Below are 57,671 nucleotides of genomic sequence, written 5' to 3' on the forward strand. Positions count from 1 at the left end.
TCTGGTTTTTGTGGTTGTGGTGTCGATTCCTTCTATTCCTTCACTGTATGCTTAATGAACTCAGAGGATATATTTTAAAAAATATTTATAAAATTGTACCTTTTATAGATTGTTCATTTACAATATAAATGTATAATTATTTTTCATGAAAATAATTCATTCCAACTTTGCTCGATAATATGTTGCAAAAAAAAGCTTTTCGACTGGTTCTCCCAAAAAATCCGATATACTTTTTGCCCGACTACAAATTAAACCCTTTCTACCCGACTCAACATCATACAATGTACTTACTGGAATTTTAGAACCTTTTGAAACCTCATTAATCGTATAACCTTTTGATTCACGAAATTCTCTTAAAACTGTCAAGTGTCTCACCCCCTATATACAGTTTATTAGTCTTTGAGCCTAAAGTCAACACCATAAGTTCTCGTTATTAACACTTTTAGTGTTGATAATTTACGTAAATCTTATGTTACTATGCAAAATTATAAAATTGGAGTGATAAATAAAATGACAATCGATAAAAATATTGTTGGGAAAAATATAAAAAAATTAAGGGCAATAAAAGGAGTAAGCCGAAAAGAAATGGCCGAAGATTTAAATACTACATATAGAACTGTATCTAGTTGGGAAACCGGAGAAAAAACCCCACGCTTAAATAAATTAGAGGAAATTGCTACTTATTTAAATGTCAGTGTCTCTTCTTTATTAAAAAAAGAAATTCCAGATGAAGATCTCTTAAAAAGTATTAAAGGTGAAGATCCAGTTGAGCGTTTAGCCAGATTACTCTATGAACGATACATGAGTGTACCAGATAAACATAAACCTCGTATTGAAGAAGAATTATTAAAATATGCTAGCCAATTAAAAGCACAAGTTGAACAAGAGGAATAGGGAATCTCCTATTCCTCTTGTTCATAGCTCGCACATAACTCCACAATTTCACTAAAAGTTTGTAAATCAATTGTTTTCACAATCTCCAATAATTCATTTACGCTTAATCCCATTTTCCCCATTGTTGCCCCTCCCATTTTTGCTTTTATATTGTGAAAAATAATACATAAATTTCATAATTCCCTGTCTAGGGATTTATAAAACAGTTTATAAAATCACAAAAGACACCGTTCAAAACGATGTCTTTTGTAAAAATATATATTTTAAATAAAATATGAAAAAATTATCCACCACCGCCGGGATCGACCATCATTCTATACACCATATACTGATTCCCAGAACTTTTAGCTTTTTGGGAGTACTGTTGTGTTTCCATTTTACCTAGTGAACTATTCACTAAGGTTAATAACAGTATAGCGGCTACTATTAATAAATATAACTTTTTCACCATTTTTCACCATCCCTTGACAACTAAATTATATTTTCTGTATATTCGTCATATATTACTTCAGCAAATTTTACATACAGAAAATCATTATTTACTTTAAACATATCTATAGACTGTTTAATTAAATGTATATCTTGTTTAGCCATTCCCAAGTAACACGTTTGAAGTGGTGTTAACATCTTTCTTTTTGATCTAATTTCTTCAAGTATATTTATTGCTTGTTGATATTTTCCCTTTTTAATTAAAAACAAAGCGTATTCAGCTGGGTGTAATCTATCGAAATCAATTTTATTTAGATCTTTCCACCAAAAGATTCTAATGAAGTTAATATCATTTAGAGCTATATTATATTTTAAACTACCTTTGGCGCCTTTCAATACATTTAACGCTTCTAAAAAGAATTTTAAAGATTTTTTATAATCAGAAAACATAAAGTTTTCTCCACTCCTAATGTTCAACAAAGCTTTCATAACAGGGAAGAAATCAATATCCTTATATGTTCTTAATTCACCATTTTCTATTACAAATTGTAGAGAGTTATTTTTTCTTAATATTGAATAACTCCAAAGTTCTTTTACCCAAAATCCGTATAAACTCTTTAAGAAAGTATTGGTTACTAATTTATCATCTCTAATATTCTTCTCGACTCTTTCCTTATACCCTTGCATTAGTCCAAAATCCCCTAAATCACAAAGAATTAACATACTGAGTATATCACAAAAGATTTCTACATCCGCATTAGAATTTCTAGCTTTTTGGATATTCAAGTACACTTCTCTGACATTTTTACCTTTCAAACGATCAATATATAAATTAAATATATCTGCAAATCGTCTCATTTCTAAATCCTTACTCTCTTTACATATTCCAGCGAGATATTCAATTAATAATACGTGATCGTTCAAATGAGCAAGGGCAAATGCAACTTTAACATTTATGTTTAATCTATCCTCTAAAGTACCTAAATAATCAATTATTTTTTGTTCTTGTTTATCTTTATCATTTGCAAAAACGACATAGGAAATTTTTGCAAATGTATATACAGATATTTCTTTATCCCTGTTAATCCAATTAGAAATAGTAGATTTAGCAACTCCAATTTCTTTTGCAAGATCAGTATATGTTTTGTTTTTAGAAGATAAATAATTATCGATTTCCCTAGATAACTTCTTCATGTATTTTCACCTCGTCTTTTTTCGCGAATATCCAGAAACGTACATATAAGTAAGAAAATTATACCACAGTACCTAGATACACTTTCTTGCTCAATTGTTAAGTGAATATTCTGATATTTAAGCGAAAAAAATATGACATATTTCTATATTTTGTACCTATTCTTCAAATATGAACTTAGAGTGTTGATATTATGTACATACAATTGTAAAATGAAAATAAATTACCTATGAACGAAAGGTTTTTAGAAAACAAAAAAATAAAACCCCACCGCCCAGTTTTTAATTGGCTTCTAGTTTGGCGACCGGAACCAATTAAAAACTTCTAAGATAGGGTTTTAATTCACACTATAAATATATGTGTTTTTCTTTAATATCATACTTGATATTAAAATTATATCATAATGCATATACAATGTGAATATAAAACCTCTGTTCTTCCTTTTTATTTACGGTGGAAAAAATAGGAGGGTTTTTCAGTGTTGTTGCGAAACTTTTTGCTTAGTCGAGCAAAAGCGGAACTAAGTCCCCACATCCATCACTTATCCAAAACTTCTGGAGCTATCAATCAAGCAATCAAGAAAATAACTTCTTATATTGATAGTGTTGTCCTAGAGTGTGAAGGTGCTACCACTAAAGATTATCTTACCAAGAGGAAATACGAAGCTTTAGAGACTGTTTTATCTTATTTAGTACAAGAAGGTTATAGTCAAGTTAGACAAGAACACATTAGTAAAAAATCTGGAATTTCAAAACCTATTATTAATTACATTTTTAATTGGCTGCAAGATTTAGGAGTATGTCAACAAATAAAGGTAAGACGGCACGGAAAGATTGCCCCCTCTGTTTACATCTTAACAATGCATAATAATTATTTAAAAATCGTTGAATATTTCAAGATAAAATGGGCTGTAGCAATTGATGTTTGTGCTACTTTTACTAGATTTTTAAAGAACAAAATTAGTAAAAACTCTGATGTAACAAATCTTGAATTTATGCAAAAAAACAATTTTAAACCTTCACCTTCCTTAGATTTTTTCAGCATTGAAGAGCAATCAAAACCTGCTGTCAATCATGAGAAACAAGGAAAAAATAATAGATTACAAGAATTAAATGATTATTTGAGTGAAGATCAGAAAAGAGCGTATTACTACATTTTGAGTCAAGAGCTAACATACCTATCTGAAAATGATGCGTATACAATTGCTTTAAGATTGCCACCGGATATTGATCGCTACACAAGATGGGATTTTGAAGAATGTGTGCAATGGTTCCAGTTTAATAAAGCTGAAAACAGTAATCCTGCACATTTCATAAAAATGTTTAATCAAAAATCTAAACAGAAGCAAGAACGTAGAAAACGTAATGCACAAAATACAAGCTCACTCTTAGATACAACTAATAGTCATACATTTGTTTTCTATAATTTTCTAGAAGAACACGATTAAAATCAAAAAAATCCAATTACAAATAGCCTTGCTGAAAAAAAAATATACAGCAAGGCTATTTGTAATGTCTTCCTATAGTTCTTTATAAACTTGTTGGTCTTCAATTAAACAACTCATAAATCATATATATTTTCTATGTACTATAGTTTTTTCTTTTTAATTCAACTATAAAATTTAAACCTTATGAATACAGTATATTCAATTATTATTTACTAAACTATTTACTTAGAAATTTACTAAGTAAAAATCTCCAATACCTTGATACAATAACCATTATGGCCCAAATATTAATTCTAATGTTTTTATTTATTTTAATTTCTAAAACAAGATTTATTAAATATAGTACTTTGCATCTATTTGCAACTTTTTAGGGAGGCTTAGCATATTTTCTAAAAGATTCCCTAACTTTTTATATAATCAATAGAATCATATTTTAAACAATCGATTAAAATATGATTCTATTGATTATATAACTACACTGGCTTTTGTTATTCATCAAAATTATTCAATAATATTGAATTAGCTTTTTCTAAATTACCTATGTTCTTTAAAATCTTCGTACTCATTGATTTCACTCTTTAAAAGGTATAATAACTTATTTCACGAATTGTCTTAACAACTGATTTCATTATACAAGTGTCTTCGTCCCCCTCTTCAACTATAGTACAATCTACATTTTGTTCTAGCATCTGTTCTATTACTTTTAACGACTCTTGAAATCCTTCACCCTAATTACTAGTAAAATTAATAAACGTCTAGATTTATTGCCCCCCTTTTCATCTTCCTATACACATCTACATTTCATATCAAATTTATAATGTATATTATTCAGAAATCTGGTCCATACTAATACAAATGAAACCTCAAATTAAGTTTTTTAGCTATGATTATTTAATATTTAATTAATATATTTCATCTCCCAATATCCTCATTACTTTTCACTTATAAAAATAACCCTGTTCGAGATTCAAAATCCAACAAATAATATCAGCATCTTTTAAAAATTCAAACAATATCTATACATGCTTTCATACAACAATAAAACGCTACTTTAACGCATAGCGTTCACATATAAATAAAGCTTTTTATTTGCTTTTTAGGCATATGTACTATAAAAACCTTACTTAATTGCTAATTCTATTAATGAAAGCTTTGATTCTATTGCAAATATCTAGTAAAATTCTTATATCAGCAACAAACTTCTAATATTAATAGTTAGTTTTAAAATAGTTTCCTATGTACATTAATGTTGTATAAATACTTGTTCACTTCCAACAATGAACGCTATTAGAACGAATAGCGTTCATTATTGAAAAAACATTAACGCTAGATGTATATACTGACTTAATATATAAGTATGTATACAAACAAACTGATATGAGTACAAATGATTAGATGGCTGCCTATAAAAATTTCTACTCTTAAAGGAAAGATCTTTTCAAGAACGAATCAATATCTAACATACAAATAATGGAGGTGTGAAGTTTGGAATATGGATATTTTGCACAAGAAGTAGCAAAACAACTAGATATAAACACCAATACACTTCGCAGATGGTCAATTGAACTAGAAAAAATGGAATATATATTTGAAAGAAATGAGCGTAATCAACGAATTTACTATGAGAATGATATAGATATCTTAAAGCAAATGAAAGAATACTTAAATCAAAACTGGAAACTAGAAGAAGCTGCAACAAGAAGTATGGAAAGCATGGAAAATACTGAAGAGAACGCTCAGAAAACGGATAGCGTTCATGAGGAAAATGAAGTTCAAGTAACGCTCAGAAAACGTTCAGAAACTGATATTTTGATGATTCAAGAAAAATTTTCTCACATGCTTGAGCAACAAGATAAAATTGTACAACAAAACCAAGATATCATTAAATTGTTATTACAGGAACGCTCAGAAAAAGAAGACAAAGATCTACAGATTCAGTTATTACAAGAAAAACTGGATAAAGCAATTGAACTATTAAATGAAGATCGCCAAGAACAGCAAGATAACACCAAAAAAACGTTCATTCAACGTTTATTTAATTTAAATTAAATCAGATATACGTTTTTTATCAAATATATCTAATTGAGCAAAAAAAAAAAGTGGTAGCTACCGCTTTTTTTTTTGCTCATCCTTACAACACGAATATGTAGTTTTGTAAAAAAAATTTCTATGATACGTTTTTTCTTGTTAAATTTCGAAGAGTGTAGTTTTTTACAACTTGTGTTACTAATCCTAACTAGAATAAATAGCCTGTGATACATGATGCTATTATAAGGGTTGATTAATTACATAAACTTTCTACTAAAATCATCAAAAAGCATCATGTCATTGGTAAAGAATACTTATAATTCAGTGGTATGCTCAAAAATAGAAAGCTTGTAAAAGCGATTAGTGACATGTCTTGGTCACAATTTCAAACAATGTTGAAATATAAAGTAAAGTGGTGTAGTGAACAATTAGTTGTGATATCTAAAACATTTGCTTCTAGTCAATTATGTTCCAATTGCAGCTATAAAAACATAGATGCTAAAAATTTAAACATTCGTGAGTAGGACTATCCTTATTGTGACACACGTCATGATAGAGATCGTAACACAGCGCTCAATCTTAGAAATGAAGCTAAACATAAGAACTATTGGGATAGCCTACTGAATTAGAAACCGTTTGGCTTCTGTACTTAGGTATCCATTACCTCAAGGATACTAGGTACTCAGTTGTCCAATATATTTTTCTTAACATATCTTATTGGACCTTTCTTATGGATTCAAAAAACTCTTTATATCGCTAATAAAAACATGTTAATCCTATTTCCTAAAATTAGTTAAGTGTTTACTTTGTCAATTTTTAGGTAAGATTGACAACTCCTCTAATTTCTTAACCACATAATAAACCTGTATAGGAAACTCCATGTTTTTTCTAGTCTTCTTTAATTCATTTTGCCAGACTAAATTTTTTCATATAAATGTCATCAATCACAGCATTCATTATTATTAAATCCTATGCGTTATAAACGCTATTATTAAAGGCCATATCTTTTACTTCTAAAGTTACATTATGTCGTCCTTAAAGGAAAACTACTATATTTATGCACTGAATCTCTAATGAACGCATAGCGTTCATTATTTACAAAACGTTAAATTAACGTTTTGTAAGCGCTCATAGCGTTTTTTTATTGTATTAAAATACTTGCCATCTAATATCCTTACAGATCGTTTCAAGTTCAAAACACTAAACAAAGAAAATTTTCCATTCTTTAATTTGTTAGGCCGCTATCACATAGCTCCTAGGCCTTTTAGACGATTCTTATCGCTCTTATAATTTAAAACTTTGCTAATAAGATATGTACCACAGGAAGAACACGCCAATTAATGTCTATATTTCCGTAATCATACTTCGAACATAGTCTACTAACATCAACTATTTTTAATTTAGCAACTACTTTATTTCATACCACTTGCTTAAAATACTTTATGACATATATAGCATAGTCAGGGTCGTTATTATAACGTTCATTAATTAGTACAACATAGAAACATCCAGCTTTATTATGGACTATTAATTGATACACCCTATCAGATTTTATATATTGCTTTAGCATATATTGTATCCTTTAAACAACTCAGGATATTGATATTAAAGAGATAAACGCAAAAAAAACGGGTAGTGTTCACATAAAAAACACTCAATAACACTTAAGTTAAAAAGATTTTAGCATAATCACAACTACTTATCCCTTTGTCCTGCCTTATGGATTCCAAAGATACTTCATATATCTCCAGCCTACTTTAATAAATTTATCAGATTGTATTTGTTATATTAAGCTTAACATTAACTTAGGATACATCTTAAGATTTGTAATGATAAAAAAGCACCATACCATCGCAGCGTTCATTATTACTAATTTATACGCGTTATCAACACTGTTAAATAAGACATATCTATCCTAAAGCCACATTATACGTTTAGATATAAATATATCTAAACGTATAATGTTAATGTGCCGAATTCCTCGTGAACGCTATGCGTTCACGTTTTACGAATCGTTAAATTAACGTTTCGTAAGCGTTCATTTTTTTATTCCTACAGTATTAAACATCTTGCGCCTCAAACAGCCTGTAAGGATGTTTGGAGATGCAAGATTATTAAATAAAAAGACACTCCATTTCTTATTTGTTAGGTGGCTATTCTCGTAATTCATATACTTTATAAATAAAATACTTCCTTCTCATGATTTAAACTTGTGTTAATACCTTTATCATAATGTGTGTTATAAGAATGAAACTCTCATGAACATCTATAACACAGCTAAAATTAGTGGATTTCTTGAAATAAGCCCTTGGAAGATTATGCTTTGCTTCTTGCAAGTTGATCCCTGTTTAAAGAATTTAATACGATATATTTTTACTTCATTTAGTTGAAATTGTTTTTATAACATTTAGTACTAGTTATAAAATATATTATATTATAAGAATTAAATAATATATAGAATACTAATTTATGTATAGATATATTTTATTTTTATCATTCAAATGGAACAAAACATCATATGAATCCTTATTTTATTTATTCATACATCTGTTAGGTGTAACACTCTTTAAATAACTCCTAACGTTGTAGTTAAGGGATTAGTCGGTAAAATAACGGATAGCGTTCACGTGAAAATAAACACTAAAATAACACTTTGATAACGTTTAGATTCTCCAAGAATCCCGATACCTTAAAATATTCACTTAACCTTTATAGATTATAGTTAGGATTAATAATTTAAATTTATAACATCTTCGATTTGGTAACATCATTTAAAAGCATAGTTGCTTAAAAGTAGCATTCTCAAAATTATTGCATAAATTTTATCAATCTCTGACAAAGAACTATTTCCTCAAAAATGTGAACGTGGTAGGTGTATGCCAATTGACGTAAGCCAAAATGCTTGGCTTGTTATCATATAATTGTAGATATTGCTTTTTATGAATTCTTAAGATAGGATGTTGGTTGCAGAAAACTCATTGCAATTGTAAACTATCGTCCCATACTTGACGAAATTATGAAAAACAGGATAAAACAGTAATCTCATATATTAAATAGATCGCAATATTGTTAAGAGGTCACAGTTTCACATAAATAGTATTCTCATATTAAATACATCCTATACAAAAAATTGTTAGTAGTGTTAAAAATATTTTCTGAGGGTTTCATGACCGTTTTTATAACGTTCATGAAACCCTCAATGTGTGATAGTAACTTTCGTTACACTCATAAATCCCATTATAAAATTTTTCTATTTCTTTATAATTATATTGTAAAGCTAGAAATGAATTGATTTATTTTTTTAGTTAATCCTTGATTAATATATCTATTATAGAATATGCCATAATAATGAAAAATTCATTCGTAAAACCTCTAAAATAAATGCCTAAAGTATGCGATTAGATATAACTATAACTTTCTCCTCATTACATTTTGCCTTCGACTCCAACGTTATTGAAATTACATCTAAGATACATCAAAAAATTATTGCCTTCTTTAGACTACATATGCCAGTTCAAAGTATCATTCGTTCTTCTGAAAAGAATACGTTTTGTTTTTATTAGCTAGTTTCTACTGTTGGAACAAATTTAGCTTTTTTATAAATAAAAAGACTTCTTTAATTCCTAATCCCACATCATTCTCAACAGAAGTACCAATTTTCATTAATTCTTTTATGTATCATCTAACAGTCGTACTAATTCATAGGCTTTACAAACAGCGTTCCACTATAGATTATAGATATTTTTGTTTGATCATCTATTATAACCATATTTCCGTTCGTTTGTTTCTTTTGTAGAATTTTATTTTGTTTGAACTAGAGTAATTCATTTCAAAAAACATATGCTTATATCCATCGTACTTCTCTCCGGACTAAGATTTCTATCTTGAATCTCCTTATATAAAAAAGAAGATTCTTTTAAATTACACTCATATTATCTCTTTACCGAAGCTTCTGCTCTATCCATCAAAAACATCGAATTAATTAATATGTAAATATGCAACTAAAAATTGATTCAAGTAGGCCCCATTACAAAATAACAACGCCTAAATAACACTTCTAAAACGTTCATATAATAAAACTATTGTATTTAATGTAACTTAAGAAACTTAAATATATAATTTTGGTTAAAAAATTTGATGTCTTACCACAAAAATTTAGAGTTAATTTCAAAAATAAAACAAGAGCACTGAAGGTTATTCATTATCTATTTAAATATCTTACTTTTAAACTTTAAGCCAGCATTCCTGTGATCCTCCGTGAACGCTATGCGTTCACGGAGGATCACTTACTACATTCCTACTATAAACAGTAAAAGTATGTAAACCGATTAACACCCTAGATATATATCCAATCCCAAATCATATTATATTAGTTGCTTCAGAAAGTAGTTTTATTTTTCAAAGTATGTTACCAATGAACCTCCTAAAAAACACCTTTTCAACATAGCTTTATATTGCCACTATGATTTAAGTATGTATGTAGAGACTACTTTGATATCTATGTGATTTTTTATATAGAAATACTTCAATTGAAATTCTTTACAGCCTATATAAACTACTTTTTTTATTATTGAGCTCGAAAAATAAATTTATAGGTTTTATCATTACGTAAACCATTTTCTCTTTAAAACCACCTTTAAATGTTGCTATTACAATGTTTAACGCTTTAAAAACGCCTAGTGTTCATCTGCTAAGTTCGCCAGATAAACACCATAATAACGTTTGTTTAGCAAATATATATGAATCTGTAATTAATCCTGTTCAATTTTATATTCAAATCAAATTTCATAGATTCTCTATTCTTTTAAAGGAGTGCTGCAGATACAAATAGAACATATACAACAAAATACATATTGTAACTTGATATGTATAGGGTTAATTTGCATACTACTTTTTTAGTCTTTTAGTTATAGTTATCATCAAAATAGCCAAAAACAAACTTATATAGTAAAGATCTCAGTTTAAAACCGTCTTTCAATGCGTTACTACACCAAAAAACATCTAATCTTCCAATCTCATTTCTTTTATCAGCTATTTGTTTATAAAAAACATTGAAATCTTTGATATAAAGGGGTTTAACGCATTAATAACGCCTAGCGTTCACATAATATCAAACACCGGAATAACACCTTTATAACGTTTATTCAGCTAATCATTTTAACTATTCAAGTATGTATAAGTCATATTTGTAATTAATCTTACTTGCTTTCTAATTTTCTTCCTCCTGATTAAAATGTATACCTCATTCCACTAGATATCCCTTGGGTTCCCAAAATATATCATCAATAGTCTATCCGTAAACCATAGAAGCAACATGATATTTTAAAAGGCATCTTCGACAAACGTATTCCTCCCACCAATAACGCCTTTTATATTTTATTGATATTTAAAAGATATCTAATATATATCTAAAAATACAAAGGATCAGAAATATCCCGAAATAACCCAATCCATCTCGATTTATTATCTAATTTATATTTATTTTATATCTATTTTATATTTAAATTATATTTTTTATTCATGAATTTTATAAAAACCTTGTTGTTAAAGGTTTTATAGGTTATAATATATTTATTAGATATAAATTAGAAATAAATTTCATAGAGGTGATGTATAATGGCAAGTTTAAAAGGCAAAACTCTTCATATAGACATAGAAGGTGATATTGGGAACGATTCATTTAAAGGTTACATCAATGGTGAATACATAAAAATGAAAAATGTATATCAAAGTGTTTACTCAATGCCTAATGTTACTGAGACAAACATCCAAAAAAACGTAGTTAATTTAGTAGATAATATGTTCGTAAATATTGCTAGTAAATCAATTCGAAGATCCGGAATGTATTTCATTGGTAATCGAGCGATGTTAACAGGGAAAAATCCTAAAAACATGAACATTAAAGTAGGTCAAAAATACAATGATGATTTACCTCTAATTAATATGCTAGGATTAATTGCAAACAAATCAGTTCAACTTGAATGGGAACGCACAGAAGAATTACCACAATCAATCAATGTGACTGTCGACCTTATTTCAGCTATCCCAGCAAGCCAATGGACACCCGTAAACGCTAAACATTTAGAACAGCGTTTTACTAATTCAAATCATGTTGTAGTGGTTTATGTAGGAGAAGAGCAGGTAACGGTTAGCTTAACATTTAATAGTGCAAACATTACACAAGAGGGTGTTCCTCCGTTATTTGCAATTCTTGAAGGGGAAGAGGAGATGTTTACTGATTTCACTAAACTATATGCAAAAAAACTTGAAATCAAAAAAATTGACGGCTCTTTCTTTAAAAACAAAAAGATTCTACATTCTGATATTGGGGATGGAACAACTGAGTATATCTATACAGTTGGCGTGAACCCAGTAATTGATGCTTGTAGCGGTGAAAGACGTGGTGTCGGTCATGCTACAGAAGAAGCTGTAAAATTATTAAATCAAGAACGTGGCACAAACATTAAACGCCAACAATTCTCTCAAATTCTTCAAGATATAGATCATAAATACCATGAAGAGGCAACAACCCACTTTAATATTACAAAAGTGGAACAAGCTGAACTAATCCTAGAAGATACAGATGAAAAATATGTAAACAATACAGCCAGTGAAGCTGAAGTTTTATGTGTGTATGGTGGGGGAAGTATTACTTTTAAAGATGAATTATATAATCAATTATTAGAGTATTGTGAGCGAGTTGGAATGTACTTATTGTGGATTCCAGAGAAATACGCTGTAGATATGAATGCTAAGGGGATGCAAATTATCAAGAAAATTCTTTCTCGAAAAAAGGTGAAATAGTATGTCCGACAAAAAAAGAGAATCCTTCTTCTGGAACCTCAAGAAGATTGAGAATGAAGAATTCTTTAAATGGTTCGAGTCACAAAGCAATATAGCCGATTCTTTGTATAAACTTGTTTGCTATTTTATTGATAAACACGGATTACAAGACGTGGCTGATTATAAGATACAACAACAAATGCAAAAAGAAATTTTACTTCAAGATAAAGACTTTTTAAATGATGTTAAGCGTATACTTTTAAATAATTCAAACCTTACTATTCAAAAAGAAAGCCAAGCAAATGAAGAAGAGATAGCCGATTCAAATAGAATAATCTCATCTACTGAAAAGAATTCTACTTCTAAAGATACACATATAGAAAATGAATCAACAACTGAAAAAGCAGTACTAAAAGATGAATATGAAGATCTGGATACGGCCAATTTATTTGGTAACTAGCGTTATAAATCCATGATAAAAAGAGTCCCTAAAATAGGGACTCTTTTTATCATAAATTTAAGCTTTTTCTACATCTTATCAATAATAATTTGTCTTTTGTACCACTGATTTAATTTATCTTTAGCCGTGCCTGAAAGGCGTTTTGTTTTCTTATTATAAAACCTAGAAAGGGTAGGTTGTGATATACCTATTTCTTTTGAAAGTTCTCGCATTGTAATATTTTTATTCATATGGAAGTATGATATTTTTTCTCTAATTGAATTTTCATACTCATCAACATCTAAAGTGTTATTTTCTATTTTCACAGGAGACTCTTCTTGTATGATCTCTACTGTTTTTTTCTTCACTATTTTTTCTATTGAATTCATTAATTCTTTCGGCGGTAAAATTATTATACCTAACTGAGCATAATAGTTCTTAAACCAATTCTTCTTTGTTAACATTTCCTCTTTTAAATCTTCACTGTACTCCCAATGTGATATTACCTTTTCCTTCTCTAAATCAATAAGAACATTTTCTAACTGTTCACGAATACGATTTGGCTTTTGATTTTGATTTATACCCATGACAGCCAGTAATCCCTTATCTCCTCCTATAGAGTAAGGCCTTTTTAAGCTAGAGAACATTTGACGAATTCTCCATTGCCAAGTTAAATAACGAATCAATCTCTTATGATATTTATGTCTATAACTATTATATTCTAACGCTTTTTTTGATAATAGTGCCGTTGTACTACTAGAACCATATAAATAACTTGATAAGAAGCTCCCTGGCTTAATCCTGCAAGATTCTATCCCCATATATTCGTTAGTGTTAGTATCTCTCCAGAGTACCACAGAATCTAATACAAAAAGCCTTTTAATAACTTCTCGCTTTACTTCATAATGTTTACCTGCTTCAGCTCGATCATTTAATACAACTACCTCATTATCATCATTTAAATAGATAAAAATACTTGCTAAGGCAGCAATTCGTTTGGCAACCTTTATTTTATCTTCTGCTCGATAATATTCTGTGTTATTAGCCTTTGCTTTAGGTATACTACACATTTCTAATACCTGATTATATGAAAAGTCTATGAATTCATCAGGGGACTTTGCCTCATTTAACCATTGGATAGTAATTGCATCTAAACAGTCAGCAGTTAAATCATCCATATTACTCATTACACCATCAACCAATGTATTCCAACGAGCAGCTTCTTCAATATTTATTAATCTTAAATCTTCATCTTTATGTGAAGAAAGTTGTGCAACTCCACTACTATCTTTCGTTTCAATTGGATAAGATTTCAACTTTGTATTTTCATCTTCTTCAAATTGATTCTTTGCTATACCATCTCTTAATTTATAATAAACCGCAGAATTATTCACTTCATAGTAATTCTCGTGCTCTAAACTTGTATTAGATTCCTTTGGTTCCTGCACGGTTTCATTGTTAGCTCTTGAAAACTCTTGCTCCACAAATAATCCTATCGCCACATCAATTTCAATTTGGTAAGCTTCTATGTTGGTGAATATTTCCAAAGAGGAGATTCCCTTTTTTTGTTGCTGTTCAAGCCACTGTACAAGCATTGAAAATGATGGGGAAAAATAGTCCGAAGTTACGATCCTACTAGTATCTTCTTTAACTTCTAAGTAATAAGCATTCCATTTATACCACAATTGTTCATTATGTTTATAGATAGGTGCTGATATTACTAATGCATCTTTAAACAATTGTAGAACATTATCCATATACATCCTTCTCCTTATTTAATTTACAATTGAGAATGATTTAAACTTAAATCTATATAGCCTTATGATGTTCCTATTCATGAAAATAAAAAAGAATACAGTAAGTTCTATCCAACCATCCTTTAGTGATAATCTAGCACGTATGCTTATAACCACCTCTTTTACTGATTATACAAGACTGTATCCATTTGGAAAAGGTAAGACGTTATATGAAAACCAATATTTTTCAAGGGATTAGCTGAAACATGAAATTCTTTTGCGATATCATGTCCCTTTTGAATAAACATGAAAAAGCTAGGTATTCATGTTTTAACAGTTTCGCTGTATATATGGTAAAACTCATTAAATTTTGCATACAAAGTGAAAATTTATAGCGGTATCATGTCCCTTTTGATTAAAACATGAAAAAAATCCAGCCTAAAATGTTTCATGAAATTAAACTATATATTTTTTCATAATCTTTTCTATCCTTGATACAAAAGGGTTTCTTCTATATTCAAGGTATGAAACAAGAAAATTTATAGCGGTATCATGTCCCTTTCGTGTTTCATAAATCCTCTTAAATCCCTTATATACCATACATTTATACCACATCTTCTCAGATTTCAGGGGATTATAAAACATGAAAATTTATAGCGGTATCATGTCCCTTTCTATCTGAAAAGATGAATCACTCCTAGCGGTATCATGTTCCTTTTATAAATGCCAAATTTCATATAAATCCCTTTAACATCAATGTTTATTAACGATTTTCATGTGAATTTTAATAAATAGAAATATGAAAATACACAGCCCTATCATGTCCCTTATATTTTTGTGAAAATAAGCTTCCAATCCTATTAGAACAACGTTTATTAGCAGTTTATAACTCATTTTCTTGTTTATTCGGAACATGAAAATCCATAGTGATATCATGTCCATAAAAAAAATAGAACAAAACCCGAAACCCCTTGATATGAAAGGGATTAACGTACATTTCATTTTTTCATGTTTGCTCTTAAAGGGGCCCATTTCATCGAATTTTGATTTGCTATAATTAAAATCGGTATATTTTATATTGTACGGATATGTATATTTTAATTTGTATAGGAGGTGAAAAAGATGAGCAAATCATTTGTTATTCGTAATCAACGTAGTCTAAATGGACAATCTACTAATGCGGTTATCGTTACATTAAAATCTTGGCAAGCACTTGTTGATGCATTGGAAGGAAAATACTATAGCTATAAAGATACATACCTTGAAGATATTATTAATCAAATGTCGTATGAAGAACGTATTGCGGATATCGATGGATTTGTTGCACAGGCAAAGCCATCTTTTTCACGTCATACTATTTCAAAGACAATGGGAAGAAAACATAGATTGTACGGTATTACAAATGCAGATCTTGAAGTATTCCTTTATCTACATAAAAAATGCTATACAAATGGTATTATTCCAAACGTAACAGTACATATGCTTTGGGAAGACTATAAGCAATACAAAGAAGAATTGGCATGTATACAGCATTCTCAATTCTATATTGCATTAAGAAAATTAAGCCTACATAACATTATTACGATTGAAAATGAATTAGATAGTCGATACACAATTAAAATAACTCATTTTATGAATGAAGAAACAGAAAAAGCAAATCCTTATGTTTACATTAGTCCTGTAGTCTTTACAAAGGCTTTCTTTGAACTTTCAATAGCATCTAAGAAGCTATTCTTAGATATTGCTATGCAACAGCATAGAGAAACTACATTAAAACGTTCTTTAGACAAACAGGATGAAAGAGGTAATAAGACTCACTTTGGTGGGATGTACCGCTTTCTACATAAGAAGTATCCACATCAAATTCGTGCAGTTATGAAAGAACTAACGACTGTATTGCCTTGTACAGGAACTCCACTATTCAAAATCTGTAAACTACAAAAAGGGGTTCAAAACAAGAAAAAATACACGACTTTATTTTTATCTATTCATTCAGACTTCTTATGTGGAAAAGAATCAGGCGAACTACAGTATCGTGATCCTTTTACTCCAAAGGTTACGTATGCCCGTAAAGCCCGATTTATTGAATCTACACTACAAGAAATGCATATTGGGGAATTTACACGAGACATGAATAAATTTATTCATGTACTTAAAAATACCTGTCATCGACAAATCCGTAGTGTAATACATAGTTTGCGTGACATGATTGATCGCACTGAAAAATATCCAAGTAAGTTAGTATATACACTGAAAAAATTATTGAATCAAACATCACAGTATCATATTCTTGATACCGCAGCTAAAGAAGGGGTTTATCCTCTTATTACACAGCACGTACCCGCAAAACAAAAAGAACAAGCTATATTTGATTTCGGATTGCATTTCTCTATGTACTCTCGCCGAAGCATCAAGAAACTGTTCCGTAAAACATTTGAGTTATTAAAGAACAAATTTGCCGTACCTGTTACAGAGGAATCTTACCATCGTAATTATCTAAGATATCAAGAAGAAACATTATTTAGAAAATACGCTTATGAACAAGGTGCAAATCTAAATGCTTATATGGCTTTAGAAATAGAAATGCGTGAACTTCTAAAAATAAAAGGACATAAGGAACGCTTTATTCCTAGCGATGTACGTGAATTGTTCATTGAAAAGATAGATAAATTACCAAAAGAAAAGCTAAGGGTAATTGAAGTACCTGATAGCATAAATTTAATTACCTTTATACGTGCCTTGGAAAAGCTGATACGTACTGGAATTCAAGTAACATCAACTGAACAGGTATTAAAAGTAATGGAAGAAATGTAATCATTTTCAGCTCTCTATATTTGAAAAAAAATCAAAGTAGAGGGCTATTCGTGTTGGCTCTATCATTCAAAATCTTTCTATTAGATACATTTATATACTTTTCTAAAAGATTCTATTGAAAATAGAGTCTTTTTTTATGCACTTCTATACAATAAAAGTTATTCATCCTTCTTAATTTCCACAATAGTAACTTGAATAGGTATCCAATACCTATATAAATAGAGATTTTACTCTACATAAAATCATAAGAAAAATTAAATTTTTAGTAGATATGTTTATAAAAAGTATCATTTGTGAATAAAAATATCATACTATTGTTGCTATATAAAGGTTCTATAAGTAAATCTACTAAAATTCATCAAGTTTTATGTGATTAAATATGAATAACTGAATTAAGTGGATTAAATTATGATCCTTGTGTATAGATTGTGTACAAATAACTACAAATTGGGGACAACTATCGAGAATATCTTCTTATTTACGGTTGAATAAATATACTTATCAATGAATTATTTTTCTTCATTTTTTATGTAGGAATAGTGATATTATTTTATGATTTTATGTAGAAAGGATGGTACAACAAAGTCTATTTTTACACTCCCATTACATACCATTTATGATTTTTTACAGTAGGGTATGTTAAAAACATTGTCATAGCAGGCTTTATTCTATATTTTATGAACCTATAAAAGTTTTATCTTTATATTTTTAATATATATAAGATATATATTTATATAAGATTTTAAGAAAAGGGGGAATATTTTAGAGAGGATGGGGACAAACAAAATATTTTTAAATAAAAAATAATTTATATTATATATACTAATGTTTTCAAAATTTATTAATAAAAATTTCTAACTACTATACACATAAAATACTACTAGATAAATTACATATAAGTGTTAAGTGTCTTCTTTAGTAGAGTTATCACAACAAAGAGATTTACATACTATAACAAATTAATAGTCCTTTACAAGAAGATGAATTACTATTGCTTTAGGAAATTAATAGTTATAAACTTATAGGCAAAGTCAAGATCCTAGCTATAAGTTTGTAAAAATAGAGTATAAATTTATTATACTTTATTAAATTTTTTATACATGAATAGGAGTGATATTTATGCAACTAAAAAATGTAACACCTATGGGATTAAATGATGATGTATTCAAAACAATTATTAATAAAACTGAAAATACATTCCCATCATTTTTTTTCATTAATCCGTCAGGTAATGTTGTCATACCAAAATATTTGAACAAGGATATATGTATCTATGCAGTTTTCGGTGAAACAATGGTTATAATTGATAATGAAATTGAGATATTAAGGCATCAACAAATATTGTATTTTAATGCTGAAGTGTACATTGAATTGAGAAATAATACAACTGAGAATGTAATTGTATATATTGATGGTGTAAATAAGTAATTATTGATTAGAATTATTATAAATATTTGTGAAATACTTCACAAAAAATACACAATAAAAAATAGTCATTTCATGTATAGTGGGAGTAGTTGAAAATTTCATATCATTACTTGTGAAATACTTCACATGTTTTAAGACTTTACTTAATAGGCAAGATGAAAACAATAAGTTCCAACATTTTAAATCTATTTTTATAGTGATCTGGAGGCTTTAATATGACAAAAAAGACAGATGAAAAAGAAGTACAAGCAATGGTCAACGTAGTAATTAAAGATGAAAATGATGTACAAGAAGTTGTTAATACTTTAGTTGAAAATGGAAAAGAAGCACTAAAAGCAATGGAATCTTATACGCAAGAGCAAGTAGATCATATTGTTCATGAAATGGCACTATCTGGATTAGATCAACATATGCCATTAGCAAAAATGGCGGTAGAGGAAACTGGTCGAGGTGTGTATGAGGATAAATGTACAAAAAATATATTTGCGACTGAATATATTTGGCATAGCATAAAAAAAGATAAGACTGTAGGAATTATTCATGAAGATCCACATGAAGAAGTCATTGAAATTGCCGAACCAGTAGGTGTAGTTGCTGGTGTGACACCAGTAACGAATCCTACTTCAACAACTATGTTTAAAGCAATTATTGCAATGAAAACAAGAAATCCAATTATTTTTGCTTTTCATCCATCTGCTCAGCGATGCTCTGTTGCAGCGGCTAAAATTTTAAGAGATGCTGCAATTAAGGCAGGGGCACCGAAAAATTGCATTCAATGGATTGAAAAACCTTCTGTTGAGGCAACAAAAAGATTAATGAACCATGAGCGGGTTGCACTTGTTCTTGCAACCGGAGGTGCTGGAATGGTGAAATCAGCATACTCTACAGGGAAACCGGCCTTAGGAGTAGGACCTGGGAATGTACCTTGTTATTTAGAGAAATCAGCACATGTAAAACGAGCTGTAAATGATTTAATTTTATCAAAAACATTTGATAATGGTATGATTTGTGCTTCTGAACAAGCAATCATTGTAGATAAGGAAATCTATAATAGTGTAAAAACAGAAATGCAAGACAACAATTGTTATTTTGTTACAGAAGAAGAGAGAATAAAATTAGAGAAGCTTGTTATTAATGAAAATACATGTGCAGTAAATAGTGATATTGTTGGGAAATCAGCACATTATATTGCTTCATTAGTAGGCATTAAGGTACCAGAAGATACAAAAATACTTGTAGCTGAAATTAAGGGAGTGGGTGCAGAATATCCACTATCACGTGAAAAATTGAGCCCAGTATTAGCTTGTATCAAAGCAAATTCACGAGAAGAAGGATTTAAATACTGTGAAGAAATGTTAAATTTGGGTGGCTTAGGGCATTCAGCAGTTATTCATTCTACAAATAAAGAAGTACAAAAACAATTTGGTTTAAGAATGAAAGCTTGTCGTCTTATTGTAAATTCACCGTCAGCACAAGGTGGGATTGGTGATATATATAACGCATTTATTCCATCTTTAACATTAGGTTGTGGATCATATGGTAAGAATTCTGTTTCCCAAAACGTAACAGCTACACATTTAATAAATGTAAAGCGTTTGGCGACTAGAAAAAATAATATGCAATGGTTCAAATTACCACCTAAGGTTTTTTTTGAAAAACATGCGACACAATATTTAGCTAAGATGCCAAACATTTCACGAGCATTCATTGTAACGGATCCAGGAATGGTAGACCTGGGATATGTGGACACAGTTACACATTACTTACAACAGCATTTAAATGATGTAAAAGTAGGTGTTTTCTCAGAGGTAGAACCAGATCCATCAGATGAAACAGTATTCAAGGGTGCTGAGATGATGAGAAGCTTCAAACCTGATGTAATTATTGCATTGGGCGGAGGTTCAGCAATGGATGCAGCAAAAGGAATGTGGCTATTTTATGAATATCCAGAAACAACATTCTTTGGAATCAAACAAAAGTTTTTAGATATTAGAAAACGTACATGTAAGTTTCCAACATTAGGGCAAAAAGCACAATTTGTTGCGATTCCAACAACATCAGGAACAGGGTCAGAAGTGACACCATTCGCGGTTATTACAGATAAAAAAAATAATATAAAATATCCACTTGCTGATTATGAATTAACACCAGATGTAGCGATTATTGATCCACAGTTTGTAATGACAGTGCCACCTCATGTAACAGCAGACACTGGAATGGATGTGTTAACACATGCAATTGAAGCATACGTGTCTATTATGGCAAATGACTATACAGATGGATTGGCCTTAAAAGCCATTGATCTAGTATTTAAATATTTACCGCGAGCATATAAAAACGGAAATGATGAAGAAGCACGTGAAAAAATGCATAATGCTTCTGCAATTGCAGGTATGGCTTTTGCAAATGCATTTCTTGGTATTAATCACAGTTTGGCGCATAAGCTTGGGCCAGAATTTCACATTCCACATGGACGCGCTAACGCAATCTTAATGCCACATGTAATTCGCTATAATGCCATTAAGCCGAGAAAACATGCATTGTTCCCAAAATATGAGCATTTTGTGGCAGATGAACGTTATGCATATATTGCAAGAACATTGGGGCTACCAGCAAGTACAGTAGAAGAAGGGGTAGAATCTCTTGTGCAAGCAATTATCAGCCTTGGAAAAGAATTAAATATTAATATGAGTATTGCAGGACAAGGAGTAAAACAAGAAGCATTTGACAATGTTGTGGATGTCTTATCGGAAAGAGCATTTGAAGATCAATGTACACCAGCAAATCCGAAACTTCCATTGATTTCAGAATTAAAAGAAGTATATAAACAAACATATAAAGGTGTGTAATAAGTTAAGTAGGTATAACTTTTTAAGTTCATAGATTTTGTATTTGATATTTGTAAATATATTGTATATGGGTGTTAAGGGGAAATATATATTATAAACAGCATTGTTTTAAATAGAACATCTAACAAAAATGCTGCCTAGATGACCTGTATGTAGGTAAGATGGGAGTGTACAAAAGCTATGTCTAATTATAAGAAGTTAAATCAAGTAATTGAAAAAAAAGAGGAATTAATATCGCTTGTTAAGCAGTATGGATTCACTCATGAAAAGGTAATTTGTTATAGTAGAGAATTAGATTTATTACTAGATGATTTGATGAAATCTAATAGAAATAATAAATAAATAAAATTTATATAAAAAAAATATAAAATATAAATTTTTAAGATATTTTTAAAATAAAAAGCGCTCTCCTACTTATAGGGGAGTGCTTTTTTATCTTAATTTGATCTATTTTGGTGAGGGATTTTTAATTGCTAAAAACTTATGCGTGATAAAACTCACAACATAAATGAACATATAATTTTACAATATAGTATGTAAGTTGATGGGAGGCTTTCTTTTTGACAAATCGTGATTATAATAAAAACCCATTTATTGTAATATGGGAGTTAACAAGAGCATGTAAATTAAAATGTCTACATTGTCGTGCTGAAGCACAGCATTATCGTGATCCTTTTGAGTTAACATTAGAAGAAGGAAAAAAACTAATTGATGATATTTATGAAATGGATAATCCGATGCTTGTTTTTACTGGTGGGGATCCATTAATGCGTTCGGATATATATGATATTGCGGAATACGCGGTGAAGAAAGGTATTCGGGTTTCTATGACGCCCAGTGCTACTCCAAAGGTTACTAAAGAAGCGATTAAAAAAGCAAAAGAGGTTGGGATTGCTAGATGGGCATTTAGTATAGATGGACCAACAGCTGAAGTACACGATCATTTTAGAGGAACAGAGGGATCATTTAAATTAACAATGGATGCAATTCATCATTTAAACGAATTAAACATCCCTATTCAAATTAATACAGTTGTTTCTAATTATAATTTGAGTGTACTTAAAGATATGGCAATTTTAGTAGAAGAATTAGGTTGTGTGTTGTGGAGTGTATTTTTCTTAGTCCCAACAGGACGTGGTAAAGAGGAAGATATGATTTCACCAATTCAACATGAAAGAGTGTTCCGCTGGCTATACCAGCTTAGCAGAACGGTTTCTTTTGATATAAAAACCACAGCTGCTCAGCACTATAGACGCGTTGTTCTTCAAGAAAAAATGAAAGGGATTAAAAAAATCGATCAAATTATTCAATATAGAGATGTACTAATGGAAGGGATGATGGACGGAATTAATGGATTTGGACGCGCTCCAAAAGGAGTGAACGATGGAAATGGAGTTGTATTTATTTCTCATATTGGAGATGTATACCCAAGTGGGTTATTGCCAATTAAAACCGGGAATATTAAATCAAAACCGATAGCTGAAATTTATCGAAACTCTCCTATTTTTCAAAGCCTTCGTAATCCAGACAATTATAAAGGAAAATGCGGTGTTTGTGAGTTTCGATATGTTTGTGGGGGATCTCGTTCTAGGGCATTTGCGATTACGGGGGATTACATGGAAAGCGAACCTTTTTGTGTATATGTTCCAAAAGCATTGCAAAAAAAGTGTAAGAATTGAGCATGGCCCTTTTTATAAATTTTTTATTGTATATTTCCAATATTTATGAGCAGATGCTTTCTGCTCATAAATATTGGATTAGTAATGACTAATAATCGAAAAAGAGCAAGGAAATTATATTTATTTTAGTCGTATAATACGTTGATTTGAGCTTCCGCGAAATGGAAGTGTCAAATCTCTTTTTTCGATTTCAAATCTTCCATCAACTAAAACATCTCCATAATGTAACAGCTCAATCATATCTTTGTTTTGTGAGTTTTGTATCTCTTCTAGTGTATAACCAGTGTAAATCCAAAGATTTTTGTTTAAACTTTTTACTGCCTTTGCAACTTCTTTGACCTCGATAGCTTGAAAAAATGGGTCACCACCTGAAAATGTTACATCAGTTAGAGGATTTGTGGAAATTTCTTTTATAATATCTTTCACACTCATCTCGGTACCATTATAAAGATTCCATGATTTGGGGTTATGGCAACCTAAACAATGATGCGGACAACCGGCAAAAAACACAACTGTCCGTAACCCTTCACCATCTACTACACTATCATGAATAATATTCATTACCTTCATTTATGTTTCACACGATCTGCTTCTTCACTACGCTTTGCATTGTTCCATTTTGACATGTCCCCTACAAGATATCCAGTAATACGGCGAATTCTTTCAATATGATGATCTTCTATATTTCCACAGCTAGGGCACTCATTTTCAATCACTCCATTATAGTCACAACATTTACAACGATCCACTGGGTGATTAATTGAACCATATCCTACTTCATACTGTGCCATTGCTTGAACAATTTGTTTTAAAGCCATTTGATTATGCGCTGCCGCCCCATCTAGTTCAATATACGTAATATGACCACCGTTACAAAGAGCATGAAACGGTCCTTCTAAACGTATTTTATTAATTGCTTGAATAGGATAATAAACTGGAATATGAAATGAATTTGTATAGTAATCATGATCGGTTACACCTGTAATAGTTCCAAACTCAGCACAATCCTTTTTGATAAACTTCCCTGATAGTCCCTCGGCAGGAGTTGCAATTAAAGTGAAATTCAAGCAATGTTCTTCTGTTGCTTGGTCCATCTTATTTCTCATAAAGGTAACAATTTCTTTTCCAAGTTGCCATGAATCTTTATCTTCCCCATGGTGTTTTCCTGTTAAGGCAACCAAGCATTCCGCAAGTCCAATAAAACCAAGGCTCAATGTTCCTTGCTTTAAAATCTCAGTAACTGAGTCTTCCGGTTGTAGTTTTTCTCCATTGCGCCAAATCCCTTGTGAATATAGGAATTGAAAGTCTCTTGCCTTTTTTGTGCATTGATATGAATATCTTTCTAGCAATTGACGAATGCTAAGTTTGATATAATGATTTAACGATTCGAAAAATCCCTCTTTTGAATCATTTATTAAAGCCAATTTTACTAGATTAATAGAGGTAAATGATAGATTTCCCCTGCCAATTGCTGTCTCCTCACCATGAATATTAGACATCACACGAGTACGACAACCCATATAACATACTTCACTTTCTGGGTGCCCATTATAATACGCTGCATTAAATGGCGCATCTAAAAATGAAAAGTTAGGGAACAATCGCTTTGCTGTTGTTTCTAATGCAAGTTCAAATAAATCATAATTTGGATCTTTTTCTTCAAAATTCACACCTTTTTTTAACTTGAAAATTTGAATGGGGAAAATAGGAGTTTCACTTTTTCCTAATCCCGCTTGTGTTGCCTGTAGTAATTGTTTAATTAATAGCCTTCCTTCCTTTGATGTATCTGTTCCGTAATTAATTGAAATAAACGGAACTTGTCCACCACCACGGCTATGCATACTATTGGAATTATGAATAAATGCTTCACATGCTTGATATGTATCGTTTTCTGTTTCTTTCCATGCAAACACTTCGATTTGTTCCTTTGTTAGCGGATAGTCTTTTAACTTTTTCTTATTTTTTTCAAATGTTTTCCTCACATATGGTGCTAAATCTATATCAAACATGGCAAGAGATTGCCCACCATGCTGCATATTTTGATTAGCTTGAAGAATAATAGACGAGAGTGCTAATGCACTTTTAATATCTTGTGGTTGTCTCATATGGCCATGTCCAGTGTGGAACCCTTTTTTCAGCAATTGTGCTAAAGGAATTTGTGAACAAGTGGTTGTTCCTGTTGCATAAAAATCTAAATCGTGTGGGTATAAAATATTTTGATTAATAGCTTGTTTTACTTGTTTAGAAAGCAAATGTTCCCTTACATAAAGTTTTGCGCTCTCTGATGCAAATGTTCCCATCATTCCCATTGGAGATCGACCATCAACATTTGCATTTTCTTGCATTAAGTCTTGATCGTTACTGTTTATAATTTTATCAAAAGTTGTCCATAAAGTATTTTTTTGCTGTTTTACATTGTCTGAGTTGTTCATAAAATTCACTCCTGCTCAATATATAGTATCTAACATCGATAAATAATACTATATACAGTGAATTTCTGCAATGGTACTAATAAATGGAGTATGTAATCTTTTCTGTTTAGAAGAGACTAAATCTAGAAGTTTATCGTATTACCTTGCTCATAAAAAATAAAAAGATATAGAATGATTCAATTATTTTGTTTTAGGTTCAAAGAGTGAGGATATGAATAGAGAGTAAAAACACACTGAACAATGTTTTATTTTATAAAATAAAAGGTATAAAAATAAAATGCAGTGATTTCACTCACAGTATTTTTTTAAAACATGGTTTATCTTATAAGAGAAGAGTGAGTATGAGAAATTCATTATATTTTACTATTTGGGATGGGTATTCCCTAAATTGGTGGAGTATGATTACCAGTGGGGGGATTCTCTCACTGGTAAAGTTTTTTATCTATAAATTTAATGATATACATGCTAATTCTTATCATTCTTACGTAACATTTTGATAAAAAATTAAATGTGAGGTGTGGAAGAATGAAGTTAATTATTCCAAAGCAGCATGGAGCCTGGGGAATGCTGCTTATTCCATTTGTTTTAGGTATTTTAACTGGTAAATGGACATGGTATTATATACCTCTTTTGTTAGCGTGGTTTTTTGTGTATTTAGCTACATATCCCTTATTAATGTATGTAAAACAGCCGCGAAAGAAGTATTATTTATATTATTTTTTTCTTTACTTTGGTGAGGCTTGTATATGTACAGCTATTGCTCTTAGTTATGAATGGCGTATAGTTTACTTTTCTATTATTATGCTCCCGTTTTTTTGTATAAACATTTATTTTTCTAGCAAAAAAAATGAACGAGCCTTATTAAATGATGTATGTGCAATTCTTTTGTTTTGTATAGGGGGCATTATAAGTTATTACTTCACAATGAAAACAGTCGATAAAAATATATTGATAATAGCGACTATAACATTTTTATATTTTATAGGAAGTACGTTTTATGTAAAAACAATGATACGTGAAAAAAAGAATCCAACGTATCGCATTCTGTCATGGTGGTACCATTTATTACTTGTGATTGTTACGCTTATTTTATCACCAACGATTACCATTATTTTTATCCCAAGTTTGATACGGTCTATAGTACTGTATGGAAGGAATATTTCAATCTTAAAGGTGGGGATTTTAGAGAGTATAAATGCTATTTACGTTTTTATTACAACAATAATAGTATTTAAATATTTTATCTCGTAAAGACTAATAATGATTTATATTGTTTATATTATATTTATATATAAATTTATTTATCTTTAATATTGTATTAATGTTTTCTTCAATACTGTATGTAGAAAGGAGTGTATAAATAATGACTTTTTACCAAAAATTAATGCCGTATTATGATGAAATTTTTCCGGAAAATGAAAAACAAGTGAATTTTATTGCTTCTTATTTACAAGAGGGGGACTCCGTAATTGATGTAGGTGCGGCAACAGGGAATGTGGCTAATGCATTAGTTGAAAAAGGAATGATTGTAACTGCGATGGAACCAGAGAAGAAAATGGCTGATAAAATTTCTGAGAAGGCTATAACCCATAGGGGAAGACTTTTTGTAAATACACTTAGAATGCAGCAAATAGACGATGTACCTGGGATATTTGATGGTATTTATTGTATTGGAAATACGTTGGTTCATTTAGACAATGTACAGGAAATTACTGATTTTATTCAAAGCTCTTTTAAAAAACTTAAGAAAAATGGAAAGTTCATAGTTCAAATTGTAAACTATGAAAAAGTATTAAATCAAAAAAATTTCATATTTCCAGTAATTAAGAAAGAACATTTCTCATTCAAACGAGATTATGCAATAGAGAGAACAAAGGTGCTATTTACTGTAACATTAAATACATGTGGTGAAGAATTCTCAAATAGTATAGAGTTATATCCAATTACAAAAAAACAATTACTTCCCATATTAATAGATTGTGGATTTGAGTCAGTAGAAACTTACGCTAATTTTGATAAAAAAATATATTCACTTGATGGTCCGGCATTAGTAATTGTAGCAACAAAATAAATTTTAAAAACACCTGAGTAGAAAGCTGTTACTCAGGTGTTTTTTTATTAATTTTTTTAAAATGTGATTCTAGTCCTCTTTTAATTATAAAAAAGTTTATATAATTCAGTGGTAAATCGAATCTGATTGAGGAGGAATTGAGTTATATGTGCAAAGAAATTCAGTTAACTAAAGATATATATTGGGTAGGAAAAGTTGATAATAGAGAAGTTCCATTTCATCGTTTAATCTTAGCAAAAGGAACAACTTATAACGCGTACTTGCTAAAAACGGAAAAACCAACAGTGATTGATACAGTTGATATAGAGTTTGGAAGAGAATTTGTAGAATCATTAAGTAAATTAATTGATCCACAAGAAATTCAGTATATCGTAGTGAATCATACAGAGCCCGACCATTCAGGGGGATTGACAGCATTAGCATCAAGAGCTACTAATGCAACGATTGTATGTACAGAAATTGCAGTACCAGAAATACAAGAGATGTATAAGCTGCATAATCGAAAGTTTTTAATAGTAAAAGACGGTGATACATTAGATATTGGTGGAAAAACATTAAAATTTAAAGAAACACCATATCTTCATACTGAAGAAACAATGATTACCTACTGTGTAGAGGATAAAATTTTATTTCCTTGTGATATTTTTAGTACTCATATAGCAAATGACGAGATTTTCAGTGATAAAGCGAATGTAGATATTACGGAAGACTTTATTGGTTATTATAATGCCATTATCCATCCACATAGAAGATATGTAAGAACATTAATAGAAGCTCTAAAAGATTTGGATGTACAAATGATTGCACCATCTCATGGCTACATTTTACGTCAGGATATACAGAAGTATATTAAATTATATGCGGATATGAGTAGAGATACGAATCAAGATAAGAAAGTAACAATTGTATATACAACAATTAAAAATAATACAAAAAAAGTGGCAAATATTATTAAAGAAACTTTAGAAGCAGATAATATTCATGTAACAGTATTTAACGCTGATAAATCAAAAAAATCAGAGGTTTTAAAGAGTATTCAAGAAGCAGATGCAGTCTTCATAGGATCTTCAACTAGATATGCAGATATGATTGGTAATTTAGAAGAAATTTTAAAAGAAATGACAGAAATGAACCTAGAAGGAAAAATTGCAGCTTCATTCGGTTCATATGGTTGGAGTGGAGAGGCAATTGAAGTGATACAAGATTACCTCAATGAAACAAATATGAATGTACAAAGCACATCAAAAGTTATCCAATCTACAGGTATGACTCATGTTGAATTTCCTATTCGGATTAGATTCTCTCCAAAAGATGAGGGGAAAGTAAAGAAAATCCAACATGCAACAACATTTGTTACAGATTTATTATTGAGTTCTATTTAATAGAAAAATGGAGGTGAAAACATGGAAAAGAATTTTGTTATTATTGGGAGTGGTGTAGCTGCTGTAAATGCCGCTAAAACTATTAGAGAGTACGATAAAGGATCAAATATATTTATTTTTGGTGAAGAGCCATTACTACCTTATAAAAGAATTAAATTATCAAAGGATCTGTATTCAGATTTACACAGTGAAAAAGTGTTAATTAAAAAGAAAAAGTGGTATCAAGATAATCACATATCAGTTTTTATAAATACAAAGGTGGTAAAAATTAATACAGATGAGCAATTTATTGTTACATCCAATGAAGCGGTATTTTCTTATCATAAACTATTAATTTGTACAGGAGCGAATAATAGAAGATTAGAGATAAATGGAATTAATAAAAAAAATATTTTTACTATTAGGGACATGAAAGAAGCAGATGAGCTTAAAGGTCATTTAGAGGACAAAGAAAGTGTTGTGACCATTGGTGGGGGTGTACAAGGTTTAGAAACAGCATGGTCTATTCTGAAAGCTGGTAAAAAGGTATCCATTGTAGAAGTAGCTCCTTTATTAATGAGAAGACAATTAGATACAAAATCTTCGCTTCTCTTGAAACGAAAAATTGAAAAGGAAGGAGTAAAGGTGTATTTAAATACTTCTATTGATTCTATTCTCGGGAAAGAATCTGTAACTGGCATAAAGATGAACGACAATTCTCAAATTAATTGTGATAGTATTGTTTACTCAATTGGCGTTACTCCGAACACTAAACTTGTACATGATACGGCTATTAAATTAAATAGAGGAATTGTTGTGGATGAGGAGATGAGAACAAATATAGACTCCGTATACGCTGCGGGAGATGTTGCAGAAGTAAATAATGAAATTGAAGGCTTATGGGGGACTGCCTTGGAACAAGGAAGAGTAGCAGGTAGTAATATGGTCTCTAAAACTGCTATTTATAAAAAAGAAATTCCAACTACTATTTTTAACGCATTCAATGTATCTTTATTTTCAATTGGAGTTGTTAATGAAGAGCAATGTGATACAACAATTGTTGAAGAAGACGGTAAGGAGAAGTATACAAGGTTATTTATTAAGGATAATAAAATAGTCGGTGTGATTTCATTAGAAGGAGTTGCGGCATCTATTCCTTACAAATCTGCGATTGAAAAGCATGTATCGTTAGAAGGAATAGATTTATTAAATACAAACATAAGTGAAATAATGAGCAAGTTAAAAGAAAAAATATAAAGCTGTACAAAAAGGAGAGGAAATCATGAAAAAATACATTTGTTTACCATGTGGATATATTTATAACCCAGAGGTAGGGGATCCAGATGAGGATATAGAACCAGGAACAAGTTTCGAAGATTTACCAGAGGACTGGGTTTGTCCTGTGTGCGGAGAAGATAAAAATCATTTTGCACCACTAGATGAATAAGAAGGAAAATACAATGAGAATACTGCACAGTATTCTCATTGTTTTTTATATTTTTGAATGTGATTCTGGTCACAGAAATATTCTTTGAAAAATCCTATAATAGTTATGTAGCAGATACTTATACCGATACAGCCATTTTCGGTACACTCTATAGGGCCCTGGCGCCACCCTTTCTCCTCAGGGCCTTATTTTTCTATGCCATATTCAAAATATGTTTATGAAGATAGTGTATATCACTGTCTTTATAAACATATAGTTGTGATTGGGGTCACTGCAATATTTGATAAAAATGTCTATAATAACCTTGGATATCATTATATTTTTAATTCTATAGTTAAAGTAAGGTGAGAAAATATGGACGATAATCATAAAAAATCAAGAGAGCTTTGCCCAAGAAAAGTACTAATTTTTAAGACCCTTTCCGAAGAGGAAATTAGTAATATAGCTTCAATGACAAAACATAGGAAGTTTAAAAAGGGTCAGCCATTAATTCTTGAGGGAGATAAATCAGATACATTATTTATTATTAATAGTGGACAAGTAAAGCTATGTACACTAACTCTTCAAGGGAAAGAGCAAATATTGCATATACTAACAAGTGGTGAATCCTTTTGTGAATTAAATATATTTAATTATGATGAAAAAAGTAATTTTAGTGCATATGCTATAGAAGATACTCATATCTGTATGCTAAAAAAAGAAAATATGGATTATATAATGGAACGAAATCCAAGTATTGCATTAAAGTTGTTAAAAGTTGTCACAAAACGTTTAGCTAAGATAGAGAATTTAGTGCAAAATTTAGCGACAAACAATCCTGAAGTTAGAATTGCTCATATACTATTGGAGTTTTGTGATAAATATGGCAAAAGTACAGAGGATGGAATACTTATTAACTTGCCATTGACACGAGAGGAATTGGCAAATTATGCGGGGGTAACAAGAGAGACTATTAGTCGTAAATTGAATAAGTTTGAAAGTTTAGGGCTCATGGCCTCTGTTGGAAATAAGAAAATAATAATAAAAAATCAGTTAGCTATTAGAAGACTTATCAGTTTCTGACAAAAGACCCCTTTCTCAGAATATAAAAGAGGAGTTATTACAAATTAGTAAGTATTTTAATTATATGAATTCTTAAAATCATTATATATGAGTAAAACACGAAAAAGGGAATATGTGTTACCAATCGGTTTAATTGATAAGGTATGGATTTTTTGAGCCGCAAAATATCACATGCCTTATCATCAAACTTAAAAAATAAATTTCAAATTATTTTATCTTATATTTTTGATTTATGCGAGGGACACACCTTAGGTACCACTCCAATGGTATAGGTGTGTCCTTTAATTTTATATAATTAAATAACGTTAGTGATTCTCGTGTAAAATAGGGATTATTATATAATAATTATATAATGAGAAATTAGTAATTTAAAGTTTATCTCAAATCTTATAGCTCTGTGTTTTTTTAAGGAATGATAGTTAGGGCTTGTCTGCCTAATTGAACCCATGCTTCTTCAAAATCCTTCTTATCAATTCTTTTATTTTTTTCCGTATCTAATGGATCATTAATGTATACATATTGATCGGTGTATCCAGTTAGTAAAACACTATGTTGACGGTATGTAACCTGTCTCTCACCCATATTTGTTTTCCAAGTACGAAATTCATAATCAGGTAGTTTGCGAAAGCTCGCGTTTGTTAAAATCCAAACAGGGTGTTCTTTATCAATTGCTTTATATAAATCCTCAGGATTACTTCCGGTTAAGTCTATAATACAATTCTCTGATATGTATAATTTGGCTAACTCTAAAATCGGCTTAATATGCACACCTAAACCAGGCATATCTATGTCATACATATCTCCAACAAATCCTTCGTCCATATTTCCCATCAATCCATTGTTTTGAAAAGGTACATATTTAATATTTTCAGCTAACTCTAATTTATTAACGGATAGACCGTTAAAATTTAAAAGCATTGCTAAACTTGTAACTTCGCATCCACGTTCTAATTCTGGATTTTGTAAAATCAAAGGGACTTCTAAAGGATTATTCTCTTTAGAAGATAGTTTTTTTTCATCGATTTTAACAAGTTTATCCATCTCATATGTTGTATTTTTAACGCTATTATTTTCACCTTTATGGACTAGAGTTATTATACATAATACCGTGCATAAAATAATTAATAGATAAATACTTTTGTGTCGTTGCATTTTAATATGTCTCCTTAATTAAATTAATACTTTAATTTAATACGTAACGGGGTTGCAAATGTGTCAATATTACAGTGTTCTCTTTAACACGTTTTCAAAGGTTTAAAACTCTTCTTAAACAATTATTAAGAAGAGTTTTTTAGATAAAAGTTATAAAGAATTAGTTTTAATTAACTAAGAAATTATGCAAAAAGAGTATTTGTCTGTACATTTGTTATATGCTCGGCTAATACAGTAGCTTGTGCGTGGAGGGGGGCTGGAAATCCTAATGTAATACCATTGTGTTCAGTGCATTCACCAATTGCATAAATTAATTTATCATTTGTTTGCATATACTTATTAACAACTATGCCACGTTTAACATATAAGCCAGCTTTTTTTGCTAAATGTGTATTAGGTCGCCTACCAATAGGTATTACAATTAAATCGTATTTTTTAATAGTGCCATCTTCGAATTGGATCCCCTCTGCATAGTCTGTACCTAGGATTTTAACCGTGTTTTTTTCCATGAGAAATTGAATCCCTTTTGCTTTTAGCTTGTTACATAGTAATGAACAAGCCAAGATATCTTGTTTTGCCATTAAGTGTGAACTGAAATGAACTACGTGGACGTCTATTCCAAAATCAAATAATTTTTGTGCAATTTTTAGACCGAGCATGCCATTACCAATAATAATAGCTTTTTTTGCATGCTTCTTAATATTTAATAGACATTGGATTTCTTCAGTTGTTCTAAGTTTATTTACTCCCAATAATTGCAGTCCTTTAACGGGAAAAATAAAAGCAGTAGATCCTGTTGCAATGATGAGTTTATCGTAGAAAACAATACGGCGTTTATCTGTAACAATGACCTCGTCCTCACGATCAATTTCTATTACCTTTTCGTTTGTAAAAAGCTTAATATTATGTTGTTTGTACCAATTATATTGCTTTTGTATTCTATTTTTAATATCTAATTGTAATGAAATAGTGTTTATTTGATTGTAGAGAGGATAGAGTTCATCACTGAAAATAGAAATGCTATACATATTAGGATTTTGTATTAAAATCTCTTCAATACAGCGTAAACTAGATATACTATTACCGATTATTACTAAGCGTTTTCGTTTTCTCATATCAATTTCTCCTTTCAATTGTGAAGTGTTGAGCAAAGATGTTCGTTCATATTATAACAATTTTAAAAAGCAGATTGCTTGATATATAGTTTATTTTAAAATATGTCACAAATTATCTTTATTCGGGTAATGAGATACAAAGATGATCCCATTAAACTCATAGGTTAGAGGAAATTTTAAAAATGTTACTAAGATATTTCAGATGGAAAATGTTGAATATGTTTGCTGCTAGTAGCATTTCTTCAATTTTTAAAGAATAACGCATACAAACACACTGTAACCTTATAATTAAAGTTTTTTTATGTATAAATGCGAATAATTTCCTGATAGGTCACTATACAAGTAAGTAAAAATTAAGATGGAGTGCTTTTCCTAAACATGATAAATTAAAACTTTTTATACCAGATTAATTATTCTTTTATTCTATATTGACTAGGTATATTCGTGTATTATGCACCTTCTAGGATTTAGTGAATATAGCAGATTGAACATCATTTGAATCATTTTATAAAGTGAGTATGTTTATTTTGTGAAATATTGAACAAAATCTTGAAAGTGAATATTGAAACATGTAGTTTATTCTTAGGATTATTTATAATAACCATGAACTAAAGGAGTGTGTAATTTTATGTTAGAACAAGGGATAGCTGATGCTATAAAACTTGCACAAAAGAAGAAACAAATATTAGATATAAACCCAATACAATATTTTGTTCGTGCATTACTAGCCGGCATCTATATTGGATTTATTATAGTATTATGTTTTAAATTAGGGGATTTTTTTCACGTTGTAAATTCACCTGCAACTTATTTAAGTGCTTCTTTATTTTTTGGAATTGCACTTATATTAATAATATATGGTGGAGCGGAATTATTTACTGGGAATACAATGTATTTTACAATTTCGACCTTACGAAAAAAAACAACGGTCTTAGATACTTGTCGTAACTGGGGTGCTTGTTTTTTAGGTAATCTGGTAGGTGCAATATTTTTTGCGTTATTATTTTATGGTACTGGTATTTTTGATCAAATTGAATATGAACATTTGATAAGTAATGTTGTTGAAGTAAAAATGAATACACCGACAATACAGCTATTTTTCAAAGCTATTTTATGTAATTGGCTTGTTTGTCTAGCATGCTTCCTTCCTTCTCAAGTAAAAGGGGATACAGCAAAAATAATTGTTATGATGTTATTGGTTTTTACATTCTTTTTATCTGGATATGAACATAGCATTGCAAATTTATCGCTATTTGCAATCTCCCTGGTATCGCCACATCCCAATACTATTTCTTTTAGTGGGGCTATTTATAATTTAATTCCAGTTACAATTGGAAATATTATTGGTGGATCTGTATTTGTTGGCATGGTATATCATTATATAACCCAAAACAACCCTACAGCTGAACAGAAGGGCGATTTAGTTGAATCTCAATGTGAGGAAAACATCCCATTACAAACACAAATAAAAATTTAAGCTACTAATATAATCATTTTCGTATAAAAATAACATAATTATTTTGAATGTTATTTTTATATCAGTTGGCCTAATTAGCCGGAAATACCGTTTTAATAATTCTTTTAAATATATTTTTTTCTTTTATAAAATATATTATTTGTTTTTGTTAGACATATAAGGGAAGGGAAATATACAAAAAACATTCACAACTTATGTGACCTAAATTTGTTAATATAAAATGCAAGATCACATGTCGAATTTATTACAGAAAACTCTAAAAAATCAGTGGGAGGTTTACTAGAAAATGAATTTTGAAAAAGTTTGTTTGGTATAGAAGTGCTTTTAGGGGGTTATTGCTAAAATAGGTGAAATAACCTTCGATATACAAAATAAAAATTTGCAGTAATTAGATTTGAATGAAGATAATATAAGCATGAATGTCATTATGAAAAGTGATAATCCGTTAGTGAATCTTAATAAAAATGTAAGCGTTAACAATTTTATTTAACTAGATGTATAAACTAGATTTTTCACAGAATATCAAAGAATCTTTGAAATGTAGATAAAGAAAAATTATCTTATCTAGTGAAGCTATACATAATATTTTTTTGAGTTAAATAAAAAATAATGTTGGAGCAATATTTGCTGGAAATACATATGAAAAGGAATTTAAGTTTAACTATGTGGTATTGAACATTAATGTATTTCGAGTTCATTATTTGTTTATTCAAAATCAATTAAATCTCTTTTTATTAGAATAACAACAATGCACAAAAACATAACATAAATAGTGAGGGATCTATAAATGAATAAAAATATTAATCGTGTAGTTTTAATTGGTACAGGGGCCGTAGGATGTAGTTATGCATATTGTATGATTAATCAGGGCCTGGCAGAAGAATTCGTTCTTGTGGATGTAAATGAAGCAAGAGCAGAAGGAGAAGCAATGGATTTAAGTCATGCAATTCCTTTTTCACCATCACCAACAAAAGTATGGAAGGGTAGCTGTGACGACTGTAAAGATGCGCAAATTGTTGTAATAACAGCCGGATTGCCACAGAGACCAGGTGAAACACGTTTAGACTTAGTTGAAAAAAATACTAAGATTTTTAAAGAAATTATACGTAATGTCATGTCAAGCGGATTCGATGGTATTTTCTTAATTGCAACAAATCCAGTGGACATTTTAACATATGTAACTTGGAAAGAATCTGGGTTGCCGAAAGAACGCGTAATTGGTTCAGGTACAACGCTTGATTCTGCACGTTTCCGTTACATGTTAGGAGAATATTTTGAGATTGATCCTCATAATGTTCATGCGTATATAATAGGTGAACATGGTGATACGGAGCTTCCAGTTTGGAGTCATGTGTCAGTTGGCGTTCAAAAGCTACAAACGATTTTAGAAAATAAAAGTCAGTATAATCAAAGTGACTTAGACGAAATTTTTGTTCGTTCACGTGATGCGGCCTATCATATAATCGAACGTAAGGGAGCAACCTGTTATGGAATTGGAATGTCTTTATTACGTATAACAAAGGCAATTCTACATCATGAAAATAGTGTGTTAACAGTATCTGCATACCTTGAGAATAAATATGGTCATAATGATGTGTATATAGGGGTTCCTGCTGTTATTAATCGCGAAGGTATTCGAGAAATTATAGAAATTGAGTTAAATGCGGAAGAAAAGTTTAACTTTAATCATTCTGTACATACATTAAAAGATACCATGTCACCAAACTATAAGATGAATTTATCGTATAACATTATGTCGAATATATAAATTCTTAGCAACAGTTTAAAGGTATCTAATCTAATATACTCTGAAAGCAAATAGTATAGAAAAAATGTTTGTTTAAATAGAAATAAAGTACTTTCATCTTGTAAAGAATCATTTTATAAACATTATTAAGAAATTAAGATTCTGTACGACATTAGTTCATAACATATCAAGAGTGAACGTTTTTAGAAGCGACATAATTATTTATAGCTAAATATGTTATGATTTTCACAAAAGGTTGATACCTTTTGTGCATAGTTTCCTTTAAGTCACTAAAGACAGATATATTTGATTAAATAAAAAGCATTTTTTTAGAAGTTTAACGAATTTCCCGAAAGAATTCTCCTTCCTCAAGCGCGTGAAGGGCGCAGCCAAAAGGTTTTCCTTTATATTTTGCCTCTGATATAATCAGTCTTATAAATTATAAAGGCTGGTATATAAATGCAATTAGATAGTAATAACCATTCAGTATTCTTGTTGTATTATCACCTTGTGTTGGTCGTGAAATACAGAAGAAATGTGTTTGATAATGATATGTCAGACTATGCAAAAGATATGTTTGTTCGACTATCTGAAAATTATAACATCACATTGGTTGAATGGAATCATGATGTAGACCATGTTCATATTTTGTTCAAGGCACACCCTAATACAGAAATGACAAAATTCATCAATGCTTATAAAAGTGCAAGTTCTCGACTTATTAAAAGAGATTTTCCACAAGTGAAAAAGAAACTTTGGAAAGAGATGTTTTGGTCAAGAAGTTTTTGCTTGCTAACTACTGGTGGTTCGCCAATAGACGTAGTAAAAACATATATTGAAAATCAAAGTGAAAAGTGAGGTGAAATGATATGACAAAGCAGAATAAAGCATATAAATTCCGTTTGTATCCAACAGAAGACCAAGCACACCTTATGCGTAAAACATTCGGTTGTGTACGTTTCGTGTATAACAGAATGTTAGCTGAACGGAAAGAAGCGTATGAAAAACATAAAGATGATAAGAATCAACTAAAGAAACAAAAGCTTCCCACTCCTGCAAAATACAAAGCAGAATTTGAGTGGTTAAAAGAAGTGGATTCATTAGCTTTGGCAAATGCTCAACTTAACTTGCAAACTGCCTATAAAAATTTCTTTCGTGGTCAAAATGACTTCCCAACATTCAAAAGCAAAAAAGACAGAAAGTCTTATACAACGAATGTAGTGAACGGAAATATTATGTTGCTTAACGGTCATATCAAATTGCCAAAACTGAAAATGATACGTATCAAACAGCATAGAGAAATACCACAAGACCATATAATCAAGTCATGTACGATTTCTATGACACCTACTGGTAAATACTATGTGTCCATTTTGACTGAATACGAAAAAGAGATCGTACAAAAAGAAGTAGAAACAGTTGTTGGATTAGACTTTGCGATGGATCAATTATACGTCAGTTCTGAGGATGAGAGAGCCAATTATCCTAAGTTCTATCGTGAAATGTTAGACCGATTAGCAAAGGCTCAACGAGTATTATCAAGACGTACAAAAGGTTCAGGGCGTTGGAATAAACAACGTATCCGTGTAGCTAAGCTGCATGAAAAAGTAGCAAACCAACGTAAAACTTCCTTCATCATAAGTCTAAAGAGCTAGCTACTCATTTTGATGTTGTAGCTATTGAAGATCTAAATATGAAGGGAATATCGCAAGCACTTCATTTTGGAAAAAGCGTCGTTGGGGTATGTTCACTTCTTTCTTAGCTTATAAACTAAATGAACAAGGCAAACAGCTTGTGAAAATAGACAAATGGTTTCCCTCCACAAAAACATGTAGCAGTTGTGGAAATGTGAAAAATATGTCATTATCTGAGCGAGTCTATTCTTGTATATGCGGTGTAAATCTCGATAGAGATTATAACGCAGCTATCAATATCAAAAATGAAGCAATACGCCTATTAGCGTTAGCATAGATAGCAATAAAATAACCCTTGGAACAAGGGAGTTAGCTCGGCTGTCTTAGGACGAATTCGTTAGCTACTAAAAGTAACGACTAACCGAGAAGCCCCCACTTCAAACAGTCCGTTAGGATGTTAAGTGGCGGGTAGTTCACGGAAGTGCCTTTTTATTTGTTAATAAACATTAGAAATCTATTAAATTACATACATTTATGGAAGAGAGTGATTTCTATGTGCATCTGGCTATCGTTTAATTACATTCTTATTGGACGTTTATAAAACAAGGAGCATACAGTAGGAAATGTGAAAATTAGGGGGATAATAGAGCATACAAAGTTGGTAATAAACCTTAGGGAAAGGAGGGAACGAGATGAGAAATTTCTTTGAAGAAAAATATACAAATTTAGAATTTAAAAGAGAACTAATAAATATTATAAGTAAAATCAGTGAATATAAAGGAGCAATATCAGCATATCAAACTCAAAAACCAGAGATATTTAATCTTTTGGAAAAGAATATATCACTGCAATATATTAAAACTTTTCCTAATATATATGAAAAGTTTACATTCTCAAATAAACAGTTAAAAAAATTAGTTGTTCATCATACTAGCCCTCAAACATTGGAAGAGGACGCTTTATTTTGTTATTGCAAAACATTAGAACTTGTGCAAAAAGAAAACCACAAATTACCTATTAAACCGCAAACAATTCAAGAATTGCACTTCCAATTAATGAATTATTCAACTTCTGAAAGTGGTAATTGGAGAAAAAGCGAACTTGTATTATCTTCTATTCCAAAGTTAAAAGATCAATTTAAATTACGTACAGTTGTTTTATATGATATGGTTCCGCAATATTTGTATCATCTATGCGAACAATATAATGCATTAAGGGCTAAAGGGAATTTTCATCCGCTCCTACTAATTCCTCAATTTATCTTAAATTTTCTATGTATTTATCCATTTAATAAAGGGAATGGCAAGTTAGCAAAAATATTAATTCAATGGTTATTAATTGAAAGTGGATTTACATTTGTAAAATATACATGTATAGATAAATATTTCAAAAAATATGAATCAGATTATTATGATGCTCTGTATAAATCTGCAGCTCACTGGTATCAAGGCGATCATAATGTAGTTTTCTGGATGAAAATTTTTTTGGATATTGTTTTAGTTGCATATAAAGAATTAAATTATGTAATAAAAAATTGTATTAGCACTCATACTAAAAGAAAAAGAATTGAAAAATACATAGACAGACAAGATAATCCTTTTACTAAAGAAAATATTCGAAACATGTATCCAGACATAAGTGAAAGTACTATAAATAAAACATTACACGCTTTAAATTCACAGGGATATATTAAATTAGTTTCTAAAGGTAGAAATGCAACATGGATAAAGCGTAAATTAACTTAGGGTAAAAAACTAGAACACTGGCAAATAATAAACAAGGAGAACCCAAAAAGGGTTCTCCTTGTTTATTATTTGTTAGACTAATGTATCTTTTAGAAGGATAAAGAAGTAAAATAGACTATTTATTAATTGCAATCTAATCATAAAAATTTGTATCACATCTTTAAGAAAGACTGGTCTACTCGTTATGATTTTCTAAACCAAATTGTACCTTTTTACGCATAGTGTAATAAATAGGGAGGCCGAGTGCAGTTAGGCCTATTCCACATAAAGCTAGCAGAGGTTGAGTGAATAAGGTATTAATAACAATGAACAATCCGCCAATAATAGCAACTAATGGTATAAAAGGATACAATGGAACTTTATAAGGTCGCACAAGTTCGGGTTCCCTTTTTCGTAAGATGAATACAGCAAGGAATGTCATTGTGTAGAATATCCATATTACAAATACCAACATATCAGTAAGAGTATTGAATCCGCCGACGGCCATCATAATAATTGAAATAAATAGCATAAATAGACCAGAATTATAAGGGACCCGACTATTTTTAGATAGTGTAGCAAACCATTTACTAAATGGTAGTTTGTTCTCAATAGCCATGGCATAAGGAATTCGCATTCCTGTCATAATATAACCATTAATCGTTCCAAATACGGAAATTAAAATGCCAATGGTAACTAGTTTTCCTCCCATAGCTCCAAAAAGAATTGTAGCTACTTGAGAAGCGGGTGTATCAGTACCTGCGAGCGATGTTGCAGACATGACCATTAGAAACGCGACATTAATTAATAAATAAACAACCATTACTGTTGATAATCCTAATACGATTGCTTTAGGTAAGTCTTTTTTAGGGTTTTTCATTTCTCCAGCAATATTCCCTACATGAATCCATCCATCATAGGCGAACATTGTTGCGAGTAAACCAGATCCAAGGGCAGATATCATAGATTTGTTCGGCCCTGCCTCAATTGGAAAAAGCTGAAAAGTAACGTCACTTTTGTGTAGTAATCCAAAAATAATAATCAATGCTAATGGAACCAATTTGCATATAGTCGAAGCCATTTGGATTCCACCAGCTGCTTTAGCTCCTAAAAAGTTCATAAGAGTTACAAATGTAGCGGTGATAATTGCAATTGCGATAATTAGCATTTTGTGTTCATTAACATTTAGGCCAAATAAACTAACCGTTTGTGTCCCAAAAATAATAGCAAGTGCTGCAATATTTGCAGGGAAGTATATGACAGTTTGTGCCCAGCCAAGCAAGAAAGCAGTTAAGTTTCCATAAGTCCTCTTTAAATATGCCATCATTCCCCCCGTTTCAGGAATAGCGGCAGATAGTTCAGCAGCAGTTAGTCCTGCGCAAACAGTCAAGATACCACCAATTACCCATGCAAGTAATCCTAGGCTAGCTGTTCCTGTTACTCCATATAATGCAGTGGGCTTGAAAAATACTCCGGCGCCGATAACGGTACCAATAACTGTGGTTAATGCTGCAAAGAAACCAATATCCTTTTTTAGTTGTTGTTGTGACAAAATAATCACTCCCAATTAGAAAAATATATAAATTCTCTTATGAATTCTTTATCCTGTTTGTTAAATTATTTGATAGTATATCCTGTATCCATACAAATAGCCGCCCCTCATCCTTACCAGCTAGAGAATTTGAATACATTTCAGATACTAAATAAAAAAGAAATTAAACGTATAAGTAAAGAAAGTTTAATTTCGCCTCAAATCATGTGAAAATTTTCACATGATTTGAGGCGAGTAAAATTCAATGAATTATACATTAAAAGAAATTCTTTAATTTAACCCGAAACATGAAGTTAAAAACGAGATTTCTTTTATATGAATAATAAGAATAAATGAGGTATTTTAATATTGCGATATAGTAAAATGGTAAATCGAAATTCAAAAGAGAAGATATATTCTTGTGAAGAATATCACAAAGTATTGATGGATTCAATCATATTTTCGATATAAAATATAGAAAATCAACTAAATAAAACATTTTGTGAAATGTTTCACAAAATTGTTGACCTCTTATTTTTACTAATGGTATCTTGTAGGTGCAATCCAATGTTATAAATTAAATTATATTTGAAAAATATTGTAAGGATGAATATTTAGAATCTTATATTTATCTGACAATAATTAATTTAATTTATAACTCACTCTAAAAAAGGATGTGTAGATATGAAAATTGGTGTAGTGAAAGAGATAAAAAAAGGGGAAGCTCGTGTAGGGATGACTCCAGAAAATGTTCAAAAATTAGTTTCAGCTGGAAATGAAGTTTTAGTACAAAAAGATGCTGGATTAGGTTCTGGTTATACAAATGATGAATATATAAGTGCAGGAGCAAGCATAGTAAATCAAGGCCAGGCATGGGATGTTGATATGGTAGTAAAGGTAAAAGAACCACTACCTGCAGAATACCATTACTTTAAAAAGGATCTAATCGTTTGGGGCTTTTTACATCTGGCTGCGTCGAAAGAGTGTGTAGAAGCAATGAGAAATGCTGGTACTACTGCGATTGCTGGTGAAACTATTAGTGAGGATGGAAATTTAGCATTATTAAAACCTATGAGTGCAATTGCTGGAAGACGTGCGGTATTTATGGGAGCTTATTATTTAGAAAAACAACATCAAGGAGAGGGGATTTTATTATCAGGTATTGAGGGAATCCCAGCCGGAAAAGTTGTAATCCTAGGTGGAGGGAATGCTGCAACTAATGCCTGTGATATGGCAATTGGAATTGGATGTAGTGTTACAATCCTAGAGGTTAATCAAGAAAGAATTGCATATTTAAGAAAGCAATACGCAACAGAAGAAGTAAATATAATTGAATCTAATACTGAAAATCTAGAGCGAACGATTAAAGAAGCAGATTTATTTATTTCAACAATTTTAATACCAGGATCTCGCCCTCCTAAAATTGTTAAAGAGTATATGGTTCAATCTATGAAGCCAGGAAGTGTCATTGTGGATATCGCAATAGATCAAGGTGGTACAGTAGAAACTATTGATCATTATACAACTCATGATAATCCTGTATTTATTAAACATGACGTAATTCATTATGCAGTACCAAATATGCCTGGTGCCACCCCACGTACTTCAACTATGGCGTTGGCAAATGGAAATATTGAGTATTTATTAGCAATTTCTAAAGATGGATTAGAAAATGCAATTCAAAATAAATCATCATTAGCATCTGGGGTAAATGTATATAAAGGTATTATTACCTACGAAAATTTAGGTATGACGCTAGGTTTGGACTTTAAAGAATTGAAAGAAGTGTTAGTATGATTACCAAAAAAGTATTGTTAGATATCACTGACATTAAAAAAGCCAAAGAAATTCTTGATGTAAATGCCCGAAAAACACCTTTGGTTAAATCTTTCTATTTAACTAGTAAAACGGGTGGAGAAATTTATTTAAAGCTGGAAAACATGCAGTTAACGGGTTCATTTAAATTTCGTGGTGCATTTAATAAAATTTCCCAACTAACAAATGAAGAGAAAGAACGTGGTGTAATCGCTTGTTCAGCTGGAAATCATGCACAAGGTGTGGCACTATCTTCCCATTTACTAGGAATCAAAAGTAAAATTGTGATGCCAACCTCTGCACCGCAAGCTAAAGTGGATGCGACGAGAGGATATGGTTCTGAAGTTATTTTATACGGTGATACGTTTGATGATGCAAAAGCGAAGTGTGAAGAAATTATAAAAGAAACAGGCGAAACATACCTACATCCATATGATGATGTAGAAGTAATGGCTGGCCAAGGGACAATTGGGTTAGATATTCTGGATGATATGTGGGATGTTGATACTGTTATTGTACCTATTGGTGGAGGAGGAATTATTTCAGGAATTGCTGTAGCGCTGAAATCATTTAATCCTTCCATTAATATTATTGGGGTTCAAGCAGATAATGTTCATGGAATGAAAGCTTCTTATGATGCGGGGAGAATTTTAGAACACTATGAAGCACCAACAATAGCGGATGGTTGTGCGGTAAAAATACCAGGAAATTTAACTTTTGAAATTGTAAAAGACCTAGTAGATGAAATTGTAACTGTATCGGAAGAAGAATTAGAAGTAGCGATGAAAGACTTATTGCAACGCGGAAAGGCTGTCGTAGAAGGAGCGGGAGCGTTAGCCACAGCCGCACTTCTGGCAGGCAAAGTTGATAAATATGTACAGGGTAAAAAAGTAGTAGCGGTTATTTCAGGTGGCAATGTGGATTTAAAACGTATTTCAACTGTATGTGAGCATTTCTTTGTTGCCAATGAGGTAAAATAACGATTGAATAATCTTATAAAATAAAATTATTTTACTTAAGGGGAGCTAGGAGACGATATCTTAGCTCCTTTTTTAATAAATGGAGGCGTGTGTTATGGCCAACTTATTTAGGAAAAAATCAGTAAGGAAATTATTAGAAGATGGTGAAAGTAAGACTTTGACAAAAACATTGGGAGCATTTGATCTTACCATGCTAGGGATTGGTGCAATAATTGGTACAGGAGTACTTGTATTAACTGGATTAGTAGCCGCAAGAGATGCGGGTCCAGCAGTTATTTTTTCATTTATGATTGCTGCAATTGTTTGTGGGTTTGCAGCCCTATGTTATGCGGAAATCGCATCTGCTCTTCCAGTCTCTGGTAGTGTATACACCTATTCATATGCGACGATTGGTGAGTTTGTAGCCTACTTAATGGGATGGACTTTATTGTCTGTATATATAGTTACAACTGCCGCGGTAGCGGGTGGATGGACAGGCTATTTTCAAAACTTATTAAACGGGTTTGGGATTGAGATACCAAAATCACTTTTAACAATTCCAACACAAGGTGGAATCGTTAACTTACCAGCAGTAATCATTACTTTGTTATTAACTTGGTTATTATCAAAAGGAACGAAAGAAAGTAAGCGAGTGAATAACGCAATGGTATTAATAAAAATTGGTATTGTTGTTTTATTCATTTCAGTTGGTATATTTTACGTAAAACCAGAAAACTGGATCCCGTTTGCACCTTATGGTATAAGCGGAATCTTTGCCGGAGGAGCTGCAGTATTTTTTGCCTTTTTAGGATTTGATGCGTTAGCAACGTCTGCTGAAGAAGTAAAAAATCCACAACGTGATTTACCGATTGGTATTATTGCTTCGCTAGTTATTTGTACAATTATTTATGTTATAGTTTGCCTTGTTATGACTGGTATGGTTTCTTATAAGGAATTAGATGTACCAGAAGCAATGGCCTACGTATTAGAAGTTGTAGGACAAGATAAAGTAGCGGGTATAATCGCAATTGGAGCTGTAATTGGTATTATGGCTGTAATTTTCGCTTACATTTATGCAACAACACGTGTATTCTTTGCGATGAGTCGTGACGGTTTATTACCAAAATCGTTTGCGAAAATTAATAAGAAGACAGAAGCACCAGTATTCTCAACTTGGTTAACAGGTATTGGTAGTGCTTTAATTGCTGGATTTATCGATTTAAAAGAATTATCGAATTTAGCGAATATTGGAGCGTTATTAACATTTGCGATGGTTGGTGTGTCAGTTATTATTCTTCGTAAAACACATCCAAATTTAAAACGTGGTTTCATGGTACCACTGGTACCAATTTTACCGATTATTTCAATAACATGTTGCTTATTTTTAATGGTAAATCTACCTTTAAAAACCTGGGTTTATTTCGGCATTTGGTTATTTATAGGGATAATAGTATATTTTATGTATTCTAAAAGACATAGTCAATTAAACAAACTATAAATGAGATATATTAGAGACAAAAGTTATCACGACCTACATGTTTGAGCAAGTAGGATCCTTCTCTTTTGGGAAGTACCTTTTCTTTTTATAAAAAATTCAATTAAAAGAACTTGAAAGTTTATGTTATACGTAAAAAAGCGAATCTATTTTCAAAATAGATTCGCTTTTTTATCTCCTAATAACTTAAAAAATTAAACTGAAATAGAAAAAGGAATTAATTATTCGGATGATAGTAAATGTCTTAGTGATTTCAATGTATATATGACAAATCAATTTGTATTTATTTCCTTGATAGGATTTTACATAATATTAATTTTTTGTGAATTATTAATCTGAAAATAATTTGATTTAAAGTATTATTCATACGAAATGAATACCTTTATGTAATTTATTTGATTTATAAGATAGTTAAGAATACCAAATCAAAACATAAAAGCTCATTATTGATTGATATTTTATAAAGTTGTATTAATATGTGTCATAAAATAATATCAAAATATAATTATAAATAGAATAAGGGAGGACTATGTAAAAAAGTAATAAATACAAGTTCATGAACTGTTTTTGCACGTAAGTACATGCTAAAGAAACCAAAACTATTAAATTGATCAAGGAAATGAGAGGGAGATACTATGGGGAATAAATCAAAGTATAAAACCAAAAGAATACTAGTAGCTACTGCAACATTAACTATAATTGCTTCTGGAATGACTTCTTCATCAGATGTCTTTGCAGAGGAAACGCAGCAGCAAAAAAATTTATCGACATCACTGCAAAGTGAAAAATCAGTTAAATCAGAAAATAGAACATTTACAGTCCCAGGAAAAGGGGATGTTGAGGTACTGAAACAACAGGAAAGAAAAAGTATGGCATTTAGTCCATATGAACCAACTGGTTTATATGCAAAGCCAAATGAACAAATAACGATTAATGTGGAAGGTAATCAAGATATTCAGGTATATATTGGAACGTATTCGTATGATGCTTCTTGGAGAGAAGATTCAAAGATAAAATCATTTACATTAAAACCTGGTATAAACACAATCCAATCTCCAAATGGGGGGATGATTTATTTTTATAATAAACAACAAGGTGGTACCATTCGAACAACAATTACAACAGGCGGAACGACTACGCCTTTCTTTGAACTAGGAAAGCATACGAAACAAGATTTAATTAACATGCTGGACCAATATCCAAATGCACATGCAGTGGAGTTAAAAGGCGAACGTGTATTAATTACGGCCACCCCTGCACGTGTTAAGAAATATTTATTGGGTTCTAATACAGATCCTGTACAACTCTTAAAAAAGATGGATGAAGCTACTCGAATTCAAGACAAAGTAGCTGGATTATCTGAAGAACAAGTAGATAAACATTATGTTCATTACGTAGAGGAAAATCATTCTCCTGATTATTATATGTATGCAACTTCTTATCGAACAGCATATGTAGGAGATGCAATCCAATACGTGTTAGATATTAATAAATTCATAACAGATGGCTGGGGCCCTTGGCATGAGGCAGGACATTTGAGACAACAATCGCCCTGGAAGTTTTATAATATGACAGAAGTACAAAATAATATATACAGCCTTTCTGTAGAAAAAGCATTTAATCAACCATCCAACTTAGAGAAAAGTGGAATTTATCCAAAAGCATTTCAATATCTAGAGCAAGTGAATAAAAATTATGATGAAATTAGCGATGTTTTTGTAAAGCTTGTTATGCTTTGGCAACTACAGTTAGCGTATGGAGAGGATTTCTATCCTAAATTGCATCAATTGTATAGAGACATGCCTTCAAGTGAACTTCCACAAACTGATGAAAATAAAAAACAATTATTTATGATTTCAGCATCAAAAGTAGCCAAACAAAATTTGATTCCTTTCTTTGAGAAGTGGGGATTACGTCCAAATAACGATACCATTCAAAAAGTAGCTGCATTAGGATATCCAGTTTTAACAGCAGAGATTTGGAAGGGGACGGATTCTAATCCAATTAAACCAGATATGCCTAATGTAAATAATATTTTAGAAGGAAACCAGTTTGCATGGTCGCTGAAAGGGATTGGAGATTTTGAATTCGCAAAAGTAAATTTAAATAAATCAACAGAAGAAATGCAAATTGATTTAAAAGCAGGTGTACCACATAACTACTTTGATAGTACATATGCAAGTATTAAAGTGCAAAACACATCAGGTAAAGTGGTCTATAACAAAGAGATTTATGGAAACAAACAACAAAATGCTGAATCACAAAAAGTTTCGGTCAAGGTAGGAGACTATATAGAGTTAACACATCTAGAAGGTGTGCATAGAGCTACTCTCACAAATGTAGATAATAGTAAACAAGAGAGCTTTGGAAAAAAAGCCATATATGAAGTTACAAAAGAAGGTCTAAAGAAAGTAGAAAAAATGCCAGAAGCAACAATTTTAGATGGAAATCAATTTGCATGGTCATTAAAAGGATATAGTGATAGAGAAATTGCAAAAGTAAATTATGATAAAACAGTAGAAGAGATGAAGGTAAAACTAGAAGCAGGTGTACCCCATTCCTACTTTACTAGTACGTATGCGAGTATTAAGGTCCAGAATGCTTCTGGCAACGTTCTGTACAATAAGGAAATCGTGGGAAATAAACAACAAAATGCTGAAAGCCAAACTGTGCCCGTTAAAATAGGTGATTACATTGAACTTACTCATATAGAAGGGGAAGCAACAAAGGAAAAGACGAGAGCGACTTTAATTAACCTTGAAAATAACAAAAATGAAACCATTGGAAAGACAGCAAGATATCAAGTTACAAAAGAAGGCCTGAAGAAAGTAGAAAAAATGCCAGAAACAACAGTTTTAGATGGAAATCAATTTAACTGGTCTTTAAAGGGATATAATGATCGAGAAATCGCAAAAGTAGAGTATAACAAAGCAACAGAAAAAATGCAGATTAAATTAGAAGCGGGTATCCCCCATTCCTATTTTACTAGTACGTATGCAAGCATTAAAGTTCAAAACTCATCGGGCAATATATTGTACAATAAAGAAATTGTAGGAAATAGACAACAAAATGCTGAAAGCCAAACCGTTCCAGTTAAGGTAGGGGATTATATCGAGTTTACTCATATAGAGGGAGAAGCACAGAAGGAAAAGACCCGTGCCACACTTACTAATCTTGAGAATAGTAAACAGGAATTTGTAGGCAAGAAAAAAACATATCAAGTTACTCCTACAGGATTATTAATAAAATAGATAAAAAGGATGTCTAAAAAAATAGAATTTTTTTAGACATCCTTTTTTATTATTAAAAAACGCTAATTATTAATAGTGATATAGGATGAATTCTATAGCCCACTAACTATTATATATACTCAAAAAATCAAGTTATAGCTAATGTTCCAAGGATTGACACATCTATTCTTAGTTAATCATGTTATACTTTTCACAAATGAAATGCTACAATATCAAATCCTAGTTTTATGACATCCTTCTGTTGCCACAGTTTATAAAAGGTCAATTCCAATGGGATTGACTTTTTATAGTTGTAGCACAAAGTTATAAACGCCCATATTTATTATAAGATAAATGTTGCAATTTCACGTACCGTATTTGTGAATGTATATATAATTAAAATAAATATTATTCTATATGTAACTGTTAAATAGATAATATTCAACCTTCTCGTGATATTTTAAATTAAGGTTAAAAGAAAGGAACGTAAAATAAAGTAATTCGTTAATATATAAGGATATTAGTAATAATTTGTGGGAAATTGAAGAACTAAGGTATATGATTGTGAAAAAAATCACAAACATATACCTTAGTTCTTCAAAATTATTTCAAAAGGAGGTTATAAACAATGAAAAGAATTATAACACTGAGCACTTGTAAACTGCAAGATACTATAAAACATGGTGGGTGTGGTGCATGTCAGACATCTTGTCAGTCTGCTTGTAAAACCTCATGTGGAGTTGCAAATCAAAAGTGTGAAAATACAATAAATAGGAAACAAGAAGTATAGTATTCAATTATATTTTATTTAGGTGGCAATCTTTATGAAAAAGGAGTTTGGTTATCCAGTATGATTCATCAATATAAATTAAATGGATACAATATCGTGTTAGATACTTATAGCGGATCCGTACATGTCGTTGACAATCTTGCTTATGAAATAATTATGCTATATCAGAATACTCCTATGGAAGAAATCCTGTCAATAATGCAGGAAAAGTATAAATATGATTTCCACGTTTCCAAGAAGGAAATTCGAGAAACAATTGCGGATATTGAAGAACTAAAAAGAGATGGGAAGCTTTTTACCGAAGATGATTATAGGGACCTTTCAATTGATTTGATAAATCGTCCCACTTATGTAAAAGCTCTTTGCCTTAATGTCGCGCATACATGTAATCTGTCGTGTGAATACTGCTTTGCTAGCCAAGGAAAATACAATGGAAATAGAGCCATAATGAGTTTTGAAGTTGGAAAAAGAGCCATAGATTTTCTATTAGAAAACTCAGGTAATCATCGAAATCTCGATGTTGATTTTTTTGGTGGGGAGCCACTCATGGCGTGGAAAACTGTCAAACAGATTGTCGCCTATGCAAGAAATAAAGAAAAAGAGTACAAAAAAACTTTTCGTTTTACCTTTACTACAAATGGTATGCTGCTTAATGATGAAATTACTGAATTCTTAAATCAAGAAATGCACAATGTTGTATTAAGCCTTGATGGAAGAAAAAAAGTTCATGATTATCTTCGTAAAACTGTCAATGGGAAAGGTAGCTATAATCATATCATTCCAAAATTCCAGGAGTTTGTTGAGAAGCGTGGAGATAAAGAATACTATGTACGTGGAACCTATACCCATAATAATGTTGATTTTACCAATGATATTTATCACATCGCTGACTTAGGTTTTAACAAAATCTCAATGGAACCTGTTATCTGTAATCCCCAAGAACCATATGCGCTCTGTGAAGAAGACCTGCTGGAAATTTACAATCAGTATGAAATTCTCTCGAAAGAAATGCTAAACCGTGAGGAAAAAGGAAATGGTTTTACATTTTATCATTACATGCTCGACCTTTCAGAAGGTCCGTGCGTTCAAAAGAGAATTTCTGGTTGCGGTTCAGGGACTGAATATCTAGCTATTACCCCGTGGGGGGAGATATTTCCTTGTCATCAGTTTGTGGGAGAAGAAGAATATAGTATGGGGAATATATGGGATGGCATTATAAAAGCAGAGATACAGTCTCAGTTTAAGGAAAGTAATTGCTATTCAAAACCGGAATGTCAGGAATGTTGGGCACAGCTTTACTGTAGTGGCGGTTGTCCAGCTAATACAATACATGCAACGGGTTCTCTTAAGGGAACACATGAGTTCAGCTGTAAAATCTTCCGAAAGAGAATAGAATGTTCTATGATGGTTAAAGTAGCTCAATCCATTAGAGCTATGAAGAAGGAAGAACAAGGCATGGTTCAGTAAATAAAAAAGTGCACAAGTGTTGTTATAGCATAAATTTATAAAGATAGTTACAAACAAGAATTCTTTAGTCCAATTTAGAATAAATGAGTTTAAAAGAAGATAGCCATTTGTAATGGCTATCTTCTTTTGTAAAAAATATATAATTTATTCAATTATTTTTTCGATAACAGGCATAACAGCGATTGGTGGAATAGAGTGAGTCCATCCTACGGAAAATATATTTAGTTTTTCACCTACGCTATAGTTATCCTTGCTAGTAATAGGAACACGTAAAATTTTATTCTGAGAAGTTAATTCCCACCAATTATTTTGATAAGAAAGTGCCTCCTCTTTTGTATTAGTGTCAGCTACAACTAAATAATTATCATCTGCTGAAATAACATATCCAGTAAAAGGTATCTGTATTCTTACTTGTTCTTCCTTAATAGGAGTAGGATTACTTATAGAATCTGCGGAAGTAGGAGTTAATCCGAAAACTAATCCACATCCTAGCGTCAGAGTGGTAACCACTGTTACTAATTTTTGTTTTTTTGAAAACATAATATAAATCCCCCTTATATTTTATCCGTACACCATCACCTTTCTATTTTTTATATAGAAAGCCTTTTTTATATCCCTAAATTTAACAATTATGTCACAAATAATCCATTGTTTTTTCAAATGGGTATTATTTAAAGATAATATATGTTATAATTCACCAAATTAACTATTAATTTTACCTCTATCTTCTAGTGAATATATATTTTTGAAAAGAATGATAGCGCTATCTTTTGTAAATGTTCCTATTTGCATGATTACCTAATTTTTATGTACAATAAAGAAAAGAGAGTTTCTTAGACAGGAAGAGGAAAGTCATGACCAAGTCATTAGTAAATTTACGAATTGATTTTGCTTTTAAGCAATTATTTGGGACAAGTGGTAGTGAGGATATTCTTATCACATTTTTAAATGCTATGCTAAAGAATTCATTAGAATCACCTATTATGTCACTACAATTAGAGGATCCACATTTACATCGAGAACACGAGGATGATAAATTATCAATTTTAGATGTCTCAGCCACATTAGACACAGGTACTAAAGTAAACGTAGAAATTCAGCTGAATAATAATCACGACATGATTAAACGAAGTTTGTATTACTGGGGTAAATTATATACTTCACAGTTACAAAAAGGGATGCCTTACAGCTCTCTTAGTAAAACAATTACTATTAATTTGTTAAACTTCGTACTTTTTCCCGAATATGAGGAATTTCATACAACGGGAAAGCTATGGAATGTACAACAGCAAAAGCAGTTTAGTGATGATATAGAGATTCATGTTATAGAGCTTCCTAAACTAATGGAACAATGGCGGGAAGAGAAAGTTAATCCGTGGGAAGATTCATTTGTTCGTTGGCTGTTATTACTTCCGGCAAATGAAGATGAACACTTAACTCAAACATTGGAGGACATTGCGATGAATCAAGATCCGATTTTACAAAAAGCAATGAATAAGTGGGAGCGAATGAGTCAAGATTCGACATTCCGACAAGCCTATGAAGCGAGGGAAAAAACCCTAATGGATGAAGCTGCAAAGTTTGCTCACGCAGAGGAGCAAGGAATCAAAAAAGGTATTGAAAAGGGTATTGAAGAAGGCAAAAAAGCCGAACGTATACAATTGGTATGTGGTATGTATAAAAACGGAATGTCTGTAGAGGATATTGCCAAATTTACGAAGTTACCTATAGAAGAAATAAGAGAAATTATCCAATTATAAATAAAAAAGAACACCTACAGCATTTGTAGGTGTTCTTTTTTATGACCAATAATGTCCGGAGTATAATTATTAGTTGATGTATCGTCAGGAAAATAAGAATTTACAACATTAAATATCTTTTAAAAAACTTACATGGATTCTACCTTAAATACATGCTCTATATTCCATCATAATATTGTTAATAATTGTTTGGACGGGCAATATCTCTTTGACTTCATTTACTCGTGCACCTGCGAAAACAAGACCATTTTCACAATCACCATCCATAGAGGTTATCAAAGAATCTAGCGTGCAGAAACGATAAGAACAGTTTTTTAAGCAATTTATACACTTTTTTATTTTTATCTTTTTATTATTATCAGCTATTAATTTAGTAAAGTTATTTTTAACCGCACGACCTTGGAGCCCGACAGTTGTTTTGACTAATATGGTATCTTCTAATCGAGCATTTATATATTTTTCCTTAAAGGATAGTGGTGCGTCACACTCATTACTTGCAACGAATCTTGTACCCATTTGCACACCAGATGCACCCATTTTTAAGGCACGAGCAATATCTTTCCCAGTCATAATTCCTCCAGCAGCAATTACGGGAATTTTGACTGCTGCAACTACTTCCGGTAATATATCGAATAAAGGTCGATCGGTACCCAGATGTCCTCCTGCTTCATGCCCCTCTACTACAACAGCGGCCGCACCCAAGCGTTCAGATAATCTAGCGAGTTTGGCTGAGGATACTATTGAAATAACTGGTATGCCGGCATTTTTCCCCCAAGTATACATATCTCGTGAAATGCCAGCACCAGATATGATGAAATCAACTTTTTCCTCAATGGCTGCTTTCATTTTTTCAGCAAAATCATTCATTGCAAAAAGGACATTTACTCCAATATAACCAGTATTCCGAATCTTTTCTTTCGCCTTCCTAATATGCATTCTCATTTCATCTATGGAAATACCAGTTCCTGATATAATCCCAATTCCTCCAGCATTTGCAACTGCAGATGCAAGTTTACTTAATGAAATGCCTACGCCCATTCCTCCCTGTAGAATTGGGACCTTTGGCATCATATGCCCGATTTTTAATTGTGGAAAGTTCAAGTAAATACCCCATTTCATTAATGTTATTAGAGTAGATCTGTTAAACCCCTTCAGTTTAACACGGTGTTTGGAACAAACACAGGAAATTAATACCTGCTACTAGTAGTTTGTGATGTTTTTTGATGATTTTCACAAAATGTTCGAATAGTGCGCTATAAATTTTAGAATAATATCAAATGTATATTAAGGATTCTGGATAAAAAACAACGAAATTTAGATTTTCTAACAAAAAATGTTATTAAAAAATTGATTTGTCAAAAATGAAGTGGGATGTAATCATTAATTATTTTAAGCGGGGATATGAACAGAGCTAAATAGAAGTTTATATGCTTTTTAATAAAAGTAATTTTTGTATTATAAGTGTTAAATAATCAATAGTTGTAAAGGAAAAAATCTATGTTTTTAGTAATCTACACGATTGGATTAGAGACAATTAGATGTGTAGTACATTCTAGAAGTTTTAAATATCAATATTCCAAAAATCTTGATAATCAATATGCTTATCAAATTTTTTTAGTATTCTAATGATTTTAGTTGCAGATGTTAAAGTGGGAATACGATCCTTTTTATTTGCTAAATCACTTATCAGAGATTTACTTAATCCAGTTCTTTGTACAAGCCATTGTTGTTTGATTCCTCTGTGATCTAAATACTCACCAAATGAAGTTCTTTTTTTTCCTAGACCAAACATAAAGAATCCCTCCTAATTAAGAATGATGTATAAATAGCTTGTACAAAATTCCATAAATTTAAACTTTTGTCCATAAATATGGAATTATAATTTAGAACAAAGCATAGAATAATATAAATATAATGAAAAAATATGGAATAATTTTGAGGAATCTAGCATTCATAGTAATAGCTACAAGTTGCTGATACACTATCCTAATGGCAACTTGTTGCAAAGGGTATTACTAAAATAAAAAAATCTGAAACTCCTTACGTCAGAAGGATTTTCAGATTTTTTCTTTTTTAGATCTTTAATTTATAGATACGTATTTTATAGATTATTATGCATAATATGGCGAATGAGTAGAATGGATTATCTGCTTATATAGCTTGATTGACCTTGTCACTAAGCATATAAATCTGTTTTAGATATGATGAAAGGAAATACTGACAAAAAATGTGAAATCTGAAATCAGTCATATCTGGTCCAGTATACTCACCACTTTCTACCCAGCTGTTAAGTTATCAGTTTGTAGTGAAAAAAGTACAGTCGGCCAGTTTGTGTATCAAAAAATATTTCTATCCCGTCTACAAATGATTCATTAATATACAATTCAGGTATCATACTTATATTATAAAAACTATGAATACTTTTTTGTTTCATAAATTCTCTTCCGTTAATACACTTGCAAGTGTATTATTTTGGATCTTTATGTGTCAAATGAATAATGTTTTTATCTGAATTTTCTTCACCATATTATGTTTGGGTTGCCATACCCAACATAATATGAAAAATCTCAATCTCATTTTTATAGGATGAAATAAGATTGAGACTCTTTTGTTGTTTATTTGCTGGATAATGGAATGGTAACTAAAAATTCTACGCCTTGTTTGGTATTATTTATAGAATATGTGATAAAAAGGGACTCGAAAATTTGTTTTACAATATATAAACCTAAGCCACTCCCTCCCGTATTTCGATTTCTTGACTTTTCGATTCGATAAAATGGTTTGAAAATATGTTGTATATCTTCTTCTTTTATTTTGACACCTGTATTGATAACTCGCATTTGGACGTTGTTTTGTTTAGAATCCTTTGTTAACTTTATATAGACTTTTTCGTTATACGGTGAATACATAATCGCATTATGAATGATGTTTTTACATGCTTTTTCTAAAAGAACATAATCCGTATAAACAAAAATATCAGAATCGACTTCTTTTATTATTTGAATGCCTTTTTGAGAAGCAAAAAATTCGAGTTTTTTGGCAATTGTATCTATTGATCTCGAAAGATTTACTTCTTCCACTTGAAGTTTAAAGGTATGTTGTTCTAATTTTGACATGCTTAAAATTTCGCGAACCAGTTGTTCCAGACTTTCAATTATTTGATAATTTTTCTTTAAATACTGGTCACGATTTTGATAAGGGCCGATATTATATATCATCCCTTCTAAGTATCCTTTCATAACAGTAAGAGGAGTTTTTAATTCATGTGCTACAATAGCAAAGAATTCCCTTCGCTTTGTTTCTATTTCTCTTTCTTTTTCAATATCACTTTTTAATTGCTGATTCGCTTTTTGTAAATCAAAAATTGCCTGTTGTAAATTTATAGACATATCATTCAAGCTATTGGACAATTCCCCTAATTCATCCATAGAACGAACTTCAATTTTTTCGGAGAAATCCAATTTTGCCATCTTTTGTGCACCTTTATTAATATAAATAAGTGGTTTAGTAATAAACCTTGAATAGAGATAAGCACTTCCTAAACCAATAACCAGTACAATGATACTAATATAGGGTAGAAAACGTACTAAGACCTGTGAAGCTTCATCAATCGGCTGAAATGTTGCGAACACCACAAGCGTTAAGTTAACATCTTGGAATTGTATTGGCTTGCTAACCTCATAT

The 57,671-nt window shown here is 31.0% G+C and carries 40 protein-coding genes and 3 pseudogenes (2 of these 43 only partly in view); 29 read left to right on the top strand and 14 right to left on the bottom strand.

Annotation, left to right across the window (positions count from 1 at the left end; genetic code table 11):
• Both OXT04_RS14515 and OXT04_RS14520 read right to left on the bottom strand, forming a co-directional pair.
• Nucleotides 1-62: pseudogene (locus tag OXT04_RS14515) on the bottom strand (LPXTG cell wall anchor domain-containing protein); its annotated part reaches 262 nt to the left of the window's first position; the annotation flags it as partial.
• Between the two features lie 94 nt (nucleotides 63-156).
• Complete coding sequence (locus OXT04_RS14520; protein WP_025966417.1) at nucleotides 157-366, bottom strand: helix-turn-helix domain-containing protein; 210 nt, start codon at nucleotides 364-366, stop codon at nucleotides 157-159.
• Nucleotides 367-510: 144 nt separating this feature from the next.
• Between OXT04_RS14520 and OXT04_RS14525 the strand changes: the two genes are divergently transcribed.
• Nucleotides 511-894, top strand: a complete 384-nt coding sequence (locus OXT04_RS14525; RefSeq protein WP_000151002.1) for a helix-turn-helix domain-containing protein — start codon at nucleotides 511-513, stop codon at nucleotides 892-894.
• Nucleotides 895-1,177: 283 nt separating this feature from the next.
• Here OXT04_RS14525 and OXT04_RS14530 read toward each other — a convergent pair whose 3' ends face one another.
• Both OXT04_RS14530 and OXT04_RS14535 read right to left on the bottom strand, forming a co-directional pair.
• Entirely contained in the window at nucleotides 1,178-1,345 is a 168-nt protein-coding gene (locus OXT04_RS14530; protein ID WP_170952484.1) for a hypothetical protein, read from the bottom strand.
• Between the two features lie 20 nt (nucleotides 1,346-1,365).
• Complete coding sequence (locus OXT04_RS14535; RefSeq protein ID WP_097826293.1) at nucleotides 1,366-2,517, bottom strand: AimR family lysis-lysogeny pheromone receptor; 1,152 nt, start codon at nucleotides 2,515-2,517, stop codon at nucleotides 1,366-1,368.
• Between the two features lie 476 nt (nucleotides 2,518-2,993).
• On the opposite strand from OXT04_RS14535, the gene OXT04_RS14540 reads away from it, so the two are divergent.
• The 5 genes and pseudogenes from OXT04_RS14540 (at nucleotide 2,994) to OXT04_RS14560 (ending at nucleotide 13,233) form a co-directional block, all read left to right on the top strand.
• A complete protein-coding gene (locus tag OXT04_RS14540) occupies nucleotides 2,994-3,962 on the top strand; it encodes a Replicase RepFR55 (RefSeq protein ID WP_267415560.1) in 969 nt (322 codons plus the stop codon).
• Between the two features lie 1,485 nt (nucleotides 3,963-5,447).
• Complete coding sequence (locus OXT04_RS14545) at nucleotides 5,448-6,011, top strand: MerR family transcriptional regulator (RefSeq protein WP_000455692.1); 564 nt, start codon at nucleotides 5,448-5,450, stop codon at nucleotides 6,009-6,011.
• A gap of 236 nt (nucleotides 6,012-6,247) precedes the next feature.
• Nucleotides 6,248-6,619, top strand: a pseudogene (locus OXT04_RS14550) (RNA-guided endonuclease TnpB family protein); the annotation flags it as partial.
• Between the two features lie 4,987 nt (nucleotides 6,620-11,606).
• A complete protein-coding gene (locus OXT04_RS14555) occupies nucleotides 11,607-12,794 on the top strand; it encodes a ParM/StbA family protein (protein ID WP_000157615.1) in 1,188 nt (395 codons plus the stop codon).
• 1 nt (nucleotide 12,795) lies between these two features.
• On the top strand, nucleotides 12,796-13,233 hold the full coding sequence (locus OXT04_RS14560) for a hypothetical protein (protein ID WP_001280893.1): 438 nt from the start codon (nucleotides 12,796-12,798) through the stop codon (nucleotides 13,231-13,233).
• A 68-nt stretch (nucleotides 13,234-13,301) separates the two neighbouring features.
• Here the strand turns inward: OXT04_RS14560 and OXT04_RS14565 are convergent, their stop codons facing one another.
• A complete protein-coding gene (locus OXT04_RS14565; RefSeq protein ID WP_000370965.1) occupies nucleotides 13,302-14,969 on the bottom strand; it encodes a helix-turn-helix domain-containing protein in 1,668 nt (555 codons plus the stop codon).
• 1,101 nt (nucleotides 14,970-16,070) lie between these two features.
• Here OXT04_RS14565 and OXT04_RS14570 point away from each other — a divergent pair.
• The 5 genes from OXT04_RS14570 to OXT04_RS14590 all read left to right on the top strand — a co-directional run bounded on the left by OXT04_RS14570 (nucleotide 16,071) and on the right by OXT04_RS14590 (nucleotide 23,718).
• Nucleotides 16,071-17,762, top strand: a complete 1,692-nt coding sequence (locus tag OXT04_RS14570) for a hypothetical protein (protein ID WP_097826295.1) — start codon at nucleotides 16,071-16,073, stop codon at nucleotides 17,760-17,762.
• A 1,119-nt stretch (nucleotides 17,763-18,881) separates the two neighbouring features.
• A complete protein-coding gene (locus tag OXT04_RS14575; RefSeq protein WP_001176238.1) occupies nucleotides 18,882-19,190 on the top strand; it encodes a hypothetical protein in 309 nt (102 codons plus the stop codon).
• A 251-nt stretch (nucleotides 19,191-19,441) separates the two neighbouring features.
• Complete coding sequence (gene adhE, locus OXT04_RS14580) at nucleotides 19,442-22,039, top strand: bifunctional acetaldehyde-CoA/alcohol dehydrogenase (RefSeq protein ID WP_267415622.1); 2,598 nt, start codon at nucleotides 19,442-19,444, stop codon at nucleotides 22,037-22,039.
• Nucleotides 22,040-22,219: 180 nt separating this feature from the next.
• The gene (locus OXT04_RS14585; protein ID WP_002099070.1) at nucleotides 22,220-22,381 is read left to right on the top strand and encodes a Spo0E family sporulation regulatory protein-aspartic acid phosphatase; all 162 of its coding nucleotides are present in this window, start codon (nucleotides 22,220-22,222) and stop codon (nucleotides 22,379-22,381) included.
• Between the two features lie 218 nt (nucleotides 22,382-22,599).
• A complete protein-coding gene (locus OXT04_RS14590; RefSeq protein ID WP_000184720.1) occupies nucleotides 22,600-23,718 on the top strand; it encodes a TIGR04053 family radical SAM/SPASM domain-containing protein in 1,119 nt (372 codons plus the stop codon).
• Between the two features lie 120 nt (nucleotides 23,719-23,838).
• On the opposite strand, the gene nrdG is transcribed toward OXT04_RS14590, so the two are convergent.
• Nucleotides 23,839-24,288: an anaerobic ribonucleoside-triphosphate reductase activating protein gene (gene nrdG, locus OXT04_RS14595; RefSeq protein WP_081143962.1), complete on the bottom strand. Its 450-nt coding sequence runs from the start codon at nucleotides 24,286-24,288 to the stop codon at nucleotides 23,839-23,841.
• Entirely contained in the window at nucleotides 24,285-26,150 is a 1,866-nt protein-coding gene (locus OXT04_RS14600; RefSeq protein WP_061660641.1) for an anaerobic ribonucleoside triphosphate reductase, read from the bottom strand. Before OXT04_RS14600 ends, nrdG begins: the two co-directional genes overlap by 4 nt.
• A 525-nt stretch (nucleotides 26,151-26,675) precedes the next feature.
• On the opposite strand from OXT04_RS14600, the gene OXT04_RS14605 reads away from it, so the two are divergent.
• The 6 genes from OXT04_RS14605 (at nucleotide 26,676) to OXT04_RS14630 (ending at nucleotide 32,091) form a co-directional block, all read left to right on the top strand.
• Nucleotides 26,676-27,401: a YwiC-like family protein gene (locus tag OXT04_RS14605; protein ID WP_097853200.1), complete on the top strand. Its 726-nt coding sequence runs from the start codon at nucleotides 26,676-26,678 to the stop codon at nucleotides 27,399-27,401.
• Between the two features lie 112 nt (nucleotides 27,402-27,513).
• The gene (locus tag OXT04_RS14610; RefSeq protein ID WP_097853201.1) at nucleotides 27,514-28,221 is read left to right on the top strand and encodes a class I SAM-dependent methyltransferase; all 708 of its coding nucleotides are present in this window, start codon (nucleotides 27,514-27,516) and stop codon (nucleotides 28,219-28,221) included.
• A gap of 146 nt (nucleotides 28,222-28,367) precedes the next feature.
• Nucleotides 28,368-29,603: an FprA family A-type flavoprotein gene (locus OXT04_RS14615; RefSeq protein WP_267415588.1), complete on the top strand. Its 1,236-nt coding sequence runs from the start codon at nucleotides 28,368-28,370 to the stop codon at nucleotides 29,601-29,603.
• A 21-nt stretch (nucleotides 29,604-29,624) separates the two neighbouring features.
• Nucleotides 29,625-30,839, top strand: coding sequence for an NAD(P)/FAD-dependent oxidoreductase (locus OXT04_RS14620; protein WP_000414246.1), 1,215 nt, complete (start codon nucleotides 29,625-29,627; stop codon nucleotides 30,837-30,839).
• Between the two features lie 25 nt (nucleotides 30,840-30,864).
• The gene (rd, locus tag OXT04_RS14625) at nucleotides 30,865-31,029 is read left to right on the top strand and encodes a rubredoxin (protein ID WP_000759867.1); all 165 of its coding nucleotides are present in this window, start codon (nucleotides 30,865-30,867) and stop codon (nucleotides 31,027-31,029) included.
• A 354-nt stretch (nucleotides 31,030-31,383) separates the two neighbouring features.
• Entirely contained in the window at nucleotides 31,384-32,091 is a 708-nt protein-coding gene (locus OXT04_RS14630; protein ID WP_000342564.1) for a Crp/Fnr family transcriptional regulator, read from the top strand.
• Nucleotides 32,092-32,496: 405 nt separating this feature from the next.
• Here the strand turns inward: OXT04_RS14630 and OXT04_RS14635 are convergent, their stop codons facing one another.
• Together OXT04_RS14635 and OXT04_RS14640 are read right to left on the bottom strand one after the other, a co-directional pair.
• Nucleotides 32,497-33,243, bottom strand: a complete 747-nt coding sequence (locus OXT04_RS14635) for a C39 family peptidase (protein WP_001188814.1) — start codon at nucleotides 33,241-33,243, stop codon at nucleotides 32,497-32,499.
• A gap of 182 nt (nucleotides 33,244-33,425) precedes the next feature.
• A complete protein-coding gene (locus OXT04_RS14640; RefSeq protein WP_071714101.1) occupies nucleotides 33,426-34,358 on the bottom strand; it encodes an FAD-dependent oxidoreductase in 933 nt (310 codons plus the stop codon).
• A gap of 628 nt (nucleotides 34,359-34,986) precedes the next feature.
• On the opposite strand from OXT04_RS14640, the gene OXT04_RS14645 reads away from it, so the two are divergent.
• The 5 genes and pseudogenes from OXT04_RS14645 (at nucleotide 34,987) to OXT04_RS14665 (ending at nucleotide 40,961) form a co-directional block, all read left to right on the top strand.
• A complete protein-coding gene (locus OXT04_RS14645) occupies nucleotides 34,987-35,835 on the top strand; it encodes a formate/nitrite transporter family protein (RefSeq protein ID WP_000893013.1) in 849 nt (282 codons plus the stop codon).
• Between the two features lie 787 nt (nucleotides 35,836-36,622).
• Nucleotides 36,623-37,603 carry an L-lactate dehydrogenase gene (locus OXT04_RS14650; protein ID WP_267415597.1) on the top strand — a complete coding sequence of 327 codons (981 nt, stop codon included), beginning with the start codon at nucleotides 36,623-36,625 and terminating at the stop codon, nucleotides 37,601-37,603.
• 438 nt (nucleotides 37,604-38,041) lie between these two features.
• A complete protein-coding gene (tnpA, locus tag OXT04_RS14655; RefSeq protein ID WP_097853204.1) occupies nucleotides 38,042-38,440 on the top strand; it encodes an IS200/IS605 family transposase in 399 nt (132 codons plus the stop codon).
• Between the two features lie 11 nt (nucleotides 38,441-38,451).
• Nucleotides 38,452-39,553: pseudogene (locus OXT04_RS14660) on the top strand (RNA-guided endonuclease TnpB family protein).
• A gap of 355 nt (nucleotides 39,554-39,908) precedes the next feature.
• Nucleotides 39,909-40,961: a Fic family protein gene (locus OXT04_RS14665; protein WP_071714105.1), complete on the top strand. Its 1,053-nt coding sequence runs from the start codon at nucleotides 39,909-39,911 to the stop codon at nucleotides 40,959-40,961.
• A gap of 175 nt (nucleotides 40,962-41,136) precedes the next feature.
• On the opposite strand, the gene OXT04_RS14670 is transcribed toward OXT04_RS14665, so the two are convergent.
• Complete coding sequence (locus OXT04_RS14670; protein ID WP_097960634.1) at nucleotides 41,137-42,492, bottom strand: APC family permease; 1,356 nt, start codon at nucleotides 42,490-42,492, stop codon at nucleotides 41,137-41,139.
• Nucleotides 42,493-43,155: 663 nt separating this feature from the next.
• Here OXT04_RS14670 and ald point away from each other — a divergent pair.
• The 6 genes from ald to scfB all read left to right on the top strand — a co-directional run bounded on the left by ald (nucleotide 43,156) and on the right by scfB (nucleotide 52,227).
• The gene (gene ald, locus OXT04_RS14675) at nucleotides 43,156-44,268 is read left to right on the top strand and encodes an alanine dehydrogenase (RefSeq protein ID WP_071714106.1); all 1,113 of its coding nucleotides are present in this window, start codon (nucleotides 43,156-43,158) and stop codon (nucleotides 44,266-44,268) included.
• Complete coding sequence (gene tdcB / locus OXT04_RS14680; protein WP_029442949.1) at nucleotides 44,265-45,266, top strand: bifunctional threonine ammonia-lyase/L-serine ammonia-lyase TdcB; 1,002 nt, start codon at nucleotides 44,265-44,267, stop codon at nucleotides 45,264-45,266. The genes ald and tdcB overlap by 4 nt, the downstream gene beginning before the upstream one ends.
• A gap of 94 nt (nucleotides 45,267-45,360) precedes the next feature.
• The gene (locus OXT04_RS14685; RefSeq protein ID WP_061660510.1) at nucleotides 45,361-46,743 is read left to right on the top strand and encodes an amino acid permease; all 1,383 of its coding nucleotides are present in this window, start codon (nucleotides 45,361-45,363) and stop codon (nucleotides 46,741-46,743) included.
• Nucleotides 46,744-47,375: 632 nt separating this feature from the next.
• Entirely contained in the window at nucleotides 47,376-49,991 is a 2,616-nt protein-coding gene (locus OXT04_RS14690) for a putative mucin/carbohydrate-binding domain-containing protein (RefSeq protein ID WP_267415598.1), read from the top strand.
• A 607-nt stretch (nucleotides 49,992-50,598) separates the two neighbouring features.
• On the top strand, nucleotides 50,599-50,760 hold the full coding sequence (gene scfA / locus OXT04_RS14695) for a six-cysteine ranthipeptide SCIFF (protein WP_000821353.1): 162 nt from the start codon (nucleotides 50,599-50,601) through the stop codon (nucleotides 50,758-50,760).
• Between the two features lie 60 nt (nucleotides 50,761-50,820).
• Complete coding sequence (gene scfB / locus OXT04_RS14700; protein WP_267415599.1) at nucleotides 50,821-52,227, top strand: thioether cross-link-forming SCIFF peptide maturase; 1,407 nt, start codon at nucleotides 50,821-50,823, stop codon at nucleotides 52,225-52,227.
• Nucleotides 52,228-52,371: 144 nt separating this feature from the next.
• Here the strand turns inward: scfB and OXT04_RS14705 are convergent, their stop codons facing one another.
• Nucleotides 52,372-52,767 carry a DUF3221 domain-containing protein gene (locus OXT04_RS14705; RefSeq protein ID WP_267415600.1) on the bottom strand — a complete coding sequence of 132 codons (396 nt, stop codon included), beginning with the start codon at nucleotides 52,765-52,767 and terminating at the stop codon, nucleotides 52,372-52,374.
• Nucleotides 52,768-53,081: 314 nt separating this feature from the next.
• On the opposite strand from OXT04_RS14705, the gene OXT04_RS14710 reads away from it, so the two are divergent.
• The gene (locus OXT04_RS14710) at nucleotides 53,082-53,987 is read left to right on the top strand and encodes an Rpn family recombination-promoting nuclease/putative transposase (protein ID WP_000167466.1); all 906 of its coding nucleotides are present in this window, start codon (nucleotides 53,082-53,084) and stop codon (nucleotides 53,985-53,987) included.
• Between the two features lie 144 nt (nucleotides 53,988-54,131).
• Here OXT04_RS14710 and OXT04_RS14715 read toward each other — a convergent pair whose 3' ends face one another.
• The 3 genes from OXT04_RS14715 to OXT04_RS14725 form a co-directional block, all read right to left on the bottom strand.
• A complete protein-coding gene (locus OXT04_RS14715; RefSeq protein WP_029443194.1) occupies nucleotides 54,132-55,106 on the bottom strand; it encodes an NAD(P)H-dependent flavin oxidoreductase in 975 nt (324 codons plus the stop codon).
• A 442-nt stretch (nucleotides 55,107-55,548) separates the two neighbouring features.
• The gene (locus OXT04_RS14720; protein ID WP_000467338.1) at nucleotides 55,549-55,779 is read right to left on the bottom strand and encodes a helix-turn-helix domain-containing protein; all 231 of its coding nucleotides are present in this window, start codon (nucleotides 55,777-55,779) and stop codon (nucleotides 55,549-55,551) included.
• Between the two features lie 823 nt (nucleotides 55,780-56,602).
• On the bottom strand, nucleotides 56,603-57,671 hold the 3' portion of the coding sequence (locus tag OXT04_RS14725) for a sensor histidine kinase (protein WP_042969066.1). Its footprint extends 389 nt past the window's final position; 1,069 of the gene's 1,458 nt are visible here — the last part of the coding sequence; its start codon lies off the right edge, out of view — the gene reads right to left on this strand; it ends in the stop codon at nucleotides 56,603-56,605.

The sequence above is a fragment of the Bacillus sp. GC_Bacil_1 genome (assembly GCF_026540675.1).
GTDB lineage: Bacteria > Bacillota > Bacilli > Bacillales > Bacillaceae_G > Bacillus_A > Bacillus_A cereus.

What these genes read in the sequence shown, in the direction of transcription:
- OXT04_RS14525 (WP_000151002.1), top strand. Translation starts at nt 511, where the DNA reads ATGACAATCGATAAAAATATTGTTGGGAAAAATATAAAAAAATTAAGG.
- OXT04_RS14530 (WP_170952484.1), bottom strand. Translation starts at nt 1,345, where the DNA reads ATGGTGAAAAAGTTATATTTATTAATAGTAGCCGCTATACTGTTATTA.
- OXT04_RS14535 (WP_097826293.1), bottom strand. Translation starts at nt 2,517, where the DNA reads ATGAAGAAGTTATCTAGGGAAATCGATAATTATTTATCTTCTAAAAAC.
- OXT04_RS14555 (WP_000157615.1), top strand. Translation starts at nt 11,607, where the DNA reads ATGGCAAGTTTAAAAGGCAAAACTCTTCATATAGACATAGAAGGTGAT.
- OXT04_RS14560 (WP_001280893.1), top strand. Translation starts at nt 12,796, where the DNA reads ATGTCCGACAAAAAAAGAGAATCCTTCTTCTGGAACCTCAAGAAGATT.
- OXT04_RS14565 (WP_000370965.1), bottom strand. Translation starts at nt 14,969, where the DNA reads ATGGATAATGTTCTACAATTGTTTAAAGATGCATTAGTAATATCAGCA.
- OXT04_RS14570 (WP_097826295.1), top strand. Translation starts at nt 16,071, where the DNA reads ATGAGCAAATCATTTGTTATTCGTAATCAACGTAGTCTAAATGGACAA.
- OXT04_RS14575 (WP_001176238.1), top strand. Translation starts at nt 18,882, where the DNA reads ATGCAACTAAAAAATGTAACACCTATGGGATTAAATGATGATGTATTC.
- adhE (WP_267415622.1), top strand. Translation starts at nt 19,442, where the DNA reads ATGGTCAACGTAGTAATTAAAGATGAAAATGATGTACAAGAAGTTGTT.
- OXT04_RS14585 (WP_002099070.1), top strand. Translation starts at nt 22,220, where the DNA reads ATGTCTAATTATAAGAAGTTAAATCAAGTAATTGAAAAAAAAGAGGAA.
- nrdG (WP_081143962.1), bottom strand. Translation starts at nt 24,288, where the DNA reads ATGAAGGTAATGAATATTATTCATGATAGTGTAGTAGATGGTGAAGGG.
- OXT04_RS14600 (WP_061660641.1), bottom strand. Translation starts at nt 26,150, where the DNA reads ATGAACAACTCAGACAATGTAAAACAGCAAAAAAATACTTTATGGACA.
- OXT04_RS14605 (WP_097853200.1), top strand. Translation starts at nt 26,676, where the DNA reads ATGAAGTTAATTATTCCAAAGCAGCATGGAGCCTGGGGAATGCTGCTT.
- OXT04_RS14610 (WP_097853201.1), top strand. Translation starts at nt 27,514, where the DNA reads ATGACTTTTTACCAAAAATTAATGCCGTATTATGATGAAATTTTTCCG.
- OXT04_RS14615 (WP_267415588.1), top strand. Translation starts at nt 28,368, where the DNA reads ATGTGCAAAGAAATTCAGTTAACTAAAGATATATATTGGGTAGGAAAA.
- OXT04_RS14620 (WP_000414246.1), top strand. Translation starts at nt 29,625, where the DNA reads ATGGAAAAGAATTTTGTTATTATTGGGAGTGGTGTAGCTGCTGTAAAT.
- rd (WP_000759867.1), top strand. Translation starts at nt 30,865, where the DNA reads ATGAAAAAATACATTTGTTTACCATGTGGATATATTTATAACCCAGAG.
- OXT04_RS14630 (WP_000342564.1), top strand. Translation starts at nt 31,384, where the DNA reads ATGGACGATAATCATAAAAAATCAAGAGAGCTTTGCCCAAGAAAAGTA.
- OXT04_RS14635 (WP_001188814.1), bottom strand. Translation starts at nt 33,243, where the DNA reads ATGCAACGACACAAAAGTATTTATCTATTAATTATTTTATGCACGGTA.
- OXT04_RS14640 (WP_071714101.1), bottom strand. Translation starts at nt 34,358, where the DNA reads ATGAGAAAACGAAAACGCTTAGTAATAATCGGTAATAGTATATCTAGT.
- OXT04_RS14645 (WP_000893013.1), top strand. Translation starts at nt 34,987, where the DNA reads ATGTTAGAACAAGGGATAGCTGATGCTATAAAACTTGCACAAAAGAAG.
- OXT04_RS14650 (WP_267415597.1), top strand. Translation starts at nt 36,623, where the DNA reads ATGAATAAAAATATTAATCGTGTAGTTTTAATTGGTACAGGGGCCGTA.
- tnpA (WP_097853204.1), top strand. Translation starts at nt 38,042, where the DNA reads ATGCAATTAGATAGTAATAACCATTCAGTATTCTTGTTGTATTATCAC.
- OXT04_RS14665 (WP_071714105.1), top strand. Translation starts at nt 39,909, where the DNA reads ATGAGAAATTTCTTTGAAGAAAAATATACAAATTTAGAATTTAAAAGA.
- ald (WP_071714106.1), top strand. Translation starts at nt 43,156, where the DNA reads ATGAAAATTGGTGTAGTGAAAGAGATAAAAAAAGGGGAAGCTCGTGTA.
- tdcB (WP_029442949.1), top strand. Translation starts at nt 44,265, where the DNA reads ATGATTACCAAAAAAGTATTGTTAGATATCACTGACATTAAAAAAGCC.
- OXT04_RS14685 (WP_061660510.1), top strand. Translation starts at nt 45,361, where the DNA reads ATGGCCAACTTATTTAGGAAAAAATCAGTAAGGAAATTATTAGAAGAT.
- OXT04_RS14690 (WP_267415598.1), top strand. Translation starts at nt 47,376, where the DNA reads ATGGGGAATAAATCAAAGTATAAAACCAAAAGAATACTAGTAGCTACT.
- scfA (WP_000821353.1), top strand. Translation starts at nt 50,599, where the DNA reads ATGAAAAGAATTATAACACTGAGCACTTGTAAACTGCAAGATACTATA.
- scfB (WP_267415599.1), top strand. Translation starts at nt 50,821, where the DNA reads ATGATTCATCAATATAAATTAAATGGATACAATATCGTGTTAGATACT.
- OXT04_RS14705 (WP_267415600.1), bottom strand. Translation starts at nt 52,767, where the DNA reads ATGTTTTCAAAAAAACAAAAATTAGTAACAGTGGTTACCACTCTGACG.
- OXT04_RS14710 (WP_000167466.1), top strand. Translation starts at nt 53,082, where the DNA reads ATGACCAAGTCATTAGTAAATTTACGAATTGATTTTGCTTTTAAGCAA.
- OXT04_RS14715 (WP_029443194.1), bottom strand. Translation starts at nt 55,106, where the DNA reads ATGAAATGGGGTATTTACTTGAACTTTCCACAATTAAAAATCGGGCAT.
- OXT04_RS14720 (WP_000467338.1), bottom strand. Translation starts at nt 55,779, where the DNA reads ATGTTTGGTCTAGGAAAAAAAAGAACTTCATTTGGTGAGTATTTAGAT.